Below are 53,952 nucleotides of genomic sequence, written 5' to 3' on the forward strand. Positions count from 1 at the left end.
GGCTTCAACCTGCTCGGATCGCGTTCGGCCGACGGACGCGTGCCGAGCATCTGGATGAGCCAGAACGCGCCGAGGCTCGGCGCCGTATGGCCGAACTCGCGTCACACATGGCTCGGCAACGCCTACTGCATCGCCCGCCGAGGAGTGAGCCTGTTTCGGTAGGGGGAGCCGAACGCGGTAGGCTAGTCGGGGAGACATCATCGAGAACCATGAGAGAGAAGGTCGAAGATGTTCTGTACCGCTTGTGGCGCCGCCAATGACGACGATGGCAGGTTCTGCACATCCTGCGGATCGCCGTTGGACCATCCGGAACCGACGGGGGCGTCAGAACCGTCCGGCCCGACAGCTCACGAGCCGTCGTCGTCGGGGATCCCGCCGGTCGGACCGGGTGGTCCGGTCGGCCCGGTAGGCGGCGGGCCCGCAGCCGGTGCGGCCCGCAACCGTCTGCCGCTGATCATCGCCATCGTCGCGGCGGTCGTGGTCGTCGCCGGCGCGATCGCCGCGTTCCTCACCTACCGTGCGGAACTGTGGGGCGGCAAGGCGCTACCCGATCCCGCATCGATCACCTCGCAGGTCTCCTCGAAACAGAACGGCAAATCTTCGGTCACGGCCAAAGCCATCGCGGATGCCCTGCACGCGAAAGGCCTCGCAACCACAACCGTGCGTGAATTCTCCGGCGAAAGTCGCGGCGCATTCCTCGGCTACGTGGGCGCGAAACCCGGCGAGCGCGTCCGCGCCGACGTCACCGTGACCATCCGCGAATCAGCCGGACCGGGCGTCCCCAGAAACGTGATCGGCAAGCGCGCGGAGCAGACCGTCTCGACGCTGAACGGCATGGGCGTGCCGGTCCACTACAAGCAGATCATCGTCAACGATACGAAGAAGATGCCGGAGGGGACGATCATCGCGGCGTATCCCACCGCAGGACAGGCGGTGTCCGAAGATGGCAAGGATGACGGCATCTACGTCGGAGTCGCCACGAAGGGGAACGGCATCGGAGCCGATATCGTCGGCGGCGATCGGGATGCCGTGCGATCCCAGCTCGAATCGAAGGGCTATAAGGTGACGCTGGTGCCGCGATTCGCGTCCAAGGATCGCATCGGCAAGATCACCGGATCGAACCCCGCACCCGGATCGCCGGTCTCCTCGGGCGCCGCGGTCACCCTGTACTACGGCATCGACGCGAGCGGCGTGAAGGAGGCGTACACGATCCACAACTCGCCGGAGACCGGTGCCGCCAGCAACATGCTCGGCACGTCGGCGGTGGCGGCCGGAACGTGGTGCCGCAACGACGGTGACTGCATCACGTTCGACGCCGGAGCCGAGACCGACAGCGCATACGACAAGGGCAGCATCACGTACCAGAAGGGACGCGACGGACAGGACTACGGCGAATACGGCGGACTCGTGTCCTGCGACGCGATCCAGCAGCCGTACTGCAGCAACGACAGGGCCGACTACCTGATCACGCAGAACTACGGCGCGTTCGAACTGATGCCGCGCGAGAGCCTGACCGACTACTGGTGCGGCGAACGGCGCGTGGACACGAACGGGGCCGGTATGGGCGCGTGCGTGAACGGGACGCTCGACCAGAACAGCATGTCGTCGACGTACTCCGGCGCCACATACCGCATGCAGGACTACTTCGTAGTCGTACCGGTCGGATCCGACCTTGAGGGGCTGGAAGGCACGGGATTCTTCGACAAGGATGCGCTCGCCGATGCGAAGAAGGGCAAGGCCGTGGACACGGATCGGCCGTTCCTCCTGTACCGCGATCCGAAGCTGTATTCCAAGACCAGCGTGCCGATGACCGACACGATGGCGCAGAACCCGTTCCTGCCGTTCAACGGATACAGCGGCAGCAGGGATGCGGTCATGAAGATGAAGCCCGCACCGAGCGACTCGAGTGTCTACTATCTGGTCGAGCAGGGTGGCGACTACGACTGGCAGTCGCTCGCCGATGCCACGGTGAAGGGTGCCAAGACGACCGAGGATGCCGATTCCTCGTCGACGGGATCCAAGCAGTCCGAGGAATCCGCCGAATCCGCCAGGAAGACGTACACCAATGATGAGATCATCAGCGCGGCCGACAAGGGCGATTTCACTCCTATCGCCGGAACCTATTGCCTGAAGTCGGGCAAGAGCTGCGTCACCTTGGACAAGACCGGTGCGCTCTCGCTGAAGAGCGGTGACAAGCCGCTCCTGTACGAGCATCCGACGAAACTGCGGTATCGACCCGACGGTTGGAGCGCGTATACCGGTGGTACGACGCGGTTTCTGGATCTGACCGCTCCGGATGACGACTATCAGTGCACCACCAAGGACGGGGCCACCCATTCGGGTGCGTTCTGCGCTAGCGACGCCTATTTCAGCCAAGGCGGCGATGAGGCCAACATCTCGCAGCGTCCGGTGAATCCGCTGTACATCTTCAAGGGCTCATCATGCGACATCGCCAACGGTGATACGCCGTTCGATCCCGGACAGGGCGTGATGACGTTCAGCGCGGACAGGCCGTGCCTGTACTTCATGGGGTACCACATGAACACCGCACCTACCGAGCAGACCGCGTATTACCTGCAGGAGTGATCAAGAGTGATGAAGTAATGAGAAGGGTCTTAAGGGGGTTGAGACCCTTCTCAGACCCTTCTCAGCGACGCCGTAGGAGGTGACGCAGGGGGAGGGTGACGGCGTAGAGCAGGGCGCCGGCGAGGGCCGCGGTGGTGGCGAAGACGGCGGGGCGGCGCAGCTGGTCGCGGGCGCTGACGCCGTCGGTGATGCAGTGGTCCTCGAACCAGACGCGCAGTTCGTTGTGCGAATAGCGGCCGACCAGTTCGCCCCACGTGAGCATGCGCGTGGTGTACGTGGACGGGTGATCCTCGTGGAACTCGAACAGGCGGATGCCGCGCAGTCGCGACTTCGGGCCGTAGCATTCGAATCCGCAGGTGGGCGCGTATCCCAGATCGATGCCGTCGTCGTGTCCGACGAACGAGTTCTTGTGATCATGGCCGCAGAAGAGGGCGAAGTAGCCGCCGGCATCGCGCATCGCGTCGACCTCGCCCACGTTCTCGTCGGCGCATCCGATGCCCTCGCCAAGGCGGGAGCCCGGACGGCACTTTGATTCATCAAGCACGAAGCACCGTCCGGAGAAGGTGCGCGATCCCTCCACGGCGTTCGGCGTCCACGCCGGAACCTCCTTCAGCACGTCGTAGAACTCCTGCGGCGGAATGTGCTGGAAGGCGATCGCGGGCACCGGCTTGCCGTCGCCGTTGCGCGCGGCCAGTTCGTGCTGCACGTCCGCCAGCCAGGCGATCGCCTCGGGGGAGGGCGTGCCGTAGCCGTCGGAGTCGGCCAGATCGAGGCCGCGGGGGTTCGTCGCGTACAGCGGATACTGCGCGTCGCGCTCGGCGGGGGTGTCCTTGTCCGCGTAATCGCCCGAATTGACCATCATCACGCTCATCGCGATATGGCCGGAACCGTCGGAGGATTCGACCGGCATCGCGAACGTGCCCGGCTCGAATGCGAGCGGATCGGGGCGCGGCGCGTCGGGCTCGTCGGAGGCGGGCGCCGGCGGGTTGAGGCAGCCGGGGAATTCGCGGTAGATGTCGTCCTGCTCCTCGGCGAGGATGCCGCACTGGAAGTCGTGGTTGCCGTAGGTCGCGGCGAACGGCACGCCGGCGTCGACGACCGGTCCGAGGAACGCGGCGAACGTGCGGCGCACCTTGGCGCGCGTCTCGTCCATCAGATCGGCGGGCGTGATGACGTCGTCGACGGGCGGCACGTCGGGGTTGTGGCGTTCGGCGATGCGGCGCTTGACGCCCTGCAGCTTCGCCTCGATCTCGGTGATGACGCGCACGCGCGCGCCCGGCTGCTCGCCGCGGCGGCGCAGGAACGTGTCGATGTATGCGGGGTCGTAGCCGCGGATCTGGTCGCCGGTCAGCACCACCAGATCGGGATCCGCCTTGCGGATCGCCTCGCGGATCAGACGGATCGTGTCGGGATCGACCTCGGGCTTGTCCTGGATATCGGCCATCTGCAGCACACGGAAGGTGCCGTCCTCGCGGAATCGCAGTGTCATGACTCCAATGTAGCGCGAGGTGTGGCGCGTGATGGCGGCTGCGGCGGGGCGGGGCGCGGCGCACGCACGGTGGAGTCGCGCGGTGTGATATGCGAGACATTACCGGGGGAAAACCGACGAATCGCGCAACATTGTGGACCCGGCGAGGCGTTGGGGCGCGCGGTAGGTAGGATGGGGGATTGCGCATGTTACGTATGCGTAAACGAACCACAGACGTCTGATCACTGTCATATGGCCGGCAGAGACGGCCATGCACCAAACGCCGTGTACCAAGCAAAGGAGGAACGATGGGTCAGGATCAATCATCGGTATTCGATCTCGCCGCGGTCGCCGCGGCATCCAACGGAGGGAACAACGACCCGCTGCTGCCTCCCGCACGATTCATCGGCGACCCGCAGAAGCCGAGCAAGATGCCGTACACCAAGTACGTCGCCTACGACAAGCAGGTGCCGTTCGACTACCCGCAGCGCACGTGGCCGGGCAAGAAGCTGCAGCGCGCGCCGCGCTGGTGCTCCGTCGATCTGCGTGACGGCAACCAGGCGCTCGTCAACCCGATGGACTCCGAGCGCAAGCTGCGCTTCTGGAACCTCCTGGTCTCCATGGGCTTCAAGGAGATCGAGGTGGGCTTCCCGTCCGCTTCGGAGACCGATTTCGACTTCATCCGCATGCTCATCGAACGTGAGCTCATTCCGGACGACGTGACCATCGTCGTGCTCACCCAGTGCCGTGAGCACCTGATCCGCCGCACCTACGAGGCGCTCAAGGGCGCCAAGCGCGCGATCGTGCACTTCTACAACTCCGTCTCCGTGCTGCAGCGCGAGGTCGTGTTCCGTAAGAACAAGGAGGAGATCAAGAAGCTCGCCACCGACGCCGCCGAACTGTGCAAGCATCTGGAAGGCGAGGCCGAGGGCATCGACCTGTACTACGAGTACTCGCCGGAGTCCTTCACCGGCACCGAGCCGGAGTACGCCGTCGAGGTGTGCAACGCGGTGATCGGCGTCATCAAGCCGACCCCCGAGCACCCGATGATCATCAACCTGCCGGCCACGGTCGAGATGACCACGCCGAACGTGTTCGCCGACGAGGTGGAGTACGTCTCCAACAACCTCGACGACCGCGACTCCGTGGTGCTCTCCCTGCACCCGCACAACGACGAGGGCATGGGCGTGGCCGCCACCGAGCTGGCCGTACTGGCCGGCGCCGACCGCGTCGAGGGCTGCCTGCTCGGCAACGGCGAGCGCACCGGCAACGTCGACCTCGTCACGCTGGGCCTGAACCTGCTCACGCAGGGCGTCGACCCGCAGCTCGACCTGTCCGACGTGCCGGAGATCCGCAAGACCGTCGAGTACTGCAACCAGATCAAGATCTCCGAGCGTCACCCGTACGCGGGCAACTTCGTGTTCACCGCGTTCTCGGGCTCGCATCAGGACGCCATCAAGAAGGGCCTCGAGGCCCGTCAGGTGGCCGCGGATCGCGCCGGCGCCGATCTCGACAAGTTCGTCTGGCTCGTGCCCTACCTGCCGATCGATCCGAAGGACATCGGCCGTACGTACGAGGCGATCATCCGCGTCAACTCCCAGTCCGGCAAGGGCGGCATGGCCTACCTGCTCAAGACCAACCACAACCTCGACCTGCCGAAGCGTCTGCAGGTGGAGTTCGACAAGGTCGTGCAGAAGTACGCCGACGACACGAAGAAGGAAGTCAAGGACGAGGACATCTGGCGCCTGTTCAAGGACGAGTATCTGCCGGTCGAGCAGTCGGGCATGACCGCCGCCGGCGTGGTCGTCGGCGATACGCACGATGCGTCGCTCGCCCCGTGGGGCCGTCTGAAGCTGCTCAAGGTGGCGGTCTCCTCCGGTGAGGATGGCTCCGACACCGTGCTCAAGGCGCGTGTGCTCGACCGTGGCGTCAACGTGGGCGTCGACGAGCCTCACGAGCGTGAGATCTCCGGCGTGGGCAACGGCCCGATCGCCGCGTTCCTCAACGCGATCGCGAACCTCGGCATCGAGGCGTCGGTCATGGACTACGTTGAGCACACGATGTCCGTCGGCACCGACGCGATGGCCGCCTCCTACGTGGAGTGCCAGGTCGGCTCCGATGCGGATTCCGAGATCATCTGGGGCGTCGGCATCGACTCGTCGATCACGACTTCCGCGCTCAAGGCGATCATCTCCGGCATCAACAGGGTGAACCGCTCGGCTGAGCACTGATAGGCGCCTGATTGTGTGACTATCTAGGAGGGCCTCGCACGGATTGGATCCGTGCGAGGCCCTCCTTTTTCTACTCCATCACGCCCGGGGTCTGTTCGGGATTGGTGGACGGGTCAGAGGGAGTGTCTCCGGGGACATCGCCCTGTGTGCCGTTCGATCCCGAACCGGAGGAGCCGGTTCCGCCGGTATCGTTGGAACCGCTGCCCGTGCCGTTCGATCCGGAACCGGAGGACGTGCAGCCCGCCGCGGACGGATTGGTCGCACATTCACCCGTAGAACCGCTGCCCGTGCCTGAACCACTGCCGGTGCCGCCCGTACCCGCGCCGGATTCGCCGTTCTGGCCGGACTGCGCGGAGTCGGTGGACTGATCCTGCGTATTGGCGTCCTGCGAGCCGGAGGACGAATAGTACCGCTTGCTCGACGACTTCGAACCGGTGCCCCACGTGCCGTCGGAGCCACCGACCTTGCCGTTGTCCTTGGCGGTCGGGAAGGACTCGTTCGCCGTGCCGGCCAGCGCCTGCTTCATGTACTGGGTGAACAGGTGCACCGGGTAGTCGGAGTGTCCGGTCCAACGGCCGAACGAGGGGATCTCCTGCGGATTGCCGTTCGCGTCCGGATACCACATCGCGAACGTGGAGACCACGGACGGCGTGTAGCCGACGAAGCTCGCCGCGTACATGTTGTTCGAGGTTCCGGTCTTGCCGGCGATCGTGTGTCCGATCGAACGCGCCTCGGTGGCGGTGCCGGACTGGACCACGCCGGTCAGGGCCTTGGTCACGAGGTTCGCGTCGTTGGCCTCGAACACCTTCGTGGTGGATGTCGGCGCCTGGTAGAGATCCTTGTTGTGCACGTCCTTCACGCTCGCGACGATGTGCAGCGTCGGCTTGTTGCCCTGATTGGCGATCGTGGAGTACGCCCACGTCATGTCCCTGACGGTCAGGGCGTTGTTGCCGAGCACCGTGTACGGTTCGGAGCCGTCCAGTGAGGTGCTCTGCACGCCGGCCTCGCGCGCGAGTTCGGCGATCTTCTTGGTGCCGAGCTTGGTCTGCAGATCCATGAACACCGTGTTCGACGACTGCGCCGTGGCCTTGTACAGGTTGATGTACCCGAGGTTGGCGCCGCCCACGTTGCTCACCGTGCCCGCGATGCCCGGATACGTGCGTTTCGAGTTGCCGTTGAAGATCGTGTTGAGGCTGACCTTGTCCTGCACCGCGCCCATGAGCGCGAACGCCTTCATCGTGGAGCCGACCTCGTACTGCGCCTGCGTGGCGTTGTTGAGCTGCTTGGTGAGGTAGTCGTCGCCCGCGTACAGCGAGATGATCGAACCGTCCTTCGGATTGACGCTCATCGCGCCGAACTGCATGCCCTCGGGCACCACGCCCTGCATGCCGTTGCTGGCGGGGCTGACGACCTGCTGCATGAGGTCCTGCTTCGACTTGTCGATCGTGGTGACGATCCTGTAGCCGCCGGTGTCGAGATCGTCCTTCGTGAACGCCTTGCTGTTGACGAGCTCATCGCGCACCATCTGCAGCAGGTAGCCGTTCGGCCCCTTGTACATGTCCTGTTGCGTGTTCTCGACGGTGTCCGGCATCGTCGAGGCGTCGGCGGCCTCCTTGGCGGTGATGTAGCCGTCCTCCTTCATGATCGAGATCACGCGGTGGAAACGCTGCTGAGCCATCTTCGGGTTCTGCGCCGGATCCCACGTGGAGGGGGCCGGGATGATGCCGGCGATCATCGCCGCCTCCGAGACGGTCAGATCCTTGGCGTCCTTGTTGAAGTACGCCTGTGCGGCCGCCTGGATGCCGTACGCGCCGCGACCCAGATAGATCGTGTTCATGTAGTTGCACAGCACCTGGGACTTGTCCTGGCTCTGCGCGATCTTCAGCGCGAGGATCGCCTCGTGCAGCTTGCCGGTGTACGAGGTCGTTTCGCCGAGGTAATAGCGTTCCGCATACTGCTGGGTGATCGTCGATCCGCCCTGGCGCGTGCCCTTGGTGACGTTGTTCACCAGTGCGCGGGCGATGCCCTGCAGGTCGATGCCGCGGTCGGTGTAGAAGCTGCGGTTCTCCGACGCGACGATCGCATTGCCTACGTAGTCGGGGAGTACGGCGCAGTCGATGATCTCGCGGTTCTGCTCGGAGAACGTGCCCATCTCGGTGGTGCCGTCGCTGAAGTAGACGGTGGTGTTCGAGGCCATCGCGACCTTCTCCGGCGCGGGGACCTCCGTGGTGGCGTACAGGTACGCGAACAGACCGATGCCGGCTGCCAGACACAGCGCGATCAATCCGAGTATCCACTTGAGGATGAGATGCCGGCTGCGGCCCCTTGCCTTCGGGCCCTTCCCGCCCCTGGCACGATGGTTGCCGCCGCGGTAGTGACGGGCCGCCGGATTGCGCGTCGATCTGCGCTCCGACGTACCCTGCGCCGCCCTCCGGGCATGCTTCCGACCGTTACTAGAGTGTGAAACCATACCCTCCACCGTAACCACATGCCTTGAACAAGCCGCTAAGGTTTTGCTTGTTCAGGCTGCGCAAGGCGGCTTTTTTCCGTGAAATCCTCACAATGATGAAGGTGTCTGGAAGGAAGCTGGACGTCGGGGAGGGCGAGGATGTCGGGATATGTCGGGATATGTCGGAACATGGTGTATAGTAGACAAAGCCTCCACGCGGCGTTACGTCGCCCAATCCCCCCAGGGCAGGAATGCAGCAAGGGTAAGCGGCCTCTGACGGGTGCGTGGAGGTTTTTCTATGCTTGTGGGCTACTCTGTATGGCATGACCGACGAACAGAAGCCTTCCGATCCCTCAGGTCCCGTGATTCGTGATCCCCGCGAGCCTCGTCTCATGCCGCAATCACCCTCCGGCACGTCCTCGCGTGCATCCTCGGATCTGGTACGCGACTTCGAACCGCTGGACATTCCCGTGCGATCCTCGTCCAAGCCGGCGTATCCGTCGTCGAACCGGCCGACGTCGCTGGCCGACGTCGCCGACGTGGAAAGCACGAACACGATGGATCTGACCGCGGTGATGGACGCGGCCACGGGCGCCGGTGCGGGCGCCGGCATGGGAGCCCCGGCAGGCGCCAAGGCATCCTCATCCGGCGAGAACGATCCCCTCTCCCGCAGCCCGCGCGCCTCCAGCCGCGTGCTGTGCGTGCTGCTCGGCCTCATGTTCATCGCCGCCGCGTTCGGCGTATGGTGGCTCGGCACGCACACCGAGGCCGGTCAGGCGTTCGACGACATGACCGAAGTCGCCTTCGCCGACACGGCCCCCGCATGGCTGGGCGGTCTGCTTGCGCTCGGCACGCACCTGAACGTGGTGATCGTCTCGACGGCGCTCGTCGTCATCGCCGTCGTCATCGCCGCCATCCGCAGACGCTGGTGGCTGTTGGGGCAGATCGTCGTCTTCGGTCTGCTGTGCTTCGCCGCCACGCTGATGAAGCCCGTGCTGCCGCGCCCGTTCATCATCCACACCGAGATCGTCGACGGTCCGTCCGCGCCCTCCGGGCACGTCACGCTCGCCGTCGCGTCCGCGATCGCGCTGCTGCTCGTCGTATCGCGCGGATGGCGGTGGGTCGTCTCGCTCGTCGGCATGACGTGGAGCGCGTTCGTCGGCCTGTCCGTCGTCTACGGACGCTGGCATCGCCCGTCCGACGCGGCGATGGCCATGCTGCTGGTCGGCGGCATCGCCCTGATCATCCTCGCGTTCACGCGCGCGTCCGGCATGGACCGCATGGGCACGCGCCGCTCCTCCGCAGGCGCGCAGATCGTCGCGAGCGTGTCCCTGACCGCCGGGATCATGGCGACGTTGTACGGCGCGTACGTAGTGTGGCAGATCGTGCCCGGACTGACGATGAGCGCGCAGTGGGCGCGGTCGAGCTCGATGGCGGCCAGCGCGATTCTCGCCGTCGCGATCGTCCTGCTGGTCTTCGGATGCACGCTGATGATGCGCCAGATCACCGCCTCGCCGCTGAGCCGTCTCGGCCTGGTGGGGGCGCCTCCGGCCCCGCCGAAGCGCCGCCGGGAACCCTCTGGCCACGCGTCGTGAGTATGATGACTGCACAGCGGAAGAAGAAATAAGGAGAGATCATGGCAAATGGCACCAAGCTGGTGATCGTGGAGTCTCCCACCAAGGCGCACAAGATCGGCGGCTATCTGGGAGACGGATACACGGTGATGGCGTCGGTGGGTCATATCCGGGATCTCGCGCAGCCGAGTCAGGTGCCCGCCGACGAGAAGGCGAAGTTCGGCAAGTTCGGCGTCGATGTCGACGACGGCTTCAAGCCCTACTACATCGTCGACGCGAACAAGAAGAAGACGGTCTCCGAGCTCAAATCAGCGCTGAAGAAGGCCGACGAGCTCTACCTCGCCACCGATGAGGATCGCGAGGGCGAGGCCATCGCGTGGCATCTGGTCGAAACGTTGAAGCCCAAGGTGCCGGTCAAGCGCATGGTCTTCCACGAGATCACCAAGAACGCGATCCGCCAGTCGCTCACCCAGACGCGCGACGTCGACGCCGACATGGTCGACGCGCAGGAGACCCGACGCATCCTCGACCGCCTCTACGGCTACGAGCTGTCTCCGGTGCTGTGGCGCAAGGTCGGCCCGGGCCTGTCCGCGGGCCGCGTGCAGTCGGTCGCCACGCGTCTGATCGTCGAGCGCGAGCGCGAGCGCATGGCGTTCGTCCGTGCACCCTACTGGGATGTGACCGCGACGCTGTCCGCGCCGGGTGCGGAGGGCGCGCCCGTGTCGTTCGAGGCGCGCATGACCGGGCTGGACGGGCATCGTCTGGCAGGATCCAGGGATTTCGGCGATGCCGGCCGACTCATCGCGGACAGTGCGTCCGCCGGCGTCCGTCAGCTCGACGAGGCGACCGCTCGCTCGCTCGCCACGGCACTGCGCGACGCGCCGTTCACCGTCACGTCGATGGAATCGAAGCCGTATCGTCGCCGCCCGCTGCCGCCGTTCACCACGTCCACGCTGCAGCAGACCGCCGGCAATCGCCTCGGCATGAGCTCGCGCGCCACGATGCGCGCCGCGCAGGGCCTGTACGAGAACGGCTACATCACGTATATGCGTACCGATTCGGTGACGCTCTCGCAGGAGGCCATCGCGGCCGCGCGTGAAAGCGTCACGGCCCACTTCGGCGAGCGATACCTCTCCGACGCGCCCAAGCAGTACGCGACCAAGACCGCCGGCGCGCAGGAGGCCCACGAGTGCATCCGTCCGGCCGGCGCGCACTTCCACGATCCAGACGAACTGGCCACGAAGGTGCCGAGCGACCAGCTGAAGCTGTACACGCTGATCTGGCAGCGCACGCTCGCCTCGCAGATGGCCGATGCCACCGGTTCGACCGCGACCGTCAAGCTCACCGCTCCGGCCGGTGATCACGGCGAGGCCGCGTTCCAGGCGTCCGGCACGGTGATCGAGTTCCCGGGCTTCATGAAGGCGACCGGCGAGGGGCGTCGCGCGACTTCGACGGATAAGGCGAAGAACGATGACGGCAAGGCGAAGTCGGCCGACGAGAACGCGTCCCTGCCGCCGATGAGCGAGGGCCAGCGGCTCGGCGCATCCGAGGTCGAGGCCGACGGGCACGAGACCCAGCCGCCGGCGCGCTACACCGAGGCATCGCTCGTCAAGACGCTGGAGGCCAAGGAGATCGGCCGCCCGTCGACCTACGCGTCGATCATCTCCACGATCATCGACCGCGGATACGTGTACGAGCGCGGCCGTGCGCTGATCCCCTCGTGGCTGGCGTTCGCCGTGATCAAACTGCTGGAGAAGAACTTCCCGAAGCTCGTCGACTACCAGTTCACCGCCGACATGGAGAACGGCCTCGACCAGATCGCGCACGGCAAGGAGACCGGCCGCGACTGGCTCACCCGCTTCTACTTCGGTTCCGGACACGGCGCCGCGCAGTCGGCCGACGAGGCGCACGAGGGCCTGCAGCAGCAGGTCGCGCAGCTCGGCGACATCGACGCGCGCGCCATCAACACCATCGAGATCGGCGACGGTCTGCACGTGCGCGTCGGCCGCTACGGCCCGTATCTGGAGGACACGCAGCACCTCGACGCGGAAGGCAACCCGAAGCGCGCCTCCCTGCCCGACACGATCGCGCCGGACGAACTGACCGTCGCCGTGGCGCACGATCTGATCGACAACCATTCCGGCGGCCCGCGCGAACTGGGCACGGACCCGGTCACGGGCGGCACGGTCGAGGTGCGCAACGGACGCTTCGGACCGTACGTGGCGCTGATCCCGCCGGCCGGAGCCGAGAGCGCCGCCGCCGGTGCCGCGGCTCCTGCCGAGACCGGCTCCAAGCGCGGCTCGAAGAAGCAGCCTGCCGCGCCGAAGCCGAAGATGGCAAGCCTGTTCAAGACGATGAGCCCCGAGTCGATCACGCTCGACGACGCGCTGAAACTGCTGCGCCTGCCGCGCGAGGTCGGCTCCTACGAGGAGACGAACGCCGAAACCGGTGAGATCAGTGAATCGCACGTCATCGCGAACAACGGCCGCTACGGCCCGTACCTGACCAAGACGAAGGCGGACGGCTCCACCGATACCCGTTCGCTCAACTCCGAGGACGAGATCTTCACCGTCACCATCGATCAGGCGAAGGACCTGTTCGCGCAGCCGAAGTACCGCGGTCGCGGTCGCGGCGCCGCCAAGCCGCCGATCCGCTCGCTCGGCAACGATCCGGAATCCGGCAAGCCGGTGGTCATCAAGGAAGGCCGATTCGGCCTGTACCTGACCGACGGCGAAACCAACCGCACGCTGCCGCGCCAGTACGATCCGGCCACCATCGAACCGGCGGACGCCTACCGCATCCTCGCCGAGAAGCGTGCGATGGGACCGGCCCCCAAGCGCGGCCGTGGCGGTCGATCGAGCTCGGGTGCGAAGGGCAAGGCCGCGCCGAAGGTGAGCGCCGTCGAGGCCAAGCGCGCCGAGCGCCGCGCCGAGGTGAGAAAGCTCGCCGATCAGGGCTGGGCCAACACGCGCATCGCCGAGAAGATCGGCTCCACCGCCGCCACCGTGAAAAGCGACATCGACTGGCTCGCCGCGAACGAGGGATACGAACGCCCCGCAGTGGTGGCCGCCAAACCGAAGCGCGCCGCGAAGTAGTGAGCCTGCGTCCGTTCCGTGCAAGGACGGCGTGGGTCCTGCGGGGAAACGGACGCCGGGGAATCGCAGGCAACGGTTATGGTGGAAACCATGGCTGGACTGTTCATCTCATTCGAAGGCGTCGACGGCGTGGGCAAGACCACGCAGGTCGAGCGGCTGCGCGCGTATCTGGAATCGCGCGGTCGCACCGTCGTGACAACTCGCGAGCCGGGTGGCACCGCATTGGGCCGAGCCATCCGGTGGTTGCTGCTGCATGGGGTGGATGAGGAATCCGCCGACATCGCGCCGCGCGCCGAGGCGCTGCTGTTCGCCGCGGACCGCGCGCAGCACGTCGCCGAGACCATCCGGCCTGCGCTCGATCGCGGTGAGGTCGTGATCACCGACCGGTATCTTGACTCGTCGCTGGCCTATCAGGCGGGTGGGCGCGAGCTGACGGCCACTGAAATTCGAGAGTTGAGCATGTGGGGCACGAACGGACTGCTGCCGGTGCGCACGTACCTGCTCGACATGGATCCGGCGCTGTCGCATTCGCGCCTGACCCACGCCGCCGATCGCATGGAATCGGCCGGCAACGAGTTCCAGAATCGCACGCGTCAGGCGTTCCTCGATCTGGCCGCCGGTGAGCCGGAACGGTTCCGCGTGATCGACGCATCGCGATCCATCGACGAGGTGTGGGCGTCCATCCGGACGGATATTGACGGACTGCTGTTGCGCGAACGGCGCGACGGCGCGAATGGCGGGGAGTCGGCATGAGCGTGTGGGATTCCCTCGTCGGACAGCAGCAGGTCGTCGAACAGCTGAAGGCCATCGCGGCCGGCGATCCGAAGCAGATCGCCCAGTCATGGCTGATCTGCGGGCCTCCCGGATCGGGCCGATCGAACATGGCGCGCGCGTTCGCGGCCGCGCTGGAAAGCCCCGATCACGGTCTGGGCGACGAGCCGACCAGAGTGACGCAGCAGGTGCTCGCCGGCACGCACCCGGATGTGAGCGTGCTCGCCACCGACAAGGTGACGATCGGCATCGACGAGGTGCGCGATCTGATCGGCATGTCCGAGCAGATGCCGAGCACCGCGCCATGGCGGATCATCATCATCGAGGACGTCGACCGCATGCTCGAACGCACCACCAACGTGCTGTTGAAGGAGATCGAGGAGCCGGCCGAGCATTGCATCTGGCTGCTGTGCGCCCCGAGCGCGCAGGACGTACTGCCGACCATCCGCTCGCGCACGCGCATCGTGAACCTCGCCGTACCGGGGGCGGCGGCGGTCGCGAAATATCTTGAGGAGAGCGTCGGCGCGGAGCCGAAGATCGCGCGGCGCGCGGCACGGCTTTCCGAAGGGCATATCGGCATCGCGAAACTGTACGCCACCGACGAGCGGGTCATGACCGACCGCGACGAGCTCATCGTCGGCGTGCTCGGATTGCGCAGGGCGTCGCAGGCCGTGCTGCTCGCCGGATCGCTCAACGCGAACGCCAAGGCGCAGGCCGAGGTGGATGCGGCGCGCCAGGCCGCACGCGAGGAGGCTGATTTCCGGCGCATCAACGGACTCGGCCCCGATGACCGCATTCCGCCGAAACTGCGCGGCGCATACAACGCGATCTCCAAGAAGGACGAGCTGAAGCGCCGGGCCACCCGCCGCAGCCGCGACGTACTCGACCGCGCGCTGAACTCGATCGCCTCGATCTACCGCGATGTGGCCGTGATCCAGAACGGTGCGGAGGACTCGGTCGGACTGATCAACCTTGAGAACCGCACCGCGATCACCGAACTGGCCTCGCGCATGCCGCGCGCCGCCGCCGTGGCGCGACTCGACGAGGTCGCGGTCGCGCGCCGCCGCCTCATGGGCAACGGCAACCCCGTGCTGGTGTTCGAGGCCCTGTTCTGCGCGCTGATGTACTGAGCGCGGGGCAGGGCCGTCCGTGTGTTGTTGTCAAAAGTGTGCTGATCGAACACTTTTAACATGTTAAAAGTGTAGTGATTTCACACTTTTGACAACGAGGTAGCTTGTGTATGGCTGTGACGTGATGTGGATAGGGTCCCGGTTGTCTCTGTCGGTGGCCGGGACCCTGCTCTATTCGTGTACGATGTCGGTCCGGCGAAGTGCCCGGGATGACGATCGTCATCGCAGGTCTTCGGCGAGCAGCCAAGCCGCGTATAGGGGAATACTGCGTAGGTCGCCCTCTGCCCCGAAGTTTCGTGCGCTGAGTCGGACCGCGTATCGTGGCGAGTACTTGGCGCGGTATGCGACGAGACTGCGCGCCGTCACGTTGGTTCCCGATTTCACTTCGATGGGGATGACATCCCCCTGCCTGTCTCGTACGATGAATTCCACCTCGCCTCGGTTCAGTGTGCCCCAGTAGTGCGGGTGAAGTTCGTCCGCGATGAGCTGCTGGAGCACGTAGTTCTCATTCAGTGCCCCGCGGAATACGGACGCCTTGTTGTCAGCTGGAAGCAGATCTGCCGGCAGAATGTCGTATTCGCTTGACAGCAGACCGGTGTCCGCCATATAGATTTTGAACGATGACGGGTCCTCGAACGCCCGTAGCGGTGCAACGGGTTCGCTGACTTGAGTCAGACGGGTGATGATGCCGGCCGATACCAGCCAGGAGAGCGCGCCCTGATACATGTTCGATCTGCCTCCGGAACGGATCGCCTTGTACTGGAACTTGTGATTCTCTTTGGCGAGTTGTCGGGGGATGCTGTTCCATGCCTCAAGGATCCGCTGGGTCTCGCGGGGTGTGGAGTACTTCGCCATATCCGCGGTGTATGCGGTGATGATGTTGCGCTGCACGGTGCGTGCGTCTTCCATTCGCCGATCCGACTCCAGATATGCGCTAACGGATTCCGGCATGCCGCCGACGATCATATATTCGCGGACAAGATCCATTGCGATGTCGTGGTAGGGGAACGGGACCTCCGGCGTTTGGTACGCATCCCGTATGCCGTCGGCTAGGCGTTCTTCTCCCTTGGCCCACAGGTACTCCTTGAAGTTCATGGGATGCAACGTGAGCATGTCGACTTTTCCGACGGGGAACGAGTATCTGCTTCGGTTGACCTTGACCCCAAGCAGACTGCCCGCGGCGACAACGTGATATTGGGGTGCGTCGTCGCAGAAGTATTTCAGACTAGTCAAGGCACGCTCGCACAGTTGGATCTCGTCGAGCACGATGAGCGTGCGGTCCGGGTCTATGCGCATATGCAAGAGGCTTTCCAAGCCGCGGATGATGTCCGCTGGGGCTATGGAGTCGCCGAACGGTATCGCTGCACGTGTTTCACGTGAGAAGTCCACGTAGGCCATGGAATCGAAGGAGCGCTCGGCGAAGTGGGTGATCGCGTACGTCTTGCCGACCTGCCGGGCACCGAACAGGATCAGCGGTTTGCGCCGAGGCGAGCTCTTCCATTCGTCGAGTTTGATGTCTATGGTGCGTTTCATGTTCCTTGCCCCTTGTGCCATCTCTTGTCTCTTGATCGCAGTCATTGTCAAAAGTGTATCCATCGAACACTTTTAACATGTTAAAAGTGTAGTGATTTCACACTTTTGACAACGAGACGGCTTGTGCAGGGCGGGCGATGACGAGGGGTGTGTGACCGTAGGCTTGGATACCGAACCGTTACATGGATAGTCCGGTGGAAATGTCCATAGGCAAGGGGGGCAACTGTGCTGCGACGGCCCGACGTAGTTGGGTGCCTTGAGCGTGTCGTGCAACGTCCCGCGGCCACCACACCGGTACCGGGGCGGACTGAAGACGTGTCGGTGCTGTGACTACCCCTCAGACCCGCTTCGCGGGCCAGCTCCCCTGACAAGGGGAGCCGAGATTGTGCCTACCGCCTGGTGGAGGAGACGCGCACGACGAGCTGCGGGGGCAGGGAGACGTGCGAGGGGTGTCCGGGGCCGGATTCGATGAGGCGGAGAGACTCGGAGACGATCTGTGCGTAGGGCGGGCGCACCGAGGTCATCGTCGGCAGGGATGCCGAGGCGATGGGCGAGTCGTTGTAGCCGACGACCTTGATGTCCTCTGGCACGTTCATGCCGAGCGCGTGCAGCGCCATCATCACGCCGAACGCGATCGTGTCGTCAGCGCAGACGATCGCATCGGGGTGGCCGCGCTCGCCGAACAGGCGGATCGTGCAGTCGAATCCACGCGAGACCGTGCGATCGCCGAAACGGTTCCAGTCGCTGTCGGTGGTGAGCCCTGCGGCGCGCACCTGCGTGTGGAACATCGCGAACAGTTCGGCGGACTCGAAGGAGACCTCCTTGCCGGCTAGGTAGGCGACCGAGCGCACGCCCTGTTCGGCCAGATGCCGGATGATCGCCTCCATCGCGGTGTTCTCGTCGATGGAGACCATGTTGGTGCGGAAGGAGCGCTGGCGGCCGCCGACCTGCACGATCGGAATCGTGTCGGCGTATTTGTCGAAGACCCGGGAGAGATCGGCGCCGGCGGAGGTGACGGCGATGAGCCCGTCCACCTTACGTGAGCACAGGGCGTCGATGCGGTCGATCTGCGTGGCCTCGTCGGCGCCGATGCCGAGCAGGAGCTGGCGGCTGTCGTCGTCGACGATCGGTTCGAGCGCGTCGAGGAGTCCTGCGGAGAAGTTGTCGGAGGCGGTGGGGATGACCAGTCCGATCGTGTTGGTCACGTCGGAGCGCAGTGCGCTGGCCGCGTAGTTGACGGAGTAGTTGAGTTCGGCGGCGGCCTTGCGCACGCGGGCGGCGATCTCGTCGTCCTTGGTTCGTCTGCCGGAGAGCACGCGCGACACCGTGGCGGTCGAGACGTCCGCCAGTGTGGCGACTTCCACGATGGAGGCTTGGGACTTCGATGCCCGATTGGCCATATTGTTGTTCTTTCGCTTGCCGGATACCGCTGGGTTGGGTTGATGGGGCCGACGTCGTATCGCCGGTCTGGGCGAACCCGGTGGAACCTCGTGAAAAACGAATTCGCCGCCCGGCACAGCATCATAGCGCGCGGGCGGCGAACACGTGGAATAGGGAAGGAACGGGAACGTCGCCATGCGCTGCGGCGCCCCGAGAACTAGATGTGCCGGATGGTCACTCGGCCTTGGTCAGGGTGGCGACCAGGGAGTCGGCGACGGTCTCGGCGTTGTCGCCCTCGACGGTCAGGTTCACGGTGTTGCCCTGCTTGATGCCCAGGCCCATGATGGACAGGATGGAGCCGGCCGGAACGGCGGCGCCGCCCTCCTTGGCAATGGTGACCGTGCAGCCGGAGGCGGTGACGGCCTGGGCGAATTCGGCTGCCGGACGGGCGTGGATGCCGACGGGATCGTTGATCACGGTGGAACGGGTTGCAGTTGCCATAGGGAGCACTCCTTTATGTCTGTATGTTATATGCCGCGCGTGCTCGTCAGTCGGTGACGGGCTTGAGCGCTGGAAGAAACTATAGCACAGTTTTTCACGACACGCAGAAAACGATTACCGGTGTTGCTTCAATCTTTTTTCTGTGTATACTGACACTGTCGGTAAATGGATTACACACCATTGCGCCGCAGAAGACCGGCCAGTGCGGAAAGAACCGCACGGTACTGGTCGCAACAGGACATAAGACATAAAGGAGTGCTCGATCATGGTTATCACCGGAAACGGAATCGGACGTGGAGTCGCCGTCGGCAAGGTCATCCGCATGGCGCCGCCGCTGGAGGAGCCGGCGGACGTGCGTCGCGATGCGTCCATCAGCTCTGTCGTGGAGAACGAACGCGTCACCAAGGCTCTGGCCACCGTCAACGCGGAGCTGAACCGTCGCGCCGAAGAGGCCAAGCACGGCGATGAAGGCGCCAAGAAGGCCGCTCCGATCCTCGAGGCCATCGCCATGTTCGCCTCCGATCCCTCGCTCGCCACCTCCATCCAGAATCTCGTCAACGGCGGCAAGACCGGCGAGCGCGCCGTGCTGGAGGGCTTTGGTCAGGTCGAGGAGATGTTCAGGATGATCGGCGGCTACCAGGCCGAGCGTGCGGCCGATCTGCATGATGTCGGTCAGCGCGTCATCGCCGAGCTGCGCGGCGTGCCCGCGCCGGGCGTGCCGGACTCCGATGAGCCGTTCGTGCTCGTCGCCGACGATCTTTCCCCTGCCGACACCTCTTCGCTGGACCTCGAGAAGACCCTTGCGATCGTCACCTCGCAGGGCGGTCCGACCTCCCACACCGCGATTCTGGCGCGTGCCCGCGGCATCGTCGCGGTCGTCTCCGCGGCCGGCGCCGAGGACCTTCAAAACGGCGAGACCGTGATCGTCAACGCCGCCAAGGGCGAGGTCGTCACCGAGCCGACCGAGGAGCAGATCAGCGAGGCCGAGCACGCCAAGGCGAGGGCCGCCAAGGCCAAGGAGCTGCGCGGCCAGGCCGGCGGCACCAAGGACGGCCACCTCGTGCCGCTGCTTGCCAACCTCGGCAAGCCGGCCGACGGCAAGACCGCCATCGAGTACGGTGCGGAGGGCGTGGGCCTGTTCCGCTCCGAGTTCCTGTTCATCGGCAATGCCGAGCCGCCGAGCGTCGAGGAGCAGACCAAGGCCTACACCGAGCTGCTCGCCCAGTTCCCGGGCAAGAAGGTCGTCATCCGCATGCTGGACGCCGGGGCCGACAAGCCGCTGCCGTTCCTGACCCCGGAGGACGAGCCGAACCCGGCCCTCGGCCTGCGTGGTCTGCGTACGCTGCGTGTGCACAAGGAGGTCCTCGAAGGCCAGCTCAAGGCCCTCGCCGCCGCCGACGCGCAGACCGACGCCGACCTGTGGGTCATGGCCCCGATGGTCGCCGACGAGCATGAGGCCGCCTACTTCGTCAAGCTTGGCAAGAGCTTCGGCCTCAAGAAGGTCGGCGTCATGGCCGAGGTCCCGTCCATCGCCCTGATGGCCGACAAGGTTGCCGAAGTCGCCGACTTCGTCTCCATCGGCACCAACGATCTGACCCAGTACACGATGGCCGCCGACCGTATCCTCGGCTCCGTCTCCAACTACCAGACCGCATGGCATCCGGCGGTCCTGCGCGCGATCAAGCTGATCGCCGACGCGGGCAATGCCCACGGCATGCCGGTCGGCGTGTGCGGCGAGGCCGCGGCCGATCCGGATCTGGCCGTCGTGCTGACCGGTCTCGGTGTCAACTCCCTGTCGATGACCCCGGTGGCGCTGGATGACGTGCGCGCCCAGCTCGCCGAAGTCACCTTCGAGGAGGCCAAGGCCAAGGCCGAGGCCGCTCTGAACGGCGATTTCTACAAGCCTGCGTGGGGCGACTGATCCCACGCCCGATTCCCGCCTGACGGTGCAGTGCCCCCTAATGCGGTGCGCCATCAGGCGATGAACCACTAATCGTGGTCCGGTTTCCCCTTCGTCCGGATCACCGCTGTCAGCCCGGCCCGTGCCGATGGGAATGAGCACTCCCCATCGGCACGGGCCGGGCTTTTTTCGTTTTCGATGCGATATCCGTTTTTCACGCGCGCAACGTGGCGCGCGATACACTGGAACGTATGAAGATTTCCGCTGATTTCACCGTCATCCCCGACGATTTCGCCAAGGCGGCCGCGCCCGAATACCGCGCGGGCGGCGTGCCCGTCATCTCCTTCCCCTTCTACATCGACGAGGTGAACCCCGATGCGAAGTACCTGCACTGGACGTTCACCGATCCCGATTCGATTCCGGTGTGCGGTTTCGAATGGATCCACTGGACGGTGGCGAATCTGCCGATCGACGCGCTGATGTTCGATTTCAACGACTCGCACGCGCTGTCGATCCCGCCGGACTTCTCCCGCCAGATGCCCGCGATGATCCCCGAGTCGGTGCAGGGCCGCAACTCCTCGGCCTCGAAGTTCCTCGGCCGTGACAACGACCCGGCGGTCACCATGCGCTACAACGGCCCGCAGCCGCCGGACAAGGACCACGACTACTACCTGCATGTCTGGGCCACCAAGAACCCGCTGCCCGGCTTGAATCAGGGATTCTGGATGAACGAGCTGCTGCATCGCCTGCGCGAGTCGGGGGAGCAGGCCGATCAGGCCGGCATCTTCCTGACCGGCAGGGCGTGACGCGCCGATCGCTGTAAAGCATCATTGAGCATCATCGAAGACAACAAGAAAGGACACCCATCCAACCATGGCCTGCACCACGATTCTGGTCGGCAAGGACGCGAGCTACGACGGCTCGACCATCATCGCCCGCAACGAGGACTCCGCCAACGGCGAGTTCAACCCCAAGCAGTTCCTCGTCATCAAGCCCGAGGAGCAGCCGCGCACGTACACGTCGGTCATTTCCCACCTGACCATCGAACTGCCGGACGACCCGCTGCAGTACACGTCCGTGCCGAACGCCGACCGCAAGGAGGGCATCTGGGGCGAAGCCGGCGTCAACGAGGCCAACGTCGCGATGAGCGCCACCGAGACGCTCACCACCAACGAGCGCGTGCTCGGCGCCGACCCGTTCGTCGAACTCGTGCCCGCCAAGGGCAAGCCCGGCGAGGACGGCTACGAGCCGGAGGTCCCCGGCGGCATCGGCGAGGAGGACTTCCTCACCATCGTCCTGCCGTACGTGAATACCGCGCGCGAGGGCGTGGCCCGACTGGGCGCGCTGCTCGAGGAGTACGGCACCTACGAGATGAACGGCGTCGCGTTCTGTGATGCGGACGAGATCTGGTGGCTCGAGACCGTCGGCGGCCACCATTGGATCGCCAAGCGTGTGCCGGACGAGGCGTACGTGACGATGCCGAACCAGCTCGGCATCGACGAGTTCGACCTCGACGACGCGCTCGGCGATCAGGAGAGCCACATGTGCTCCGAGGATCTCGCCGAGTTCATCGAGGAGAATCACCTCGACCTCGCCGTCGAATCGACCTCGCCGTTCAATCCTCGCGACGCCTTCGGCTCCCACTCCGACTCCGACCACGTGTACAACACGCCGCGCGCGTGGTGGATGCAGCGCTTCCTCAACCCGTACGACGAGGTGTGGGACGGCCCGGACGCCGACCACTCTCCGGAGAACAACGACATCCCGTGGGCCCGCCAGCCCGAGCGCAAGGTGACCATCGAGGACATCAAGTACGTTCTCTCCGGCCACTACCAGGGCACCCCGTACGATCCGTACGGCAAGCTCGGCGACGAGCACACCCGCCACATGTACCGTCCGATCGGCATCAACCGCCAGAGCCAGCTCGCGGTCATGCAGATCCGCCCGTACCGCCCGCAGGCCAACCGCGCGATCCAGTGGATGGCGTACGGCTCCAACCCGTTCAACACGCTCGTGCCGTTCTACCCGAACGTCGATGAGACGCCGGCCTACCTCGCCGACACCACCACGCGCGTGACCACCGAGAACTTCTACTGGGCCAACCGCGTGATCGCCGCCCTGTGCGACGGCGCGTTCGCCGACACGTCCAACGCGGTCGAACGCTACCAGCAGAAGACCGGTGCCCTGGGCCATCGCCTCGTCGCCGCCACCGACGAGCAGGTCGCACGTCTGGGCCTGACGGCCGCCGAGGAGGAGGCTGAGTGCGCCGCCGAGGCCGAGTTCGAGGCCGACAACGTGGACGGTGACGTGCAGCCGCTCGATCCCGAGGAGATCATCGAAGCCGTGCGCAATGAGGAGGTTCGTGGTATTCTCGCCGCCGCCAACCAGACCATGGCCGACCAGCTCAAGGTCGAAACCGAGAAGCTGCTCGACTCCGTGCTGTACACGCGGTCCATGGCCATGAAGAACGGCTTCCACATGTCCGACTTCTGATTCACTGCCAGTGATGACTGGCTGCGGGGTAGTCGGCTCCTTATGATTTGACTACCCCTCAGTCTCGTTACACGAGCCGGTTCCTCCGGCAAGAAGAGCCAGTTGATATTGAGAAAGGTTTATCCATGACCACCATCGAAGACTTCACCAGCCAGTACGGCTTGGTCGAGAAGATCGACGCGTTCGGCTATCTCGACTACCTCAAGAACAATCCCGACGCCCCGCGCAAGCACGGCAAGGTCGTGCTCGTTACCGCCGACACCCCGCTCAAGGCGAGCCGCGGCGAAGGCAAGACCACCACCACCATCGCCCTGATCGACGCGCTCAACAAGCGCGGCATCGACGCGGCCGCCGTGCTGCGCCAGCCGAGCATGGGCATCACGGCCGCCGGCTCCAAGGGCGGCGCCTCCGGCGGCGGCAAGGCGTCCCTGACCCACCCCGAGCTCATCGACTGGGGCCTGTGTGGAGAGATGGGCGCGATCGAGGCGGCGCAGAACCTGCTCGTCTCCTTCGCCGAGAAGGCCGTCGACGAGGGCCGCCTCGACGACATCCTCGTGCCGCGCGTCTCCGAGGTGCCGAGCCGCTCCCTGCGCTCCATCGCCGTCGACTACGGCAAGGGCGACGTCAAGGAGAAGGTCGTGCTCACCCCGACCTGCGAGCTCATGCAGATCGTCGTGCTGTCCCGCTCGATGGACGAGATCGCCGAGCGCGTGGCGAAGATGATCGCCGGCACGAAGGACGGCAAGGCCGTCACCTTCGGCGAGTTCGTCGACCTGTGGCGCATCACCGGCATCCTGACCGACGCGGTCAAGCCGGCCAAGACCGAGACCGTGAACGGCTCCCCGGTGTACGTGCACGGCGGCCCGTTCGCCAACGTGTCGATCGGCATCCCGACGCTCGTCTCCGTTGAGATGGCGTGCGCGCTGCACGACGTCGTCATCGTCGAGGCCGGCTACGGCACCGACGCCGGCGCCCAGAAGTGGCTCGACATCGCCTGCCGCGAGTTCGGCGCGCAGTGGCCGTCCGCCGCGGTCGTCGTGACCCGCGCCTCCACGTGGCGTGACGATCCGGAGCTCGCATGGCGCTACCCGTTCCACGTCGAGCGTCTTGAGAAGCTCGACATCCCGACTTTCCCGCTCGTCAACCTGTGGGACGGCGAGGACGATCAGATCCCGTCTCTCAAGGAGACGGCCGCGAAGCTCGAGTTCCGCGACCCGATCATCGGCAACCTGTACCGCGACGGCGGCGAGGCGCTCGCCCCGCAGCTCGACGCGTTCGTTGACGTGCTGGAGCATGGCTCGATGCCAGCCCGGCCGCACAGCCACAAGGGCATGTCGGTCATCGAGAACGTGAAGTGGGTGGCCGAGAACGCCTATGGTGTGCCGGCCGAGCGCGTGCTGCTCAAGGACGGGTTCATCGCCTCCCGCGACGAGGCCGTGAAGCTGTGCGAGTCCGCCGGCATCTCGCTGGCCGACCTTGCGCTGGTCGCGGTCAAGTCGCCGGCCACGATGACCGACAACGACCGCGCCCCGGAGGACGAGCGCACCGTGACCCTGAAGAAGGTCGAGGTGCACGCCGGCGCCGGTCTGGTCCATGTCAACCTGACGACCTCGCTGACCACCCCGATGCCGAAGATCGTCTGATCTCGGCAGATCCTGGAGCATTTCGGGGGCATCTCGTTTACAAGGGGTACATTTCCGCTGTTGCGGACATCTATCTCGCTTACGAGGGGTACCAAGCCTAAGTACAAAGGCCCGAAAACGGCTTGACCGCATTGCGGCTGAGCCGTTTTCGGGCCTTTATACATGGGGTACGTACCCCATGTAAGCGAGATAGATGTCCGCAACAGCGGAAATGTACCCCTCGTAACGCAGATGGTCGCTCTTTCGGCCGGGTACTAGAAGTTGCCGCCATTCCAGCCCCAGTCGGTGGTGGCGGTGTAGCGGATGTACGTGCGGTCTTCGGGGATGCCGAGCGTGGAGTTCAGCGCGGCCATGATCTGCTCGGTGAGCTTCTCCCACGCGGAACCCGGCACGGAACGGCCGAACACGTTCACCTCGACGTAGGCGGCCGGCTGATCGTCGGAACCGGCGAAGTAGATCGGCATCTCATCCTCGAACGGGCACATGAGCCAGCCCTCGGACTTGCCCGGCACGGCGGTGATGGCCTTGCCGTAGGCGGTCTTCAGGGCCTCGCGCTGCTCGGGCGTGGTCTTGACGGAGACGTGAGTGTGAATGACGGGCATGATTCCTCCTTATCGGAACACTCCTTATCGGATTATTATCGGAAAACAATGATGGAGTGGTGATCATCTCCCAGTCTAGTGGCCCCAAGGCGGTACGGGGGAGCCTTCAGTGAGCAGACAGCCAGCGGTCAGGTGCGTGGTGTTGAATACCTGACTGTGAGAAAACTGATCGCGCAGCTTATGAAATTCGGCATCGTCGGTGTCATCGCCTTTGTCATCGACTGGGGCATCCTCAACATCCTCGTTGGCGTGTTCCACATGCACAACGTGCTGGCCGCCACCATCTCCTTCGTCATCTCCCTGATCTTCAACTACTTGGCGAGCATGAAGTTCGTGTTCAAGCACCGCGAGGACATGGCCCGGTGGATGGAGGTCGTCATCTTCGTGGCCGGTGCCGTGGTCGGCCTGTTCATGAACGACGCGATCATCTGGATCTCCACGTACGGCATGAACCACGACGCGTTCAACACGCAGCACGCGGAGTACCTGCTGCGCACCAACGTCGGCAAGCTCGTCGCCACCGCCGTGGTCATGGTGTGGAACTTCGCGATCCGCAAGTGGCTGCTCGACGACACGCACACGCATGCGATGAACCGCCTGCGTTCGGCGGAGAACAAGCTCACGGCCGAGGAGCTCGAGGCCAAGTGGGAGAACAGCTTCTCGCATCGCCTCGGCGTGTGGTCGCTCGAGCACACGCCCAAGGGCTGGCAGTAGTCCTCTTACTCCTCAGACCAGCTTTATGGGCCGGCTCCTCTGACAAGGGGAGCCAAGAGAATGAGCCCCGCCTTGATGGCGGGGCTTCGTTGTTTCACACCGCGACTTCGGTCAGTGTCGGCTGCTCGGTGGAGGACTTGATCTGCCTGAAGCCGATCAGTGCGATCGCGAGCGAGCCCATGGCGAGCGCGGTCACGACGAGGAAGCCGCCGTGCGAGCCCATGCGGTCGATGAATTGGCCGGCGATCGCCGAACCGGCGGACGCGCCGATCGAGTTCATCGCACCCATCCACGCCATGCCCTCGGTGAGCCGCGACGGCGGCACCAGATGCAGCATCAGCTGGTTGCCGTTGATCCACGTGGGCGCCTGGCACACGCCGATCAGCAGATAGATGATCATGATCACCCACAGGTGACGCGCGAACATGAACGAGCCGATGCCGATGTTCACCACCGCCAGACAGAAGTAGAAGCGCTTCCACAGCGGGATCACCCAGTTCTTCGCGCCGTACACGATCGCGCCGCACAGCGAGCTGATCGAGAAGCATGCGAACACGAAGCCGGTGTACTGCTTCATGTTCGATTCGGTCGCGAACGCGATGATCGAGATGCCGGCCGCCGACTGGAACGCGCCGAGACCGAACCACGTCACGCACACGGCAACGAGGCCCGGACCCCAGATCGACGCCTTCTTGACCTTGCCGCTGCGCACCTCGTCCACCGTGCGGGCGACCTCGCGCGAGATCGCCTCCGGATCGGTCACGCCCTCGCGCTCCAGCCGGCGACGCGTCTCCTCGGCCGCCGTCTGCTCCTTCAGCGCCTGGGCCTTCGCGGCCTCGCGGGCGCGATACTCCTTGCGGGTGATGCCCTCCGCGCGCGCCAGATCGGACTGCGACGGCGGCTCGGTCGTCAGCTCCGTGAGGAACATCAGCGCGCCGATGATCACGCACACGCCGGTGAACGAGAACGCGAGCAGGCCGGAGATCACCGCCAATGTCGAGGCGAGCGGATTGCCGACCACCCACATGCACTCGTCGAGCACGCCGCACAGGCTCAGCGCGCGATCCGTGCGCTCGCGGTCGCCCTTGAGCAGTCGCGTCCAGCGGGCGCGGCTCATCGCTCCCCACGGCGGGATCGCGGCCAGCAGCGGCGTCAGACAGTACAGCACCCATTCGGGAGCGCGGTTCGTGATCGACGTGGTCAGCGCGATCGCGGCGATGATCCACACGATGATCGTCGGAATCGAGACCTGACGCTGGCCGAACTTGTCGGTGAGCTTGCCGAGCAGCGGCGTCGAGATGGCCAGCGCGATCGCCTGGATGGCGGTGAGCATGCCGGCCAGCGAGTAGTTGCCGTAGTAGTGCTGCACCGAGATCGTGATCGTCATGCCGATCATCGGGAACGGCATGCACGCGATGACGCCGCCGATCGAATACCGTGCGGTGTGCGGCATGCGCAGCAGCTCCGCGTAGCCGCCGAACACGCGGTGGCCGAGTTCCTTCAAAGCCGACGACGAAGTCTTGCGCGGGCCGCCGTCCGGTACCTGGTTCGTCTGGTTCGTCTGGTGGTTATTCTGGCTCTTCTGGTTCGCCTGATTGGTGGTTTCGGACATACTGCACCTGCTCCTTTCCGCTCCCGATTGGATGTCCCCCGATCGTCCGTGGCGTTGGACGTCGGAGCCCTCATCGTTATTGATGTGCTGTCCTTCTGGTCGCGCAAAGGGGTGCGTTCCCGACCCGTCATCCATGACTGTCTCCGGTCGACTGTTCTGTCGCCGTCGTCGGTGTGCGGTCGTTCGCACGTTTGCGTCGCGGCCACTCTACGCGTGAGTCGATTACGACACGCGGACGACTCGGCGCGGGTTCCTGCGGGCTTCCATGGTGATTCCGCCGTGATTCCGCAGGGGGGAGCGGTAAATTGGAGCCATTGTCCTGAGTCAGATTTTGAGTCAGATTCCATGCGAGATCAAGGAGATCGACCGGTGAGCGCCACCACCATCCATTTCGTCCGACACGGCAAGGTGTACAACCCCGATCATCTGCTCTACGAGCGTCTTCCCGACTTCCACCTGTCCGATGTGGGCCGGCGTATGGCCGAGGCGACGGCCCGGTACATTGCCGAAAGCCCGCAGATGAACACGGTCGCGGCAGTCTACTCGTCGCCGCTCGATCGCACGCGCGAGACCGCCGGCGCGATCCTCGACGCGTTGAATCCGGTCAGGCAGTCGCGTGGGGAGGCGCCGCTGGAGCTCGTGACCGACGAACGGGTGATCGAAGCCGGCAACGAGTTCCGGGGCAAGCGTATCGGCCATGGCGAGGGCGCGCTGTGGCGGAACGGCAACTGGAAGCTCGTGCGCAACCTGTGGCGTCCGAGCTGGGGCGAGTCGTATGCGCACATCGCCAAGCGCGTGGGTGATTTCGCCCGCGAGAAGGTGAGGGAGCACGCCGGCGAGCAGATCATCGTCGTCAGCCACGAATCGCCGATCTGGTCGTTCCGCCACCTGCTGGAGACCGGTCACGCCGAGCACTGGATGTTCCTGCGCCACACCGCGCTCGCCTCGATCACGTCGATCACGTTCGACAGCGAGACCGGGCGTGTGATGTCCATCACGTATGTCGACCCGGCCGCCGGCATCGAGTGAGAGCACACTAGAATCGGTTACGGATGGACGTCCCCGCCGCCGTGCTGTATGCCGGATACCTGATGCCGGATGCGCCGGGAGTGGCGGCGGGCGTCGCGGGGCTGAAGGTGGCCCCGGTGAACAGTCACGCGAAGGAGCCCTGCTTATGACCTACGAAGTGAACGTCGATGACGTGGAGCGCATCGCCGCGCTGCCCGCCGTGCGCGAGGCCGCGGCCGCCGGTGCAAGGCTGGTGGCTCTGTGGCCGCTGACCGCCGCCATGCATATGGACAACGACGCGAAGTATGCGGAGAACCTGCAGGTGCGCGTCACGCGCGCGTTCGCTCGGATCCTCACCGGCGAGGACGTGACCGTGCCGGACGCCGAGTTCGTCTATGAGGGTGCCGATGCGATTCCTGGCCGTCCGCAGTCGATCGTCGACGCCCTGCTCGCCGCCAACGACGCCTACGACGCGATGGCCGACTTCTCCGAGACCGGTGACGCCTCTTTGGTTGACGATGCGGTCGAGGCGCTCGGGATCGAGTGGTCGGACGAGGTGTCCGTGCGCGTGCACGAGGTGCTGGAGTCCCTCGAGGCCGCGATGGACGCGGGGGAGTTCGATTCCGGGGTGTATGCGGTCGGTTCGCAGGAAGGTGATGGTTCGGGGGAGACCTCGGGTTCCAAGGCGGGGAAGTCCGCTGACTCGGGGGATTCCGCTGGTGTCGTCGGTGCGGCCGGGGCCTCTGATGCCACACCGACGGACGACGACTTCCAGCCGTCCGACGCTCTGGTCGACGCGGTGGCCCATCGCTTTGCGGCCGGGCTCGCGGTATTTGACGCGCTGATCGGTGCGGTTGTGGGCGATGTGACCGTGGGTGGGGAGGAGTCTGTCGCCGAGGACGGTGCTGGTGCTGGGGTTGGTGCCGGTGCGAATGTTGGTGCCGTTAAGGCATTCCTGCCCCTGATGTTGGTGATCAACGAGCTCAACGAGCAGCTCGCCGTGCCGCGCATCGCCCTGAACGACGATCAGATCCGTGAGCTGCTCGAGACCCGCGCCAAGGTGCTCGTCGACGACGGGGAAGAGGCCCCGGTTGGCGTCCGGACTTCCGTCGACGCCGTTGCCGGTCTTGTTTCCCCGTTGGCCGCCGGCGAATGGGACAAGCACCGCGAGGACGTCCTGTGGGACCCGGCCGCCGCCAAGAAGAAGGCCAAGGAGGAGGACGAGAAGCGCAACAAGGAGGCCTTGGCCGCCAAGTTCGCTCACATCAAGGCTGAGCCGTAAAGAAAACGCCAGAGGCGTTTTTAGGCGAAGGCGAGCGACAGCGAGCTATATGAGGTCAGCCGAAGGCTGTCATTAATTGCGGTCCGATCCCACCAAGGAAGAGGTGGAACTGTAGGCCTATCACCCGTGTGGCCGTACGTCGTGGTTGTACCCCCTGTGTGATCGTGTCCCCCCATGTGGTCGTACCGTGGTCGTACCCCTGTGTGGTTTACCGTGGTTTATCCCTGTGTGGTCGTGCCCCCGCGTGGCCGTGGCCCCACACGCCGGCTGCAGACCTGAGCGTACGTTCCTCCGGGTATTTCCCATGACTTTCCGAACAGCCGTACGTTGGGACCTGATAAGCGTACGTTCCTCCGGACCTTTTCGTTGACTTTCCGGATGACCGTACGTTGGGACTTGATAGGCGTACGTTCCGCCGGAAGCCCATGAGGAATACCCGGGGGAACGTACGTTGACGTCTACGGTGGGTACTTATGACCGTTGTGGGTTCCCCGTTGTGGGTGCCCACGGGTGCGGTCCTATTCCACGTCGATGACGGAGCCTCGGTCGATGAGGTTCGGGTCGACGAGGACGTGCCTGGTAGCGCGGTCCGGGTCCTGGATACGCTCGAGCAGCGTGCGAATCGCGGCCTCGGCGAGATCCTTGTCCGAGGAGCGCAGGACGGTCAGTGGGCGGGAGCTCGGCGTCGCGAAGCCGTCGACCGAGATCATCGACAGGTCGTCGGGCACGCGCTTGCCTCGGCGCTCCAGTGTCTGCGCGATGGCGATCGCCAGATAATCGGAGTGGACGAGCATCGCCGTGACCCCTGACAGCAGGATCTTGTCGACGATGCCGTTGACGCCCTTGGTGTCGTACGGCTGGATACCTTCGAAGACGAACGGGCACTGGATCTCGTCGGTGGACTCGATGACGTCACGCCAGCCCTCCTGGATCATCGCGGAGGTCGGGGTGTCGGTGAAGGCCGCTCCCACGAACCGATGACCGTGCTCGATGAAGTGGACGGCGGCCTTGCGCACGCCGTACGGGTGGTTGGTCCTTACGGAGTCGACGAAATGCTCGCACAATAATGGCAGATCGCGTTCGATCACGACGGTCGGCATCTCGCAGGTGGCGAGCCAGTCCCATGTGCGCTTGCCGTATGAGTGGACGCTGGGGGCCACGATCAGGCCGCAGATGGTGGGGTCCTGGATCATGTCGGCGAGGATCTCGTCCTCATGCGCGTCGACGTCGTACGCGGTCTCGCGCGTGATGATGCGCAGCCCCAGACGTGAGGTGATTTTGCGCATCTGTTCGATGACTCCGGGCCAGAAGAAGCTCGGCTCGGGCAGCATCACGCCGATGGCCGGCTGGTCGTTGCCGAGTTCGAGGCTGTGTGGCACCGGCTTGATGGCGATGCCGCCGGAGGGAGTGCGTTCGGAGAGCGCGCTTGTGGCGATGTCGGCGATGGAGGGCCTGCCATTGGCGCTGGCGGAGCTGCTGACGGACATCGCGCCGCCGCGGATGCGCTTGAGCAGTCCGGCCTTGCTCAGCACGGTCAGGTCGCGGCGCACGGTGATCTCGGTGGTGTCGAGCATCTTGGCGAGTTCGGCCACGGTGGCCACGCTCTGGCGAGTGAGCAGATTGAGGATCATGTTCTGGCGTTCGGCGGGCAGGTAGTCGCGCTTCGCTGCGCTCGTTCCCGTACTCGTACCCGTGGCCGTGCCGGTATCCGAGGTCGATGCGTCGGCGCCGTTGACGGCGGTGATGTCGCTGGTGCTGATGATGTCTGCCATGATCTGCTCTCTGACTTCTTCGCTTCCTATGGTGTGGACGGAATGTGCGATGATGCCATATGTACCGCATATGCCTCAATGCACATTCGTGATCATTAATGTTCTCATCGTACGCGAAACCCATGAGAAAAGGGCGAAACGGGCAATTCTCTCCGCGACACGCTGAACAAGCATGATTGCACTTGATCAAAACAGATTGAAAGTGCTATGGTATGAACTGTCAACGGGAACCGGTCACGGAGACGTGGCGGGGGCCCGAATGGTGTACAGGCACACACAGCTAAGGACCAACATGAGCAAGTACAGCAACGAATTCTGGACCGTCACCTCCGGCGATCTCAAGCAGCGTCGCGAAACCCTCGCCGCCCCCGAGGTCGTCACCGACCCGGGCGACGCCGCCAAGATCGTCGTCGATCTGGCCGATCGCAAGCAGCCGTGGCTCGGCGCCGGCGCCGCCCTGACCGACGCGGCCGCCTCCCTGATCTGGGGTTCGATGAACGCCGAGCAGCGTCACGCCTTCCTGGACGACTGCTTCAACCCGGACAAGGGCGGCTTCTCCGTCCTGCGCATCCCGCTGGGCTCCTGCGAGCCGGCCGCGCAGCCGTACTACACCTACGATGATCTGCCCTTCGGCGAGCACGACAACGTGCTCTCCAAGTTCTCCCTCGGCACCGGCGAGCCGGGCGCCCCGGACGCCACCAAGGACTTCAAGTACATCATCCCGGTGCTGCTCGAGATCCTGAAGATCAACCCGTCCATCAAGATCATCGCCTCCCCGTGGTCCGCCCCGGCGTGGATGAAGAACACCGGCCACCTGTGCCAGGGCGGCCACCTGCGCTTCAACGAGTGGACCGGCAACGGCTTCGACCCGATGCACGACTCCTTCGAGGGCACCTACGCCCGCTACTTCGTCAAGTACGTTCAGGAGATGGAGAAGCTCGGCATCCCGATCTGGGGTGTCAGCGTCCAGAACGAGCCGTCCAACGCTCCGAAGTGGCCGGCCATGATGTGGACCCTCAAGCAGCAGGCCGAATTCGCCCACAACTTCCTGCGTCCGGCGTTCAACGAGTTCTACCCGGAGATGCGCATCTTCATCAACGACGACTCCATGCACAACCTGCAGTGGCCGGTGCGTGACATCGTCACCCCGGAGGAGGCCGCCTCCGTCGACGGCCTGACCTTCCACACCTACGAGGGCCCGTACTCCAACGTCTTCAACGCCAACCGCTCCTACAGCCACTGGCTGTTCGGCATGACCGAGCGTCGTTGCATGATCGAGGAGACCCCGGAGGACGCCGCCCACATCATGTCCGGCATCATCGGCAACTGGTTGGTGCGCACCGGCGAGTCCTTCATCGCCCTGTGGAACCTCGCGCTCGACGAGCGTGGCCTTCCGAACCAGGTCGGCGCGACCGGCCGCCGCGGTGTCGTGACCATCCAGCACGAGACCGGTGAGGTCATCCGCAACCTCGAGTACTTCATGCTGCGCGCCTTCGGCCAGGATGTCGAGCCCGGCTCCGTGGTCGTCCGCTCCTCCAACTACACCCCCGACGGCTGGTCCGGCGGTCTGGGCTCCGTGGCCTTCCTCGCCCCGAACGGCGACGTCGCGGCCCACATCTACAACCCGACCGGCGAGCCGCTCGAGGCCGCCTTCACCATCTCCGGAGAGGGCAACAAGTGGCAGAAGGTCACCGTCCCGGCTTGGGGTACGGTCACCGTCCACAAGGGCAACGGCGAGCTCAACAAGTCCGAGGTCCCGGCCGACGGCGAGTTCGAGCTCAACCCGGCGCCGACCCACCTGCTCGGCGACGTCGCTCCGGGCAAGGTCCGTGTCTGGGGTCACGACGAGTGATCGGACGCATCTGACCTACTTCTCCACTTCTCACATGTTTGCATGACAAGGGGCGACTCCCGCTGCTGATCCGGCGGGGATCGCCCCTTGTCATGCTTTCCGGTAGTCGTTCTCTCCAGTCGTATCGAGCCGTATCGTCGTCCGATTTCCGAGCCGAAGGGGCCGTCATGCTCGCCGTCGCCAAGATTCTGGCCATCATTCTCATCGGATACGCGTTGAAGCGCATCGGGCTGTTCGGGCCCGACAACTACAAGGTGCTGCAGAAGGTGGTGCTCAACATCACCCTGCCTGCCGCCATCGTCTCCTCGTTCGCCACCGGGCGCCACGATCTGGGACTGCTGTGGATCTCCGCGTTCGGCCTGATCTGCGCCACGATCCCGCTCGTGACGATGTTCGTCGTCTCCCGTCGCATGCCGGTCGCGCGCCGCGCGTTCCTGATGCTCAACGGAGCCGGGTTCAACGTCGGCAACTTCACGCTGCCGATCCTCACCACCTTCATCGGCCCGGCCGCCGCGCTGCCTGCCATCATGTTCGACGTCGGCAACTCCATCATGATGTCCGCCGGCAACTACGTGACCACCGCCGCCCTGCTCAACATCGACTCGTCCCGCCCGCTCGCCAAGCAGGTCGGTTCCGATCCGCGCGCGACCGTCGTGCCGCGTGCGACCCCGCGATCCGACGACCCCGACGCGCGTCGGCTCGAGCGTCGCGCCTTCGCGCGCACCATCGTGCGCAACTTCGTCACATCCGTGCCGTTCGACGTCTACATGGTGATGACGGTCCTCATGATCGCCGGCGTGAAGCCGCCGATGCCGGTGGCCGACTTCCTCGCCCCGATCTCCGGCGGCAACACCCTGTGCTCGATGCTGATGATCGGCATGATGATGGATCTGCCCGGCTCCCGCCGCGACGTGGCCGACGCGCTGATGATCCTCGTCTGCCGGTTCGGTTTCGGGCTGCTGTTCGCGTTCGCCGCGTGGCATCTGTTGCCGTTTGACGCGATGACCCGCAAGGCCGTCGTGTTCATCTGCTTCGCCCCGGCCGGCATCTTCTCCGCGATCTTCACTGACAAGGTCCTTGGCAACGCGCGCCTGTCCGGCTTCTGCCTGACCTCGATGGGCTTGACCGGAGTTGCCGCCATGGCCGTCGCCAACGCCGTGCTGTAGCCGTGTTCGCCCGTCGATGAGGTTGCGAGGGGATTCGGCGCGAAACCCGGCGCTCATAAAGTTAAGATAGTTTGCATAAATAGGGCGATGACACCTAGAATGGGTGTTGTCGCCCTATTCAATGACGAACCATATGACGAAAACCACTGGACATCAAAGTGCTAAGGAGATAGACATCATGGCTGAAGTGATCATCGTGAGGAACGAGGAGGAGGCTGGCCAGATCTACGGCCGCGCGGTCGCGGACCTCATCAAGGCCAAGCCCGACGCGGTGCTGGGACTCGCCACCGGATCGAGCCCGCTGGCCGCCTATCAGGCGCTCGCCACAATCGTGCATGACGAGTCGATCGACGTATCGCAGGTGCGCGGCTTCGCGCTCGACGAGTACCTCGGCCTGCCGCTCGATCACCCGCAGTCCTACCACTCGACCATCCATTGCACGGTCGTCGAGCCCTTGGGCCTCGACCCGGCCAAGGTGCACGTGCCCGGCGACGTGCTGGACGGCGCCCCGCTCGAGGACGGCGAGAGGATCGCCGCGGCCGGCCCGGCCTACGACGCGGCGATCGAGGCCGCGGGCGGCATCGACGTGCAGATCCTCGGCATCGGCACCGACGGGCACATCGGCTTCAACGAGCCGGGCTCATCGCTCGCCTCCGGCACGCGCGTCAAGACGCTCGCCGAGCAGACGCGCATCGACAACGCGCGCTTCTTCGACGACGACATCAATAAGGTGCCGACCCACTGCATCACGCAGGGCATCGGCACGGTGCTCAAGGCCCGTCACCTCGTGCTGCTCGCGTTCGGCTCCGGCAAGGCCGAGGCGATCGAGGAGACCGTCGAGGGCGGCGTCTCCGCGTTCTGCCCGGCGTCCGCGCTGCAGCTGCACCCGCATGCGACGATCATCGTCGACGAGGAGGCCGCCTCGCGTCTGCGTCATAAGGACTACTATCGCTACGCCTTCGCGCACAAGCCCGCCTGGCAGGGGATCTGATCGCCATGACAGCCAAGTCCATGACAGCCAAGTCTGGGAGCAGGCAGGAGATCGTCGCGAACGTGACCGCTGCGCTGGAGGGTGAGGCGCGTCCGGTCGCGATCCGGGGTGCGCGCAAGGTCGACGCCGGCGGCGTGCGTGACAACTATTGGGTTGTCTCCGACGCGCGCGGCGTGATCGTCGCCGCCGGGCAGGCCGGAGCGAACGGGTCCGGTGAGGAGGAGTTCGAGCACGCCTGCCGTACGGTCGGCATCGACCCGGCATCGCGGGAGTCGGTCATCGACGCGGATGGGCGGATCCTCACGCCCGGATACGTCGACATCCACGCGCATGGCGCATGGGAGAAGTCGTTCGACGACGGTCCGGAGGGGATCGACGTGGCGCGCGCGGGCCATGCGGTGCACGGCACGACGCGTCAGGTGCTCTCGCTGATCACCAATCCGATGGACGTGATCTGCCGCAACATCCGCACCGTGCGCGAGAAGATGGCGTCCGGCCGCCCCGACATCCTCGGATGCCATCTGGAGGGGCCGTTCCTGGCGCTGAAGCGTAAAGGCGCGCACGATCCGAACTGTTTGAAGGATCCGACGCCGGATCTGGTCGACGAGATGCTCGAGGCGTCGGGGGTGTCCGGTGCCGCTGCCACCCGTGCCGGCCGTCACGCGGGCGTCGGGCGGCTCGGCTGCATCCGTCAGATCACGATCGCGCCGGAATACGAGCACGGGCTCGACGCGATCCGCCGGTTCCGCGCCGCGGGCGTCGTGCCGGCCGTCGGCCATTGCGACGCCGACTATGCGACCGCGAAGGCCGGCTTCGACGCGGGTGCGGGCATCATGACGCACATGTTCAACGCGATGAACGGGCTGCATCACCGCGAGCCGGGGCCGATCCCGGCGGCCGTGGAGGATCCGCGCGTCACGATCGAGCTCATCAACGACGGCTTCCATGTGCAGGATCCGATGGTGCGTCTGGGCTTCGGGTTCGCGCCTCATCGCATCGCGTTCGTCACCGACTCGATGGCCGCCACCGGGTGCCCGGACGGTGCGTACAAGCTCGGCGAGCTGGATGTGAACGTCGTCGACGGACATGCGCGACTGGTCTCCAACGGCGCGATCGCCGGCTCCACGCTGACGCTCGAGGTCGCAGTACAACGGGCCGTTCTGGAACTCGGTTTCGACCCGGCTGACGCGGTCGAGGCGGCCACGCTGACCCCGGCCCGCGCGTTCGGCTTCGAGCGGCCGAACCCGGTCACCGGAGCGCCTCTGGGCTTCGTCGCCCCCGGCTTCGCCGCCGACTTCAACCTGCTCGACCCCGCCTCCTGGGCCGTCGCCCACGTCTGGTGTGCCGGCCGCAGCCTCAGGTGACCTTCGATAGCCTCCAATCGGCGGCTGTCGGCAAGTTCGAATTGCACATATGGGGCGCGTGCCGGATCCTCTCCGGCACGCGCCCCATATCGGTGCCGCTCTCTGCACTGTCGTGGGATGCGTCTTCATGAGGAACCCGAGCGGGTCGAACGTTAAATTGGTAATTTCCCTTTACCAGTTTTCATGTTATTGGTATGATGAAGTTGCCAATAATGCATCAGTCTGGCAAAGGGGGCATGTGCAATGGCCGGGAACCCCGTCATCGAGGAGAAGCTGAGGAACTTCCGCATCGAGGATTATCAACCCATCACACCGCGCGATCTGGATCTGGGCAGGCCGTTGCCGCCGAAGGTGGGCAACCTGGTCAAGGTGATCGTGGGCATGCGTCGGAGTGGCAAGAGCTACCGCCTGTTCCAGGAGATCGAGACGCTGCGCGATATGGGCATCGGCTGGAATCGCATATGCTACATCAACTTCGAGGACGACCGTCTGGGGAACGTCACTCCGGAAACCGGTGACGAAGTGCTGGAGACGTTCTATTCAATGCACCCGGAGGCGATGAAGGACGGCATGTATCTGTTCTTCGACGAGCTGCAGGAGATGTCCGACTGGGGCAAGTGGCTGCGGCGTGTGGTCGACACCGTCAGGGCCACGATATACGTCACCGGTTCGTCCTCGAAGATGCTGTCCAAGGAGATCTCGACGGAGTTTCGTGGGCGTGCCTTGGATTTCGAACTGCTGCCGTATTCGTTCCGCGAGGTTCTCCTCGCTGGGGGCGGTGTGGATGGGGACGTGTTGTCCCGTGACCCGCGGGAAGGGTATTCCACCGCGGAGCGTGTGGTGTTGTCGAACGAATTCCGGACGTATCTGGAACATGGCGGGTTTCCTGCGACATTGGATCTTCCCGCGCCGCAGCGGATTGCCCTGTTGCAGTCATATGTGCAGCGGGTGGTGTCACGAGACGTGGTCGAGCGCCATGACATCGGTCGGCCACGCGTGGCGTCCATGATGGCTCGCCGTGTGATGGGGGTCGTCGGCAGACAGTTGTCCGTCCGCAAGATCGAGAACGAGCTGAGATCGGCGGGGCTGATGACCAGTCGGGCGATGCTGGGTGATCTTCTGGAATACTTCGAGGACGCCTACCTGTTTTTCCGTGTGAGGGAGTTCTCCCTGTCGCTGAGCGAGAGGACCACCTCGATGCCGAAGATATACGCGATAGATCCCGGCTTGGTCGCGGCGGCGAGCGCGGCCGGCATGCGTGATGACGGGCAGCGGCTGGAGAACGCCGTGTACCTCGAACTCAGGCGGCGCAGTCTCGGGTTCCGCAGGGACGGCATATCGTCGTGCCGTACCGAAACCCATGGATACGAAGTGGATTTCGTGGTGGGCGACATGCTTGAGCATGATGGATACGACCTGTATCAGGTCACCATGAACATGGATGATCCGGCCACGGCCGAACGTGAGACCCGTGCGTTATGGGAGCTGATGTCGGAGCGGGATATCGAGACAGGCACCATCATCGTCGCTGATGGCAAGGAGATCGATTGGAAACGGGATGGCCGTGTCATCCATCAGATTCCGGCATGGAAGTGGTTTCTGGGGCAGTGGGGCCTACGCTGACCTCGTCAGCGGCGCTTGGTGAACTGGTTGACGACGAAGCTGGCGATGGTGACGACGAGGGCCACGACGACGATGGTGATGAGGTGCTTCGGATCGTTGGTGAAAGCGGCGGGCATCAGTGCGGCGAAATCAAGCATGACGACTTCCTTGAAGTAACAATGAACAATATTGATCATTAACGATCATATCATATATAAGAGCTCCCGGCCACAGCTTGCAGTCTGTGGCCGGGAGCTCTTATATCGGGGCGGAATCCGCGGATCGGTCAGCGACCGGGGATCAGATCACATCTCACCTGCGGCGCGGCGGGCGGCGAGCTCGGCGGCGTTCTTCTTGGAGATCTCGCCGGACAGCGGGTAGAAGAAGAGCAGGATGATGGCGATCAGACCGTTGCCGATGGCCGGGGCCAGCGTGGCGACCGCGTAGATGTTGTTCAGGGTGTCGGCGGACTGGGTGATCGCCTGGCCGGAGGTGGCGGTCACGTAGCCGGTGGCGGCGAGCACGATGCCCGGCAGCAGGCCGGAGAGGGCCTGGCCGATCTTGCGGGCGAACATGTAGCCGGTGTACACAGTGCCGTCCTCACGGGTGTGGGTCTTGACCTGGATGTCGTCGATGATGTCGGTGATGAAGCTCCAGACCATCAGGCCGAAGACGCCGTTGCCGAAGATCGCGACGATGGAGAAGGCGACGAACACGTACGGGTTGGTGATGTGCAGGAAGAACATCGCGACGTAGACCACGGTGGTGAAGACCAGCAGGATGCCGCAGACGAGCTTCTTGCCGTACTTGTCGCAGATGGCCGGGACGAACGGGGCGACGATCAGGACCGGCACGTTCTGCACGGCGAGGATGGCCAAGGCGGCGGTGTTGTTGAAGTAGTCCTTGTACAGGTAGGAGTTCACGGCGCCGGCGAACATCTGAGCGAAGATGAGCAGCAGGGCGGCAAGCATCAGGGCCACCATGGCGCGGTTGGAGAACATGTACTTGATGGACTTGAACAGCGGGACGTGCTCGTTGGTGCCCTTCTCGACGCGGATGCGCTCGACGGTGCCGCGCAGGGTGATCTCGTAGCAGATCCACAGCAGGGCGGCGAAGATGATGGCGACCCAGATCAGGACCGGGCCGTTGAGGATCTTCTTGCCGTCGACGGTGGTGTACATCACGAGCGGCAGGATGAAGGTCACGATGATGCCGCCGGCGGTCGAACCGAAGCCACGGCCCGCGGCCATCTCGTCACGGTGCTTGACGACCGGGGTCGAGACGGAGGCGAAGGAGCCGTACGGGGCGGAGGTGGAGGAGTAGAAGGCCACGCCGAGGATGTAGATCACGGTGATGTACGTGATTCGCGCCGGCAGGGCCCAGCTGGAGACGAACGGCAGGAAGGTCAGGATGATGATTGCCATCAGCGGGTAGCGCAGGTTGCGCACGAACCAGTGGTAGCGGCCGTCCTTGCGAAGCGGGGCGTTATCGGCCCACACGCCGGTGCCGAAATCGGTGAAGGCGGAGATGAGCTTGCCTGCGAAGATGATCCAGCCGGCGATGAGCGGGTTGATGCCCAGGGCGTCGGTCATGTAGATCATCGCGTAGTTGGTGACCAGCTGGAAGTAGAAGCCGTTGCCGATGTCGCCCATGGCGTAGGCCATAGGCTCGGTCTTCTTGAACGGCGGGTTTTCCACGACCTTGCCGGTCGCGGCATCAGCGGTTGCAGCCGTCATGATGTTCCTTTCATATTCCCTAATGCTCGCGGTGTGTGGTGTTCTTCTGCACTCCGCGCAGCCCGACGGCTTCGGTGCGTCTCGAACTTCCTTGCTCCGTCGGGTTGTTACGTGCATGACTATAGCACAAATAATCACGACGTGATCAAAACTGACAAAAAAAGATTGAAAAAGTTATGACGTGCGTGTCGCGTATATACTGAGCACGTACGGAAAATACAAGGAAGCCACATGGCGAGGTCGATTGGACAGGCGGAATCGCTTGCGCCAGTAGCCTGCCGGTAGCACGAAGGAGTGGTCAGTATGACCGAGTTTCTCAATCCGTTTGCGCATGAGCGCTGGACCCGCACGACGGGTGATCTCGCCGATCGTCGCGCCGAAATCGACACGCCGGTGATCGAAAGTGATCACGGCGACGCCGTTCCGGTCATCATCGACCCGACCCGCCGCTATCAGATGTGGGAGGGCGTCGGCGCCGCGATCACCGACTCCTCCGCCTCCCTGTTCATGAACTCGATGAGCCCCGAGCAGCGCCACGCCATCCTCGAGGAGATGTTCAGCCCCGAGCAGGGCGGCTTCTCCTCCGTGCGCATCTCCATCGGCTCGTGCGACTTCTCCAGCCAGAAGTACTACTCCTACGACGACCTGCCCGAAGGCGTCGCCGCTGACGCCTCCCTGCAGTACTTCTCCATCGGCGAGGGCGAGCCGGGCGCTCCGGACGCCACCCGCGACCTCAAGAACGTGATCCCGGTCCTGCAGGAGATCGTCAGGATCAACCCGGCCGTCAAGATCATGGCCTCCCCGTGGTCCGCCCCGGCATGGATGAAGACCTCCGGCGTGCTCTCCGGCGCCGGCCGCCTGCGTCTTGGCGAATACGTCGGCAACGGCTACCGCTACCAGGACACCATCGACTACGTGTACGCGCAGTACTTCGTCAAGTTCATCGCCGCGTACGCCAAGTACGGCATCCACATCACCTCCGTGACCATGCAGAACGAGCCGAGCAACGGCTGCCCGTGGCCGATCACCGTGTGGACCCCCGAGGAGCTCGCCAAGTGGGGCTCCGAATACCTGCGTCCGGCCCTCGACCGCTCGTTCCCGGACGTCGAGATCTACTTCGGCGACGACTCCCTGCGCTTCTACCAGCGTCCGGTGAGCGAATACATGACCCCGGCCCAGGCGTCCGCCTTCGCCGGCGTCGCCTTCCACACCTACTCCGGCCTGCCCGAGTGGATCCACAACGGCGCCCGCCAGTTCCCGAACTGGAAGGTCGCGATGACCGAACGCCGTTGCATGCTCGACGAGACCGTCGACGAGGCCAGCCACGTCATGTTCGGTGAGATCGGCACCTGGCTCGTGCGCAACGGCATGGGCCTGATCAACCTGTGGAACATGGCGCTCGACGAGCAGGGATTCCCGAGCTACGCCGGCACCTCCGGCCGCCGCGGCGTGATCACCATCGACTCGGCCACCGGCAAGGTCAAGCGCAACCTCGAATACTTCATGCTGCGCAACTTCGGCCAGGACGTGAAGGTCGGCTCCCACCGCGTCGCCTCGTCCAACTACACGCGCGACGGCCGTCACGGCGGACTTGGCTCCGTCGCCTTCGTCGCCGACAACGGTGATCTGGCCGCCATCCTCTACAACCCGACCGCCAAGGACATCGAGGCGGCCGTCGAGATCAACGGCGAGGGCGCCCGCTGGCAGAAGGTCACCGTCCTCGCCTACGGCACCGTGAGCCTGCACAAGTCCAACGCCGGCGCATTCAACACCACCGACGCCCCGGCCGACGACGAGTTCGAGATCACCTACACGCCCCACCCCGCCGACGACCACGACGAGACGCTGTTCTGAGCTGAAGGACTTCGAACGATAATTAACTGAAACAACTGAAAACGGACCATAGGCCCCAGATACGGCCGACGGCGACGTCGGCCTTTTCCGTTGACTTCAATTCCAATCACGGCAAAGCTGCTGGAAGGAGAGAGATTTGCCATGTTGAGGAGGAAAGCGTCACGGCTGCGGTGTCTGGTTTCCATGGCGGTGGTATGTGCGATCGGCCTGACGCTGACCGCATGCGGGTCCGGTTCGGTCGATGCCGATGGGCGTAATCCCGATGGGAGCGTCACCATCAGCATGGCCGGCTGGACCCTGTCCACACGCCCGGAGTTCCAGGCGCTGGCCGACGCATACGAGAAGACGCATCCGAACGTCCACATCGACGTCAAGGAATACAGTGCCGACGACTACGACAAACAGCTGATCGCCGATCTGTCCGCCGGCAAGGCACCGGACGTCTTCCCGATGAAGAACCTGAAGATGTACTACACGTACGCTTCGCCGGGCGCACTCGCCGATCTGAGCGACGTCGCGGCGCAGTACGCCGACAACGACAACCTCGCCGTCGCCAAGGACTACGTCATCGACGGGAAGACCTACGCGCTGCCGTACCGCGTCGACGCGACCGTCCTGTACTACAACCGGACGATGCTTGACGCCGCCGGCGTCGACGCGCCGGACGGCACATGGACGTGGGACGACTACCTGTCCGTGTGCCGCCAGCTCAAGAGGAAGCTGCCCGCGGCCGGATACAAGGACGCCTACCCGACCTACCACCACACCTCGTTCCAAGCGATCCCGCAGGCCATCGCACTCGCCCAGCAGTCCAAGGGCACCGGCATCGAAGGCCAGAACGACCTGTTCTTCTCCGGCGACTACTCGTACCTGAAGCCGATGTACAAGCTGTTCCTCGACATGCAGCACGAGGGCCTGACCCTCTCGTACAACACCGTCTCCGCCTCGAAGACCACCTACCAGTCGCAGTTCGGCACCGAGAAGGCCGCGCTGCTGCCGATGGGCACATGGTTCATGGGCCCGCTCGCCGACCAGCAGAACAGCGGCGAGGCCAACAAGTTCGACTGGGGCGTCGCCGCCCTGCCGCAGCTGAGCGACTCGACGATCGAGCATCCGGTCACCTACGGCGACCCGACCGGCTTCGCGGTCTCCGCGAACTCGCCGTCCGCCAAGATGAAGGCCGCCAAGGAGTTCGTCGCCTGGGCCGCGGGCGAGGAGGGCGCCGAAGTCACCGCCAGGACCGGTTCGGTGCCCGCCTACACCTCGGACAAGGCGCTCGACGCGTTCTTCGCCAAGGACGGCCTACCCACCGACGAACAGTCGCGCGAGGTGATCCGCAAGTCGGTCATCAAGCAGGAGAATCCGGTCGGCGAGGCCACGCAGGTCATCCAGGACGAGCTCAACATGGCCCAGTCCTCGATCCTGTCCGAAACGAAGTCCGTCGACGACGCGCTCGCCAAGGCCGAGCACGCGATCGCCAACACCGGCCTGCTGCCGAAGGACCAGGGGAAGTGAGGGTGGAATCATGAACGAGCATCGCAATCGCACTCGTGAGGTGGCGGATGGCTCCGCACGCGAGGTGCGGAACGTACGCGACAACTCGAATCACGTCAACAAGCTGCGCAACCGCAACCTGCGCAACGGACTCATCTTCATCGCGCCGAACTTCATCGGCTTCTTCCTGCTGATCCTGATCCCCGTCGTCACGCTGTTCTACACGTCGTTCACCAAATGGAGCGCCTTGGGCGATCCGCAGTTCAACGGCGTGTGGAACTGGCGCCGACTCTTCACCGACGAGAACTTCTGGGACGCGCTCGTCAACACGCTTTACTACGCGGTCGTACACATCCCGCTCACGCTCGCGCTCGCCTTCGGGCTCGCGGTGCTCCTGAACTCGAAGCTCAAGGGTCGCGCGTTCTTCCGCACGGTCGCGTTCTTCCCATACGTCACCGCGATCGTCGCCGTAGCGCAGGTGTGGAGCATGATGTTCGACCCGAAGGCCGGCATCATCAACCAGTTCCTCGCCCTATTCGTCGGCGCCGACAACGTGCCCGGATGGCTCTCCAGCACACAGTGGGCGATGCCCGCCGTCATCATCGTCGGCACATGGCGTGAGGTCGGATACTTCATGATCCTCCTGCTCGCAGGACTCCAGACCATCCCCGCCGAGCTCTACGAGGCGGCGAAGATGGACGGTGCCAACGCGTGGCAGCGCTTCTGGCATGTCACCGTGCCGTGCATGCGCCCGACCCTGTTCTTCGTGACCGTGACCCTGACCATCACGTCGCTGAAGATCCTCGACCTGACGCTCGTCATGACCAACGGCGGTCCCGGCACCTCCACGCTCGTGCTCGCGCAGTACGTGTACCGCGTGGCGTTCGAACGCGCCGACTTCGGCTACGCGTCCACCGTGTCGCTGGCCCTGTTCTTCATCTGCCTGGCGGTCACGCTCGTGCAGTTCTGGTACAACAACGCGAAGGAGAAGTGAGATGGGTTCCGACATCCCGATGAACGACCATCGCCCCTCCCTTGGCCGCATCGTCGGCATGATCCTCGGCTACGCGGTGATGATCGCCATCAGCGTGTTCGTCGTGCTGCCGTTCGTGTGGATGGTGCTCGCGTCGCTCAAGAACAACAACGAGATCTACATGGTCCCGGTGCGCTGGCTGCCCGAGACCTGGCACTTCGAGCACTACGCGCAGATCTGGCTCAAGGCCGACATGCTCGGCTGGCTCGGCAACACCGTGTTCTTCGCGGTCGTCGTCACGTTCCTGCAGGTGTTCACCGGCTCGTTCGCCGCGTACGGCTTCTCGAAGATCAACTTCCCCGGTCGCAACACCCTGTTCCTCATCTACGTGGCCACGATGGCCGTGCCGTGGCAGGCGTACATGATCCCGCAGTTCAAGATGCTCTCGATCGTGGGGCTCAACGACACCCGATGGTCGATCATCCTGCTGCAGGCGTTCGGCGCGTTCGGCGTGTTCATGATGAAGCAGTTCTACGACACGATCCCCGACTCGCTCTCCGAGGCTGCCCGATTGGACGGTCTGAGCGAGTTCGGCATCTACCGGCGCATCATCCTGCCGCTGTCCGGTTCGTCGATCGCCGCGCTTGCGATCATCACGTTCACGAATACGTGGAACGACTACATGGGACCGCTGCTCTACCTGCGCTCGCCCGACCTGTACACGATCCAGCTGGGCCTGAAGACCTTCATCTCCCAGTACGATGCCGACTACTCGATGATCATGACCGGTTCGGTGCTTTCCGTGCTGCCGATCCTCGTCGTCTTCCTCATCGGCCAGCGCCAGTTCATCGAAGGCATCGCCACCAGCGGCATGAAGGGCTGACATGGAGTTCTCCTCGTCCGCGAAACGACCGCGTTTCTCGTCCAACACGTTCCTGACGGTGGCGAACGTGGTGTACCTGCTGCTCGCCATGTCGCTGCTGACGCTGCTCGGATGCCTGCCGCTGGTGCTGGCTCTGGTACTCGTGCCGGGTGCCGGGGGCGCTTATCCGCTGTTCCTGTTCGCCGGCGCCCTGAGTGCGCCCGGCGTGGCCGCGTCCTTCGCGATGTTCCGCGACCACCCGGTATTCCTCACCTCGTCGCGCAGGAGTGCGATGGAGGCGCTGGCGAAGGCAACGGGTCTGCCCGACTGGATCGCCGCGCCCTACGTGCCGTCCGACGTCTCCGTGGCCGTATTCCGACCGTATTTCGCCGCATACCGCCGCGTCGCGCCCCGTGCGCTCGCCGTCGGCCTGACGTTCGGGGTGATCGAGTTCCTCGCGCTCTACGACGCCCAACTGCTCATGCAGGTTGCCTGGGGCCAACTGCTCGTCCCCGCGATGGCTGTCGTCGCCGTGATCAGCGTGGAGGCCGAGCTCATCGCCTTGAATCTCGTCGTCGAGTTCCCGAAGGCGAAGTGGCGCTCGCTGCTGCGCAACGGGTACCTCCTGAGCGTCCGTCGCTTCGTCATGCTCGTCGTCAACGTCGCCTGCCTCGGCGTGTACGCATGGGGACTGGCGCATAGCCCGATCCTCGTCGGGGTATGCGCCACCGGCGTGCTCGCGTTCGTCCTGTGGGCTGGCGTGCGCTGGCAGTCGCGTCCGCTCGCCCTTGCGATGGCGCGCGAGAGTCGCGACCGCAACCTGATCGCGCTGTACGACTGAGAGGCGTGTAGGCGGCGTGTGCGGCCGAGGTGTGTGACTGCGAGCGTGGCTGCATGCTGTTGCGTGTAATCCTATGGGCCCCACCATGTCGGTTTTTCGGCGTTTGAGCGGTGTGAACACTCATAATCACTTATGATTGATCATGCACAAAGTTGTCTGTGATCATTGATCAGAAAAGAGAACATCATGGTTGACATGACCGCGGGAGCCGCCACGACCGCCGGCGCATGGCCGCAGACCGTCCACATTGCCATCGACGCGAAGGACGTCGCAGCCGCCGCGAGGAACCGCAACGGTCTGCCCTACAAGGGCTTCGGGCTCCTGTCCGGCAACGCCACCTCCAGCCTCCTCATGGACTACAAGGCCGAAAGCCCCGATGCGTACTGGACGCTCGTGAAGACCCTGTTCGCCGGCGATCACCCGCTCATGAACACCGTCAAGGTCGAGATGGGCAACGACCGTAACAACTCCACCGGCCCGAACGTCGCCACGATGCGCGAGTCCGACGAATACCCGCAGGTGCGCCGCGAGCCGGGCTTCCAGCTCGCCGCCGACGCCCGGCGCTACCAGCCGGACGTGCACGTGAGCATCCTGCGCTGGATGGTCCCCACCTGGGTCCACTCCAACGAGGACGTCTACAAGTGGTACAAGAACACGATCCTCGCCGCCTACCGCGAATACGGCTTCATGATCGACTCGGTCAACCCGGATGTCAACGAGCGCACCGCCGACCTCGACTGGGTCGCCGACTTCGCGCATCGCGTCCGCACCGACGAGGAGGGCTTCATCGGCAATGGCCCCGACGATCCGAACGCCGGCTTCGCGAGCGACGAGGAACGCAGCCTGTTCCACGCGATCAAGGTCATCACCTCCGACGAGGAGGTCACCGGCACCTTCGGCGGCGACGTGATCGCCAACCCCGCATACATGGACGCGATGGACGTGGCCTCCTACCACTACTCCGTCGAGGACGATCGGGACGGCAGCTTCACGCGTCTCGCCGACGAATTCGACAAGGAGGTCTGGAACTCCGAGGCGCAGGCCACGTTCTCGAACTCCGCCGATCGCCCGAACAACACGATGGACGACGGCCTCGGCGAGCGCACCGGCACCGGCATCGGCGGATCCGGCAGCGCCCTCGAAATGGCCAACACCCTGATCAAGGGCTTCGTCGAATCGCGTCGCACGCACGCGATCTACCAGCCGGCCATCGGCTCGTGCTACGAGAACATGGAATACGCCTCCAAGGAGCTCATCTCCGCACGCGACCCGTGGAGCGGCTGGATGTACTACGACGCCGGCTGCGCCGTCCTCGAGCACTTCACCAGGTTCGCCAGGCTCGGCTTCACCCGTCTGCACGACGGCACCGAAGTCGACGGCATCTGGCGCGCCATCCCGTCCGCATCCGGCAGCGAGGTCGGCGGCAACAACCCCGTCGCCGGCGCCCGCCACGGCGAACCCTCCTACCTCACGCTCGCCTCGCCGGACGGCAAGGACTTCAGCACCATCATCGTCAACGACTCCGCGCGCCCGAAGACCTACGTCATCACCGCCGATTCCGCGCTCAAGGCGTTCGGCAAGCCGCTGCAGATCTGGGTCACCAAGGCCTGCGATCCCGAGTCCGGCGAGGCGTACGATGCGAACTACCGCCGTCCGCTCACCATCGTGCCGCCGGCCTACCCCGACGAGACCTCTGGGGTTCCCGCGGCGGGGGCTTCCGGTTCCGCCGACTCCACCGTCTCCTACACGCTGACCGTCGAACCGTGGAGCATCATCACCGCGACCACGCTCGACACCTTCGCCCCCGCGCCCGACGACACCGCCGACCGTTCCGGCCGGACCGACGAAGGCCGCTACACGCCGAAGCCCGGCTACGAGTACGACCTGCCGCACACCGCCGAGAACGCGCGCCCGGTCCTCGACGTCGATCCCGAGCACGGTGTTCTCTACGCCGACGACTTCCGCTACGAGGGCGAACAGCCGGTCGACGTATACAAGTTCGACGCGCTCGCCCGTGAGGACTATCTCGAGTCGCGAGGCGGGCAGGCCGGCGCGACCGCGCGCTACACCACCGACACCAACGGCGCGTTCGAGATCGTCCCCGATCCGGAGCGCGGCCATGTGCTGCGTCAGCAGATCGACTGGAACCACGCCGGCAACGCGTGGATCGAAGGCGAGCCGCGCACCGCGCTCGGCGACATGCGCTGGACCGACTACCAGGTGTCCGTCGACGTGAAGTTCGAGGACTACCCGGGCCGTTCGCCGTACGTGGTCGTCGGAGCGCGCGAGATGGGTGGCAACAAGTTCACCACCGACATCTGCGGCGTCGACTTCAAGATCCGCGCCGACGGCATCTGGCTGCTGCGCAACTTCGGCAACGAGGTGCGCCGCGGTCACCTCGAGGATCTGCGCAAGCGCGCCGCCGAAGCCGGCACCACGCCGTTCGCGCCGGGCGCCGGCTCGTGGAACACGATCACGCTGCGCGTCGCCGGCGACACCGCCACCGTGTTCGTCAACGGCGCGCAGGTCGCCACGTGGTCCGACGCCTCGCTGCAGTCGGCGGGCCGCGTCAACCTCGGCACCAGCTTCGATCACGTGCGATTCTCCAACCTGCGCGTCGAGCGCGTGCCCGGCTGCGCGCCGTACTACGACCAGCTCATCGACGACATGCACATGCGCTCGTGGGACGACGGTGCCGAGATCCTGCGCTACAGCGGTCCGTGGACGCACGACAACGGCCAGGGCATGTTCACCTACATGCGCACGATCTCCCGTGCCGCCGTGGCCGGGGCGTCGGTCGCGCTGACGTTCACCGGCACCGGAATCGACCTGTTCGGCCCGTCCGACGGCTCGGCTCGACTGGATGTCTTCGTCGATGGCGTCCAGGTGCGTGCGGCCGCGCCGGTTCATGCGACGAACGGTTCGCTGCGCTGCCAGTTCCGCCTTCGTGACCTCGCATACGGCGAGCACACGGTCGTCTTCCGCACCGCCGCCGTCGGCCCGACCGGCTTCGCGCTCGACGCGCTGGGCTTGATCGGCGCGATTGCTCGCTGAGCGTCGGCGGCTGAGGAACGGTACGAATTTGCCACACAATGCGATTTCCGTGAGATATCGCGTTGTGTGGCACGCGCGACGTTGAGCGTCACATCATACGGCGTCGAACCGCGCACCCTCCGGCCTGCTCGGCGCCAGCATCAGCACGATGTTGACGACGACTCCGGCAAGGGCCACGACGATGCCGACAAGGAACGCGATGCCGCCTCCCACGCCGGCCGCCACATGCCCGCCGGAGCCGCCGGAACCGAGTGCGCCGATCGCTCCGGACAGCGCGCTCGCGGCACCGATGAGGATGATGATCGCGCCGCCGAACCCCAGTGCGTATGGCGTGACGACCAGCCATCCCGGACGATTGGAGTCATGCAGTCGACGTATCGCGATTGCGAACCCGGGAACCAGCGTGCCCAGCGCCCAGATCGTGCCGAGGATGCCGAGAGCGCCATCGGTCGCATTGGCGAGGAATCGCAGCGCCAGGGCGATGCCGAACGCGATCAGCGTCCACCACCAGTACTCGCTGCGCGAGGCACGGCCCGAGACCGTCACGTACTTCTTGAAGAATCGCACGAAAGCCTCCTGCGGCGGGCAGCCGTAGTACGGCTGGTGCAGCGGGGGAGCGTTGGTGCCGGCTCTGGCGCCGGCGCCGTTCGGGTCGTATTCTGTTCGTGATCCCCCTCTCGACCCATCTTGGTACGTCCGATTGGTGTTGAACCCGCCGGAATCGTTGGGATTGCTGTAGTTGGGAATGCCGTATGGATTCGTCTGCGTGCCGTGGGGAGGGTACGACGGCGGCATGCCGTTCGCATTGTCGCCCGCATTGCCGTCCGGCTCGGGAATCCCCGCGGGATCGTGGGTGAATGGGTTGGTCATGGAAGCTTCCTTATCTGTGATTGGGTGATGGTTGGGTGGAGATGCTTCAGCCGTGCCGGTCACCACGCTGTGCCCGGCACGACCTTCCGCGCTCGCCATTGTTCCAGCCTGCTCGGCGCCGGGCAATCGGCGCTGTCTGCCATGTGAGATCGGTGGATAATCCGGTGGATGAGCGAACGCCGCGATCCCCGTGAACGTTCCCGTTCCACGTCCCGCTTGCGCGGCAGAATGGAACCTATGACTGAAGCTGAAAATGCGAAAAACCATAAGCCCGAACTCCCCAAGGACGTTCGTGTCCGTTTCTGCCCGTCCCCGACCGGCACCCCTCACGTCGGCATGATCCGCACCGCCCTGTTCAACTGGGCCGAGGCGCGCGCCACCGGCGGCAAGCTCGTGTTCCGCATCGAGGACACCGACGCCGCGCGCGATAGCGAGGAGAGCTACAACCAGATCCTCGAATCCCTGCGTTGGCTGGGCATCGACTGGGATGAGGGCATCGAGGTCGGCGGCCCGGACGGCCCGTACCGTCAGTCCGAGCGCACCGAGATCTACAAGGACGTTGCCGCCAGGCTGCTCGAGGCCGGCTACGCCTACGAGTCCTTCTCCACGCCGGAGGAGATCAAGGAGCGTAACCTCGCCGCCGGCCGCCCGGCCGAGTTCGGCTACGACGGCTACGATCGCGATCTGACCGAGGAGCAGAAGGCCGCCTTCCGCGCCGAGGGCCGCAAGCCCGCGCTGCGCATCCGCATGCCCGACGAGGACATCGCCTTCGACGATCTCATCCGCGGCACCATCGAGTTCAAGGCCGGCTCCGTACCGGACTACGTGATCGTCCGCCCGAACGGCGACGCCCTGTACACGCTGACCAACCCGGTCGACGACGCGATGATGAACATCAACGTCGTCCTGCGTGGCGAGGACCTGCTGAGCTCCACCCCGCGTCAGATCGTGCTCTACCGCTACCTCAAGGAGCTGGGCATCGCCAAGACCACCCCGCTGTTCGGCCACATGCCGTACGTGATGGGCCAGGGCAACAAGAAGCTCTCCAAGCGCGATCCGGAGTCCAACCTGTTCAACCACCGCGACGCCGGCTTCATCCGCGAGGGCCTGCTCAACTACCTCGCCCTGCTCGGCTGGTCCATCGCTCCGGACCGTGACGTGTTCTCGATGGACGAGATGATCGAGAAGTTCGACGTGCGCGACGTCAAGGCCAACCCGGCCCGCTTCGACCTCGACAAGGCGATCTCCATCAACGCCGAGCATGTGCGCATGCTCGAGCCGCAGGACTTCCTCAACCGTTCCGTGCCGTACCTCAACCGTGACGGCGTCGTCTCCGCGGACAACTGGGATGCGCTCACGGACCGTGAGAAGACGATCCTCACCGCCGCCGCGCCGCTCGTCCAGACCCGCGTGCGACTGCTTGGCGAGGTCGCCGGCATGGTCGGCTCCCTGCTGTCCACCGATGAGTACCTCGAGCCGACCGACGATGCGCGTAAGCAGCTCAAGGACTCCGCCGGTGCGGTGCTCGATCTTGCGATCGCCGCGTTGGAGGGTGTTGACGAGGCCGATTGGAAGACCGACACCCTGCACGAGACGCTCAACAAGGCCCTCGTGGAGGACGGCGGCTACAAGCCGCGTCTCGCCTTCGGTCCGGTGCGCGTGGCTATGTCCGGCCGCCGCGTGAGCCCGCCGCTGTTCGAGTCGATGGAGATCATCGGCCGCGACCTGACGATCGCTCGTTTGAAGGGCCTTCGCGCGCACCTGTGATCGCGGTATGCGGTTCTGCCGTGATCGTCGCGTGGCCGACCGGTGCCTTGCCGTCGGCTGGTCACGTCTGATCCTGCTCAATCGCGCGCAATAACAATAAGAGGGCGCCCGCCGTCATGTACTGCTGTACTGGTCGGCGGGCGCCCTTGCTATGTGTACTCAGGGTGCGGCTCTATCGCCTTTCTTATGGTATGACGATTTCCGGTTCGTCTCGGAGATAATCTTCGATGGATATGTACCGGCCGTTCGCGGAGTTAAAACTTTCCGTGCCTCGGTAGATGATCGTTCTGCGGTCGACAGGCACGTTAAGCTCTTCCCTGACTTTGGTGAGGTGTTTGAAGAAATCCGATCGTGGAGTCATCCCCGACTTGATCTCGATGAGTCGGGGAGCGCTTCGCTGGGTGACGTCCATCAGATCGATCTCCGCTTGAGCCGTATCCCGGTAGAAGCGCAGATTGCCCTCCTCGTTGTGGTTGAGATAGCGTTTCGCAGTCTCAACCACAACAAGGTTTTCGAATACGTCACCGCGTTTGGGAGAATCAAGCAATTCATCGGATGAGCGGAATCCCAGCAGATAGTTAAGTAGTCCGCTGTCATGGAAGTACAGCTTCGGCGTTTTGACGAGTCGTTTGCGCGTATTCGTCGAATACGGCTGCAGACGAAAGACGATGAAGCTTTTCTCCAGAATGGAGAGCCATTCCTTGGCGGTGTTGAATGTGATACCCGCATCACGGGCCAACCCGCTGAGATTGAGCAGGCTCCCCGCGTTCTCCGCGCACAGGCGCAGGAAGACATTGAAGTCGGTGACGTTGCGCACATCAAGATATTCCGCCACATCCCGGCTGATGTAGGTGGCCGTGTAGTCGCGGAAGTAGATGCCGGTGGGCATCGGCACGTCGTACAGGTGAGGGTATCCTCCCCGAAACATGAATTCATCCACGGTGAGGTCGGGGTCTGATTGTCTGGCCTCCGTGTAGGACAGCGGCAGTAGACGTAGCATGCCTACGCGGCCGGCAAGCGATTGGCCGATACGCTTCTCCATCAGGAAGTTCTGTGATCCGGACAGTACGTATTGCCCCATGGTGCCGCGCGCGTCGGCTTCGACCTGAATCTGGGAGAACAGGTCCGGAGCGTACTGTGCTTCGTCGATGATGAGTTTATCGCCGCGTGATCGGATGAAACCAACAGGGTCATCCGTGGCGCTGGCGCGGGTGGTCTTGTCTTCGAGATTGACGTATTCGTAATCGGGTAAAACGTTCCTGATGAGCGTCGACTTACCGCTTTGCCGTGGTCCGGTTATCGAAACGACCGGAAACCAGGACAGCATGGCGGAGAGTTCGTTGGTGATCGTCCGTGGGATCATCGGTGCCTCGATTGCAGATTCGTCAGTAGAGTTATTGATAATTCATTAGTAGAACTCATGATAATTCGTCAGTAGGACTTGTGATAATTCATCAGTAGAGTCGTTGATGATTCATCAGTAGGGCCGCGTAAGGCCTTCTGCTGATTGGTGTTTTTGATGTGCTGCCTTGAGGTGTCCTGCGGCTTAGGGTTCAGGGATTGCGGTAACGTCTTTGGATGTGTGCGCGACCATGTGCGACCGCACGCGTCCGTGTGCGACACGCCGTGATTTGCTTGATGCTTGACTTTCCCGTAAATTAACTTTTCGTTGCGCGGCGGGTTCGCCTCGCAGCCGGTGAAAACTGAATATGCCCCCATCGTCTAGCGGTCTAGGACTACGCCCTCTCACGGCGCCAACACCGGTTCAAATCCGGTTGGGGG

Annotated in this window: 39 protein-coding genes and 1 other RNA gene (1 of these 40 cut by a window edge); 28 read left to right on the forward strand and 12 right to left on the reverse strand. The window is 64.5% G+C overall.

Going from position 1 to position 53,952, the window contains the following annotated elements; all coding sequences use genetic code 11:
• Nucleotides 1-162, forward strand: partial view of a DUF5701 family protein gene (locus BW11_RS02030; RefSeq protein ID WP_043165613.1) — the end only. The gene continues 459 nt to the left of window position 1, outside the view; the window shows 162 of its 621 coding nt (coding positions 460-621); the start codon falls outside the window, past its left edge; the stop codon is at nucleotides 160-162.
• Nucleotides 163-228: 66 nt separating this feature from the next.
• Nucleotides 229-2,586, forward strand: a complete 2,358-nt coding sequence (locus BW11_RS02035; RefSeq protein WP_140444617.1) for a PASTA domain-containing protein — start codon at nucleotides 229-231, stop codon at nucleotides 2,584-2,586.
• A 61-nt stretch (nucleotides 2,587-2,647) separates the two neighbouring features.
• Here the strand turns inward: BW11_RS02035 and BW11_RS02040 are convergent, their stop codons facing one another.
• Nucleotides 2,648-4,075, reverse strand: a complete 1,428-nt coding sequence (locus BW11_RS02040; protein ID WP_181162466.1) for a metallophosphoesterase family protein — start codon at nucleotides 4,073-4,075, stop codon at nucleotides 2,648-2,650.
• A 287-nt stretch (nucleotides 4,076-4,362) separates the two neighbouring features.
• On the opposite strand from BW11_RS02040, the gene leuA reads away from it, so the two are divergent.
• Entirely contained in the window at nucleotides 4,363-6,285 is a 1,923-nt protein-coding gene (leuA, locus tag BW11_RS02045) for a 2-isopropylmalate synthase (protein ID WP_043165610.1), read from the forward strand.
• Between the two features lie 70 nt (nucleotides 6,286-6,355).
• On the opposite strand, the gene BW11_RS02050 is transcribed toward leuA, so the two are convergent.
• Entirely contained in the window at nucleotides 6,356-8,755 is a 2,400-nt protein-coding gene (locus BW11_RS02050; RefSeq protein WP_140444616.1) for a transglycosylase domain-containing protein, read from the reverse strand.
• Between the two features lie 182 nt (nucleotides 8,756-8,937).
• Between BW11_RS02050 and ffs the strand changes: the two genes are divergently transcribed.
• The 5 genes from ffs to BW11_RS02075 all read left to right on the forward strand — a co-directional run bounded on the left by ffs (nucleotide 8,938) and on the right by BW11_RS02075 (nucleotide 15,304).
• Nucleotides 8,938-9,034: signal recognition particle sRNA small type (gene ffs, locus BW11_RS02055), an RNA gene on the forward strand.
• A gap of 92 nt (nucleotides 9,035-9,126) precedes the next feature.
• Entirely contained in the window at nucleotides 9,127-10,329 is a 1,203-nt protein-coding gene (locus BW11_RS02060; protein ID WP_181162465.1) for a phosphatase PAP2 family protein, read from the forward strand.
• 41 nt (nucleotides 10,330-10,370) lie between these two features.
• Nucleotides 10,371-13,403 carry a type I DNA topoisomerase gene (topA, locus tag BW11_RS02065; protein ID WP_140444614.1) on the forward strand — a complete coding sequence of 1,011 codons (3,033 nt, stop codon included), beginning with the start codon at nucleotides 10,371-10,373 and terminating at the stop codon, nucleotides 13,401-13,403.
• A 90-nt stretch (nucleotides 13,404-13,493) separates the two neighbouring features.
• Nucleotides 13,494-14,156, forward strand: a complete 663-nt coding sequence (gene tmk, locus BW11_RS02070; protein WP_140444613.1) for a dTMP kinase — start codon at nucleotides 13,494-13,496, stop codon at nucleotides 14,154-14,156.
• A complete protein-coding gene (locus BW11_RS02075; RefSeq protein ID WP_140444612.1) occupies nucleotides 14,153-15,304 on the forward strand; it encodes a DNA polymerase III subunit delta' in 1,152 nt (383 codons plus the stop codon). The genes tmk and BW11_RS02075 overlap by 4 nt, the downstream gene beginning before the upstream one ends.
• Before the next feature lie 219 nt (nucleotides 15,305-15,523).
• On the opposite strand, the gene BW11_RS02080 is transcribed toward BW11_RS02075, so the two are convergent.
• The 3 genes from BW11_RS02080 to BW11_RS02090 form a co-directional block, all read right to left on the reverse strand.
• Nucleotides 15,524-16,882, reverse strand: a complete 1,359-nt coding sequence (locus tag BW11_RS02080; protein ID WP_219846712.1) for an ATP-binding protein — start codon at nucleotides 16,880-16,882, stop codon at nucleotides 15,524-15,526.
• 344 nt (nucleotides 16,883-17,226) lie between these two features.
• The gene (locus BW11_RS02085) at nucleotides 17,227-18,237 is read right to left on the reverse strand and encodes a LacI family DNA-binding transcriptional regulator (RefSeq protein WP_140444611.1); all 1,011 of its coding nucleotides are present in this window, start codon (nucleotides 18,235-18,237) and stop codon (nucleotides 17,227-17,229) included.
• 214 nt (nucleotides 18,238-18,451) lie between these two features.
• The gene (locus BW11_RS02090) at nucleotides 18,452-18,718 is read right to left on the reverse strand and encodes an HPr family phosphocarrier protein (protein ID WP_140444610.1); all 267 of its coding nucleotides are present in this window, start codon (nucleotides 18,716-18,718) and stop codon (nucleotides 18,452-18,454) included.
• A 265-nt stretch (nucleotides 18,719-18,983) separates the two neighbouring features.
• Here BW11_RS02090 and ptsP point away from each other — a divergent pair, with 265 nt between their 5' ends.
• The 4 genes from ptsP to BW11_RS02110 all read left to right on the forward strand — a co-directional run bounded on the left by ptsP (nucleotide 18,984) and on the right by BW11_RS02110 (nucleotide 24,754).
• Entirely contained in the window at nucleotides 18,984-20,639 is a 1,656-nt protein-coding gene (gene ptsP, locus BW11_RS02095; RefSeq protein ID WP_140444609.1) for a phosphoenolpyruvate--protein phosphotransferase, read from the forward strand.
• Nucleotides 20,640-20,869: 230 nt separating this feature from the next.
• On the forward strand, nucleotides 20,870-21,424 hold the full coding sequence (locus tag BW11_RS02100) for a YbhB/YbcL family Raf kinase inhibitor-like protein (RefSeq protein WP_140444608.1): 555 nt from the start codon (nucleotides 20,870-20,872) through the stop codon (nucleotides 21,422-21,424).
• Between the two features lie 67 nt (nucleotides 21,425-21,491).
• The gene (locus tag BW11_RS02105) at nucleotides 21,492-23,111 is read left to right on the forward strand and encodes a C69 family dipeptidase (RefSeq protein WP_140444607.1); all 1,620 of its coding nucleotides are present in this window, start codon (nucleotides 21,492-21,494) and stop codon (nucleotides 23,109-23,111) included.
• A 107-nt stretch (nucleotides 23,112-23,218) separates the two neighbouring features.
• Nucleotides 23,219-24,754, forward strand: a complete 1,536-nt coding sequence (locus BW11_RS02110) for a formate--tetrahydrofolate ligase (protein WP_375137622.1) — start codon at nucleotides 23,219-23,221, stop codon at nucleotides 24,752-24,754.
• Nucleotides 24,755-25,008: 254 nt separating this feature from the next.
• On the opposite strand, the gene BW11_RS02115 is transcribed toward BW11_RS02110, so the two are convergent.
• The gene (locus tag BW11_RS02115) at nucleotides 25,009-25,356 is read right to left on the reverse strand and encodes a phenylpyruvate tautomerase MIF-related protein (protein ID WP_043165589.1); all 348 of its coding nucleotides are present in this window, start codon (nucleotides 25,354-25,356) and stop codon (nucleotides 25,009-25,011) included.
• Between the two features lie 180 nt (nucleotides 25,357-25,536).
• On the opposite strand from BW11_RS02115, the gene BW11_RS02120 reads away from it, so the two are divergent.
• Nucleotides 25,537-26,070 (forward strand): GtrA family protein, encoded by a 534-nt coding sequence (locus tag BW11_RS02120; RefSeq protein WP_181162472.1) that lies wholly within the window; start codon nucleotides 25,537-25,539, stop codon nucleotides 26,068-26,070.
• Nucleotides 26,071-26,164: 94 nt separating this feature from the next.
• On the opposite strand, the gene BW11_RS02125 is transcribed toward BW11_RS02120, so the two are convergent.
• The gene (locus BW11_RS02125) at nucleotides 26,165-27,523 is read right to left on the reverse strand and encodes an MFS transporter (RefSeq protein WP_258184520.1); all 1,359 of its coding nucleotides are present in this window, start codon (nucleotides 27,521-27,523) and stop codon (nucleotides 26,165-26,167) included.
• A gap of 528 nt (nucleotides 27,524-28,051) precedes the next feature.
• Between BW11_RS02125 and BW11_RS02130 the strand changes: the two genes are divergently transcribed.
• Genes BW11_RS02130 through BW11_RS02135 form a run of 3 tightly spaced genes read left to right on the forward strand, consistent with a single transcriptional unit; the run spans nucleotide 28,052 to nucleotide 29,972 of the window.
• Nucleotides 28,052-28,711 carry a histidine phosphatase family protein gene (locus BW11_RS02130; RefSeq protein WP_107044163.1) on the forward strand — a complete coding sequence of 220 codons (660 nt, stop codon included), beginning with the start codon at nucleotides 28,052-28,054 and terminating at the stop codon, nucleotides 28,709-28,711.
• Between the two features lie 23 nt (nucleotides 28,712-28,734).
• Nucleotides 28,735-28,860 carry a hypothetical protein gene (locus tag BW11_RS11750; protein WP_258184515.1) on the forward strand — a complete coding sequence of 42 codons (126 nt, stop codon included), beginning with the start codon at nucleotides 28,735-28,737 and terminating at the stop codon, nucleotides 28,858-28,860.
• Complete coding sequence (locus BW11_RS02135; RefSeq protein ID WP_140444603.1) at nucleotides 28,857-29,972, forward strand: hypothetical protein; 1,116 nt, start codon at nucleotides 28,857-28,859, stop codon at nucleotides 29,970-29,972. The genes BW11_RS11750 and BW11_RS02135 overlap by 4 nt, the downstream gene beginning before the upstream one ends.
• A gap of 518 nt (nucleotides 29,973-30,490) precedes the next feature.
• Here the strand turns inward: BW11_RS02135 and BW11_RS02140 are convergent.
• Nucleotides 30,491-31,744, reverse strand: a complete 1,254-nt coding sequence (locus BW11_RS02140; protein WP_140444602.1) for a substrate-binding domain-containing protein — start codon at nucleotides 31,742-31,744, stop codon at nucleotides 30,491-30,493.
• A gap of 292 nt (nucleotides 31,745-32,036) precedes the next feature.
• Between BW11_RS02140 and BW11_RS02145 the strand changes: the two genes are divergently transcribed.
• The 5 genes from BW11_RS02145 (at nucleotide 32,037) to BW11_RS02165 (ending at nucleotide 38,740) form a co-directional block, all read left to right on the forward strand.
• The gene (locus tag BW11_RS02145) at nucleotides 32,037-33,596 is read left to right on the forward strand and encodes a glycoside hydrolase family 30 beta sandwich domain-containing protein (RefSeq protein ID WP_107041924.1); all 1,560 of its coding nucleotides are present in this window, start codon (nucleotides 32,037-32,039) and stop codon (nucleotides 33,594-33,596) included.
• Nucleotides 33,597-33,763: 167 nt separating this feature from the next.
• Entirely contained in the window at nucleotides 33,764-34,762 is a 999-nt protein-coding gene (locus BW11_RS02150) for an AEC family transporter (protein ID WP_043165577.1), read from the forward strand.
• A gap of 178 nt (nucleotides 34,763-34,940) precedes the next feature.
• Complete coding sequence (nagB, locus tag BW11_RS02155; RefSeq protein WP_140444601.1) at nucleotides 34,941-35,753, forward strand: glucosamine-6-phosphate deaminase; 813 nt, start codon at nucleotides 34,941-34,943, stop codon at nucleotides 35,751-35,753.
• Between the two features lie 20 nt (nucleotides 35,754-35,773).
• Nucleotides 35,774-37,117 carry an N-acetylglucosamine-6-phosphate deacetylase gene (locus BW11_RS02160; protein ID WP_043165704.1) on the forward strand — a complete coding sequence of 448 codons (1,344 nt, stop codon included), beginning with the start codon at nucleotides 35,774-35,776 and terminating at the stop codon, nucleotides 37,115-37,117.
• Between the two features lie 243 nt (nucleotides 37,118-37,360).
• Entirely contained in the window at nucleotides 37,361-38,740 is a 1,380-nt protein-coding gene (locus tag BW11_RS02165; RefSeq protein WP_043165572.1) for an ATP-binding protein, read from the forward strand.
• A 5-nt stretch (nucleotides 38,741-38,745) separates the two neighbouring features.
• Here the strand turns inward: BW11_RS02165 and BW11_RS11755 are convergent, their stop codons facing one another.
• Nucleotides 38,746-38,877 (reverse strand): hypothetical protein, encoded by a 132-nt coding sequence (locus BW11_RS11755; RefSeq protein ID WP_258184514.1) that lies wholly within the window; start codon nucleotides 38,875-38,877, stop codon nucleotides 38,746-38,748.
• 147 nt (nucleotides 38,878-39,024) lie between these two features.
• Nucleotides 39,025-40,455, reverse strand: a complete 1,431-nt coding sequence (locus BW11_RS02170) for an MFS transporter (RefSeq protein WP_181162464.1) — start codon at nucleotides 40,453-40,455, stop codon at nucleotides 39,025-39,027.
• A gap of 303 nt (nucleotides 40,456-40,758) precedes the next feature.
• Here BW11_RS02170 and BW11_RS02175 point away from each other — a divergent pair, with 303 nt between their 5' ends.
• From BW11_RS02175 to BW11_RS02200, 6 genes are all read left to right on the forward strand, one after another.
• Entirely contained in the window at nucleotides 40,759-42,309 is a 1,551-nt protein-coding gene (locus BW11_RS02175; RefSeq protein WP_140444599.1) for a glycoside hydrolase family 30 beta sandwich domain-containing protein, read from the forward strand.
• A 141-nt stretch (nucleotides 42,310-42,450) separates the two neighbouring features.
• Nucleotides 42,451-43,824: an ABC transporter substrate-binding protein gene (locus BW11_RS02180; protein ID WP_140444598.1), complete on the forward strand. Its 1,374-nt coding sequence runs from the start codon at nucleotides 42,451-42,453 to the stop codon at nucleotides 43,822-43,824.
• 10 nt (nucleotides 43,825-43,834) lie between these two features.
• The gene (locus tag BW11_RS02185; RefSeq protein WP_140444597.1) at nucleotides 43,835-44,797 is read left to right on the forward strand and encodes a carbohydrate ABC transporter permease; all 963 of its coding nucleotides are present in this window, start codon (nucleotides 43,835-43,837) and stop codon (nucleotides 44,795-44,797) included.
• 1 nt (nucleotide 44,798) lies between these two features.
• Nucleotides 44,799-45,659, forward strand: a complete 861-nt coding sequence (locus BW11_RS02190) for a carbohydrate ABC transporter permease (RefSeq protein WP_150383325.1) — start codon at nucleotides 44,799-44,801, stop codon at nucleotides 45,657-45,659.
• 1 nt (nucleotide 45,660) lies between these two features.
• Nucleotides 45,661-46,479 carry a hypothetical protein gene (locus BW11_RS02195; protein ID WP_140444596.1) on the forward strand — a complete coding sequence of 273 codons (819 nt, stop codon included), beginning with the start codon at nucleotides 45,661-45,663 and terminating at the stop codon, nucleotides 46,477-46,479.
• A gap of 186 nt (nucleotides 46,480-46,665) precedes the next feature.
• Nucleotides 46,666-49,533, forward strand: a complete 2,868-nt coding sequence (locus tag BW11_RS02200) for a family 16 glycoside hydrolase (protein WP_140444595.1) — start codon at nucleotides 46,666-46,668, stop codon at nucleotides 49,531-49,533.
• A 93-nt stretch (nucleotides 49,534-49,626) separates the two neighbouring features.
• Here BW11_RS02200 and BW11_RS02205 read toward each other — a convergent pair whose 3' ends face one another.
• Entirely contained in the window at nucleotides 49,627-50,403 is a 777-nt protein-coding gene (locus BW11_RS02205) for a DUF805 domain-containing protein (RefSeq protein WP_181162462.1), read from the reverse strand.
• A 228-nt stretch (nucleotides 50,404-50,631) separates the two neighbouring features.
• On the opposite strand from BW11_RS02205, the gene gltX reads away from it, so the two are divergent.
• Entirely contained in the window at nucleotides 50,632-52,170 is a 1,539-nt protein-coding gene (gltX, locus tag BW11_RS02210; protein ID WP_375137620.1) for a glutamate--tRNA ligase, read from the forward strand.
• Between the two features lie 184 nt (nucleotides 52,171-52,354).
• Here gltX and BW11_RS02215 read toward each other — a convergent pair whose 3' ends face one another.
• Nucleotides 52,355-53,533, reverse strand: coding sequence for an ATP-binding protein (locus BW11_RS02215; RefSeq protein WP_140444592.1), 1,179 nt, complete (start codon nucleotides 53,531-53,533; stop codon nucleotides 52,355-52,357).
• Nucleotides 53,534-53,952: the final 419 nt, after the last annotated feature.

The sequence above is a fragment of the Bifidobacterium sp. UTCIF-38 genome (assembly GCF_006454495.1).
Classification (GTDB): Bacteria; Actinomycetota; Actinomycetes; order Actinomycetales; family Bifidobacteriaceae; genus Bifidobacterium; species Bifidobacterium callitrichos.

Excerpts from the sequence above, each read along its gene's own strand:
- BW11_RS02170 (WP_181162464.1), bottom strand. The coding sequence starts at position 40,455 with ATGACGGCTGCAACCGCTGATGCCGCGACCGGCAAGGTCGTGGAAAAC.
- nagB (WP_140444601.1), top strand. The coding sequence starts at position 34,941 with ATGGCTGAAGTGATCATCGTGAGGAACGAGGAGGAGGCTGGCCAGATC.
- topA (WP_140444614.1), top strand. The coding sequence starts at position 10,371 with ATGGCAAATGGCACCAAGCTGGTGATCGTGGAGTCTCCCACCAAGGCG.
- BW11_RS02140 (WP_140444602.1), bottom strand. The coding sequence starts at position 31,744 with ATGGCAGACATCATCAGCACCAGCGACATCACCGCCGTCAACGGCGCC.
- BW11_RS02105 (WP_140444607.1), top strand. The coding sequence starts at position 21,492 with ATGGCCTGCACCACGATTCTGGTCGGCAAGGACGCGAGCTACGACGGC.
- BW11_RS02145 (WP_107041924.1), top strand. The coding sequence starts at position 32,037 with ATGAGCAAGTACAGCAACGAATTCTGGACCGTCACCTCCGGCGATCTC.
- BW11_RS11750 (WP_258184515.1), top strand. The coding sequence starts at position 28,735 with ATGGACGTCCCCGCCGCCGTGCTGTATGCCGGATACCTGATGCCGGAT.
- BW11_RS02035 (WP_140444617.1), top strand. The coding sequence starts at position 229 with ATGTTCTGTACCGCTTGTGGCGCCGCCAATGACGACGATGGCAGGTTC.
- BW11_RS02165 (WP_043165572.1), top strand. The coding sequence starts at position 37,361 with ATGGCCGGGAACCCCGTCATCGAGGAGAAGCTGAGGAACTTCCGCATC.
- BW11_RS02205 (WP_181162462.1), bottom strand. The coding sequence starts at position 50,403 with ATGACCAACCCATTCACCCACGATCCCGCGGGGATTCCCGAGCCGGAC.
- BW11_RS02115 (WP_043165589.1), bottom strand. The coding sequence starts at position 25,356 with ATGCCCGTCATTCACACTCACGTCTCCGTCAAGACCACGCCCGAGCAG.
- BW11_RS02180 (WP_140444598.1), top strand. The coding sequence starts at position 42,451 with ATGTTGAGGAGGAAAGCGTCACGGCTGCGGTGTCTGGTTTCCATGGCG.
- BW11_RS02190 (WP_150383325.1), top strand. The coding sequence starts at position 44,799 with ATGGGTTCCGACATCCCGATGAACGACCATCGCCCCTCCCTTGGCCGC.
- BW11_RS02215 (WP_140444592.1), bottom strand. The coding sequence starts at position 53,533 with ATGATCCCACGGACGATCACCAACGAACTCTCCGCCATGCTGTCCTGG.
- gltX (WP_375137620.1), top strand. The coding sequence starts at position 50,632 with ATGGAACCTATGACTGAAGCTGAAAATGCGAAAAACCATAAGCCCGAA.
- BW11_RS02085 (WP_140444611.1), bottom strand. The coding sequence starts at position 18,237 with ATGGCCAATCGGGCATCGAAGTCCCAAGCCTCCATCGTGGAAGTCGCC.
- BW11_RS02050 (WP_140444616.1), bottom strand. The coding sequence starts at position 8,755 with ATGGTTTCACACTCTAGTAACGGTCGGAAGCATGCCCGGAGGGCGGCG.
- BW11_RS02125 (WP_258184520.1), bottom strand. The coding sequence starts at position 27,523 with ATGCCGCACACCGCACGGTATTCGATCGGCGGCGTCATCGCGTGCATG.
- tmk (WP_140444613.1), top strand. The coding sequence starts at position 13,494 with ATGGCTGGACTGTTCATCTCATTCGAAGGCGTCGACGGCGTGGGCAAG.
- BW11_RS02075 (WP_140444612.1), top strand. The coding sequence starts at position 14,153 with ATGAGCGTGTGGGATTCCCTCGTCGGACAGCAGCAGGTCGTCGAACAG.
- BW11_RS02175 (WP_140444599.1), top strand. The coding sequence starts at position 40,759 with ATGACCGAGTTTCTCAATCCGTTTGCGCATGAGCGCTGGACCCGCACG.
- BW11_RS02120 (WP_181162472.1), top strand. The coding sequence starts at position 25,537 with ATGAAATTCGGCATCGTCGGTGTCATCGCCTTTGTCATCGACTGGGGC.
- BW11_RS02135 (WP_140444603.1), top strand. The coding sequence starts at position 28,857 with ATGACCTACGAAGTGAACGTCGATGACGTGGAGCGCATCGCCGCGCTG.
- BW11_RS02185 (WP_140444597.1), top strand. The coding sequence starts at position 43,835 with ATGAACGAGCATCGCAATCGCACTCGTGAGGTGGCGGATGGCTCCGCA.
- BW11_RS11755 (WP_258184514.1), bottom strand. The coding sequence starts at position 38,877 with ATGCTTGATTTCGCCGCACTGATGCCCGCCGCTTTCACCAACGATCCG.
- leuA (WP_043165610.1), top strand. The coding sequence starts at position 4,363 with ATGGGTCAGGATCAATCATCGGTATTCGATCTCGCCGCGGTCGCCGCG.
- ptsP (WP_140444609.1), top strand. The coding sequence starts at position 18,984 with ATGGTTATCACCGGAAACGGAATCGGACGTGGAGTCGCCGTCGGCAAG.
- BW11_RS02080 (WP_219846712.1), bottom strand. The coding sequence starts at position 16,882 with ATGACTGCGATCAAGAGACAAGAGATGGCACAAGGGGCAAGGAACATG.
- BW11_RS02150 (WP_043165577.1), top strand. The coding sequence starts at position 33,764 with ATGCTCGCCGTCGCCAAGATTCTGGCCATCATTCTCATCGGATACGCG.
- BW11_RS02040 (WP_181162466.1), bottom strand. The coding sequence starts at position 4,075 with ATGACACTGCGATTCCGCGAGGACGGCACCTTCCGTGTGCTGCAGATG.
- BW11_RS02060 (WP_181162465.1), top strand. The coding sequence starts at position 9,127 with ATGCCGCAATCACCCTCCGGCACGTCCTCGCGTGCATCCTCGGATCTG.
- BW11_RS02100 (WP_140444608.1), top strand. The coding sequence starts at position 20,870 with ATGAAGATTTCCGCTGATTTCACCGTCATCCCCGACGATTTCGCCAAG.
- BW11_RS02200 (WP_140444595.1), top strand. The coding sequence starts at position 46,666 with ATGGTTGACATGACCGCGGGAGCCGCCACGACCGCCGGCGCATGGCCG.
- BW11_RS02160 (WP_043165704.1), top strand. The coding sequence starts at position 35,774 with ATGACAGCCAAGTCTGGGAGCAGGCAGGAGATCGTCGCGAACGTGACC.
- BW11_RS02090 (WP_140444610.1), bottom strand. The coding sequence starts at position 18,718 with ATGGCAACTGCAACCCGTTCCACCGTGATCAACGATCCCGTCGGCATC.
- BW11_RS02195 (WP_140444596.1), top strand. The coding sequence starts at position 45,661 with ATGGAGTTCTCCTCGTCCGCGAAACGACCGCGTTTCTCGTCCAACACG.